At 34.4% G+C, this 57,671-nt stretch carries 58 protein-coding genes (1 of these 58 running past the window's edge); 13 read left to right on the top strand and 45 right to left on the bottom strand.

What is annotated here, in order from left to right; genetic code table 11:
- Positions 1-194: 194 nt before the first annotated feature.
- The 7 genes from ACSVDA_RS16235 to ACSVDA_RS16265 all read right to left on the bottom strand — a co-directional run bounded on the left by ACSVDA_RS16235 (position 195) and on the right by ACSVDA_RS16265 (position 9,307).
- The gene (locus ACSVDA_RS16235; protein WP_485884457.1) at positions 195-1,301 is read right to left on the bottom strand and encodes a DUF4179 domain-containing protein; all 1,107 of its coding nucleotides are present in this window, start codon (positions 1,299-1,301) and stop codon (positions 195-197) included.
- Positions 1,298-1,864: a sigma-70 family RNA polymerase sigma factor gene (locus ACSVDA_RS16240; RefSeq protein WP_485884458.1), complete on the bottom strand. Its 567-nt coding sequence runs from the start codon at positions 1,862-1,864 to the stop codon at positions 1,298-1,300. The genes ACSVDA_RS16235 and ACSVDA_RS16240 overlap by 4 nt, the downstream gene beginning before the upstream one ends.
- A 374-nt stretch (positions 1,865-2,238) precedes the next feature.
- A complete protein-coding gene (locus tag ACSVDA_RS16245) occupies positions 2,239-3,267 on the bottom strand; it encodes a LacI family DNA-binding transcriptional regulator (protein WP_485884459.1) in 1,029 nt (342 codons plus the stop codon).
- Positions 3,268-3,377: 110 nt separating this feature from the next.
- Positions 3,378-5,747 carry a glycoside hydrolase family 31 protein gene (locus ACSVDA_RS16250; RefSeq protein WP_485884460.1) on the bottom strand — a complete coding sequence of 790 codons (2,370 nt, stop codon included), beginning with the start codon at positions 5,745-5,747 and terminating at the stop codon, positions 3,378-3,380.
- 37 nt (positions 5,748-5,784) lie between these two features.
- Positions 5,785-6,627: a sugar ABC transporter permease gene (locus ACSVDA_RS16255; protein WP_485884461.1), complete on the bottom strand. Its 843-nt coding sequence runs from the start codon at positions 6,625-6,627 to the stop codon at positions 5,785-5,787.
- Between the two features lies 1 nt (position 6,628).
- Positions 6,629-7,912: a carbohydrate ABC transporter permease gene (locus ACSVDA_RS16260; protein ID WP_485884522.1), complete on the bottom strand. Its 1,284-nt coding sequence runs from the start codon at positions 7,910-7,912 to the stop codon at positions 6,629-6,631.
- Between the two features lie 105 nt (positions 7,913-8,017).
- The gene (locus ACSVDA_RS16265) at positions 8,018-9,307 is read right to left on the bottom strand and encodes an extracellular solute-binding protein (protein WP_485884462.1); all 1,290 of its coding nucleotides are present in this window, start codon (positions 9,305-9,307) and stop codon (positions 8,018-8,020) included.
- A 257-nt stretch (positions 9,308-9,564) separates the two neighbouring features.
- Between ACSVDA_RS16265 and ACSVDA_RS16270 the strand changes: the two genes are divergently transcribed.
- Positions 9,565-11,340 carry an alpha-glycosidase gene (locus ACSVDA_RS16270; RefSeq protein WP_485884463.1) on the top strand — a complete coding sequence of 592 codons (1,776 nt, stop codon included), beginning with the start codon at positions 9,565-9,567 and terminating at the stop codon, positions 11,338-11,340.
- 114 nt (positions 11,341-11,454) lie between these two features.
- Here the strand turns inward: ACSVDA_RS16270 and ACSVDA_RS16275 are convergent, their stop codons facing one another.
- From ACSVDA_RS16275 to dnaN, 13 genes are all read right to left on the bottom strand, one after another.
- Positions 11,455-12,453 carry a hypothetical protein gene (locus ACSVDA_RS16275; RefSeq protein ID WP_485884464.1) on the bottom strand — a complete coding sequence of 333 codons (999 nt, stop codon included), beginning with the start codon at positions 12,451-12,453 and terminating at the stop codon, positions 11,455-11,457.
- 148 nt (positions 12,454-12,601) lie between these two features.
- Positions 12,602-12,820 carry a hypothetical protein gene (locus tag ACSVDA_RS16280; protein ID WP_485884465.1) on the bottom strand — a complete coding sequence of 73 codons (219 nt, stop codon included), beginning with the start codon at positions 12,818-12,820 and terminating at the stop codon, positions 12,602-12,604.
- Between the two features lie 24 nt (positions 12,821-12,844).
- Positions 12,845-13,180, bottom strand: a complete 336-nt coding sequence (locus tag ACSVDA_RS16285) for a hypothetical protein (protein ID WP_485884466.1) — start codon at positions 13,178-13,180, stop codon at positions 12,845-12,847.
- Between the two features lie 78 nt (positions 13,181-13,258).
- The gene (locus tag ACSVDA_RS16290) at positions 13,259-13,411 is read right to left on the bottom strand and encodes a nucleotidyltransferase domain-containing protein (protein ID WP_485884467.1); all 153 of its coding nucleotides are present in this window, start codon (positions 13,409-13,411) and stop codon (positions 13,259-13,261) included.
- The gene (locus ACSVDA_RS16295) at positions 13,401-13,964 is read right to left on the bottom strand and encodes a histidine phosphatase family protein (protein WP_485884468.1); all 564 of its coding nucleotides are present in this window, start codon (positions 13,962-13,964) and stop codon (positions 13,401-13,403) included. The genes ACSVDA_RS16290 and ACSVDA_RS16295 overlap by 11 nt, the downstream gene beginning before the upstream one ends.
- Before the next feature lie 126 nt (positions 13,965-14,090).
- Positions 14,091-14,447 carry a nuclear transport factor 2 family protein gene (locus ACSVDA_RS16300; protein WP_485884469.1) on the bottom strand — a complete coding sequence of 119 codons (357 nt, stop codon included), beginning with the start codon at positions 14,445-14,447 and terminating at the stop codon, positions 14,091-14,093.
- Between the two features lie 49 nt (positions 14,448-14,496).
- The gene (locus ACSVDA_RS16305; protein ID WP_485884470.1) at positions 14,497-15,237 is read right to left on the bottom strand and encodes a class I SAM-dependent methyltransferase; all 741 of its coding nucleotides are present in this window, start codon (positions 15,235-15,237) and stop codon (positions 14,497-14,499) included.
- A gap of 93 nt (positions 15,238-15,330) precedes the next feature.
- Entirely contained in the window at positions 15,331-15,711 is a 381-nt protein-coding gene (locus ACSVDA_RS16310; RefSeq protein WP_485884471.1) for a DUF6463 family protein, read from the bottom strand.
- 19 nt (positions 15,712-15,730) lie between these two features.
- Positions 15,731-16,591: an AraC family transcriptional regulator gene (locus ACSVDA_RS16315; RefSeq protein ID WP_485884472.1), complete on the bottom strand. Its 861-nt coding sequence runs from the start codon at positions 16,589-16,591 to the stop codon at positions 15,731-15,733.
- Between the two features lie 562 nt (positions 16,592-17,153).
- Positions 17,154-18,101, bottom strand: a complete 948-nt coding sequence (locus tag ACSVDA_RS16320) for a phosphotransferase enzyme family protein (protein ID WP_485884473.1) — start codon at positions 18,099-18,101, stop codon at positions 17,154-17,156.
- A 173-nt stretch (positions 18,102-18,274) separates the two neighbouring features.
- A complete protein-coding gene (locus ACSVDA_RS16325) occupies positions 18,275-18,529 on the bottom strand; it encodes a CD3324 family protein (protein WP_485884474.1) in 255 nt (84 codons plus the stop codon).
- Between the two features lie 406 nt (positions 18,530-18,935).
- Positions 18,936-19,373: a VOC family protein gene (locus ACSVDA_RS16330; protein WP_485884475.1), complete on the bottom strand. Its 438-nt coding sequence runs from the start codon at positions 19,371-19,373 to the stop codon at positions 18,936-18,938.
- A gap of 308 nt (positions 19,374-19,681) precedes the next feature.
- Positions 19,682-20,866 (bottom strand): DNA polymerase III subunit beta, encoded by a 1,185-nt coding sequence (dnaN, locus tag ACSVDA_RS16335; protein WP_485884476.1) that lies wholly within the window; start codon positions 20,864-20,866, stop codon positions 19,682-19,684.
- A 259-nt stretch (positions 20,867-21,125) separates the two neighbouring features.
- Between dnaN and ACSVDA_RS16340 the strand changes: the two genes are divergently transcribed.
- Entirely contained in the window at positions 21,126-22,346 is a 1,221-nt protein-coding gene (locus tag ACSVDA_RS16340; RefSeq protein WP_485884477.1) for an MFS transporter, read from the top strand.
- A 346-nt stretch (positions 22,347-22,692) separates the two neighbouring features.
- Here ACSVDA_RS16340 and ACSVDA_RS16345 read toward each other — a convergent pair whose 3' ends face one another.
- Positions 22,693-23,619, bottom strand: coding sequence for a DMT family transporter (locus ACSVDA_RS16345; RefSeq protein ID WP_485884478.1), 927 nt, complete (start codon positions 23,617-23,619; stop codon positions 22,693-22,695).
- A 100-nt stretch (positions 23,620-23,719) separates the two neighbouring features.
- Between ACSVDA_RS16345 and pdxR the strand changes: the two genes are divergently transcribed.
- The gene (gene pdxR / locus ACSVDA_RS16350; RefSeq protein ID WP_485884479.1) at positions 23,720-25,195 is read left to right on the top strand and encodes a MocR-like pyridoxine biosynthesis transcription factor PdxR; all 1,476 of its coding nucleotides are present in this window, start codon (positions 23,720-23,722) and stop codon (positions 25,193-25,195) included.
- Positions 25,196-25,286: 91 nt separating this feature from the next.
- Here the strand turns inward: pdxR and ACSVDA_RS16355 are convergent, their stop codons facing one another.
- On the bottom strand, positions 25,287-26,138 hold the full coding sequence (locus ACSVDA_RS16355) for a GNAT family N-acetyltransferase (protein ID WP_485884480.1): 852 nt from the start codon (positions 26,136-26,138) through the stop codon (positions 25,287-25,289).
- Positions 26,139-26,299: 161 nt separating this feature from the next.
- Here ACSVDA_RS16355 and ACSVDA_RS16360 point away from each other — a divergent pair, with 161 nt between their 5' ends.
- A complete protein-coding gene (locus ACSVDA_RS16360; protein ID WP_485884481.1) occupies positions 26,300-27,139 on the top strand; it encodes an alpha/beta fold hydrolase in 840 nt (279 codons plus the stop codon).
- Positions 27,140-27,172: 33 nt separating this feature from the next.
- Here the strand turns inward: ACSVDA_RS16360 and ACSVDA_RS16365 are convergent, their stop codons facing one another.
- The 4 genes from ACSVDA_RS16365 to pdaA all read right to left on the bottom strand — a co-directional run bounded on the left by ACSVDA_RS16365 (position 27,173) and on the right by pdaA (position 30,562).
- On the bottom strand, positions 27,173-28,210 hold the full coding sequence (locus ACSVDA_RS16365) for a sensor histidine kinase (RefSeq protein ID WP_485884482.1): 1,038 nt from the start codon (positions 28,208-28,210) through the stop codon (positions 27,173-27,175).
- Positions 28,207-28,917, bottom strand: a complete 711-nt coding sequence (locus tag ACSVDA_RS16370; RefSeq protein ID WP_485884483.1) for a response regulator transcription factor — start codon at positions 28,915-28,917, stop codon at positions 28,207-28,209. The genes ACSVDA_RS16365 and ACSVDA_RS16370 overlap by 4 nt, the downstream gene beginning before the upstream one ends.
- 51 nt (positions 28,918-28,968) lie before the next feature.
- The gene (locus tag ACSVDA_RS16375; protein WP_485884484.1) at positions 28,969-29,640 is read right to left on the bottom strand and encodes a DM13 domain-containing protein; all 672 of its coding nucleotides are present in this window, start codon (positions 29,638-29,640) and stop codon (positions 28,969-28,971) included.
- Between the two features lie 133 nt (positions 29,641-29,773).
- Positions 29,774-30,562 carry a delta-lactam-biosynthetic de-N-acetylase gene (gene pdaA / locus ACSVDA_RS16380; protein WP_485884523.1) on the bottom strand — a complete coding sequence of 263 codons (789 nt, stop codon included), beginning with the start codon at positions 30,560-30,562 and terminating at the stop codon, positions 29,774-29,776.
- Between the two features lie 312 nt (positions 30,563-30,874).
- Between pdaA and ACSVDA_RS16385 the strand changes: the two genes are divergently transcribed.
- The gene (locus tag ACSVDA_RS16385) at positions 30,875-32,542 is read left to right on the top strand and encodes a DUF3981 domain-containing protein (RefSeq protein WP_485884485.1); all 1,668 of its coding nucleotides are present in this window, start codon (positions 30,875-30,877) and stop codon (positions 32,540-32,542) included.
- Between the two features lie 276 nt (positions 32,543-32,818).
- On the opposite strand, the gene ACSVDA_RS16390 is transcribed toward ACSVDA_RS16385, so the two are convergent.
- The 4 genes from ACSVDA_RS16390 to ACSVDA_RS16405 form a co-directional block, all read right to left on the bottom strand.
- Positions 32,819-34,351, bottom strand: coding sequence for a fumarate hydratase (locus ACSVDA_RS16390; RefSeq protein WP_485884486.1), 1,533 nt, complete (start codon positions 34,349-34,351; stop codon positions 32,819-32,821).
- 671 nt (positions 34,352-35,022) lie between these two features.
- On the bottom strand, positions 35,023-35,235 hold the full coding sequence (locus ACSVDA_RS16395) for a hypothetical protein (protein WP_485884487.1): 213 nt from the start codon (positions 35,233-35,235) through the stop codon (positions 35,023-35,025).
- A gap of 313 nt (positions 35,236-35,548) precedes the next feature.
- The gene (locus tag ACSVDA_RS16400; protein ID WP_485884488.1) at positions 35,549-36,424 is read right to left on the bottom strand and encodes an NAD-dependent epimerase/dehydratase family protein; all 876 of its coding nucleotides are present in this window, start codon (positions 36,422-36,424) and stop codon (positions 35,549-35,551) included.
- Positions 36,425-36,756: 332 nt separating this feature from the next.
- On the bottom strand, positions 36,757-36,939 hold the full coding sequence (locus ACSVDA_RS16405; RefSeq protein WP_485884489.1) for an SE1561 family protein: 183 nt from the start codon (positions 36,937-36,939) through the stop codon (positions 36,757-36,759).
- 293 nt (positions 36,940-37,232) lie between these two features.
- On the opposite strand from ACSVDA_RS16405, the gene yfkAB reads away from it, so the two are divergent.
- Together yfkAB and ACSVDA_RS16415 are read left to right on the top strand one after the other, a co-directional pair.
- Entirely contained in the window at positions 37,233-38,369 is a 1,137-nt protein-coding gene (gene yfkAB / locus ACSVDA_RS16410; RefSeq protein ID WP_485884490.1) for a radical SAM/CxCxxxxC motif protein YfkAB, read from the top strand.
- An 84-nt stretch (positions 38,370-38,453) separates the two neighbouring features.
- Positions 38,454-39,335 (top strand): mechanosensitive ion channel family protein, encoded by an 882-nt coding sequence (locus tag ACSVDA_RS16415; protein ID WP_485884491.1) that lies wholly within the window; start codon positions 38,454-38,456, stop codon positions 39,333-39,335.
- Positions 39,336-39,501: 166 nt separating this feature from the next.
- On the opposite strand, the gene ACSVDA_RS16420 is transcribed toward ACSVDA_RS16415, so the two are convergent.
- Both ACSVDA_RS16420 and cax read right to left on the bottom strand, forming a co-directional pair.
- Entirely contained in the window at positions 39,502-40,311 is an 810-nt protein-coding gene (locus tag ACSVDA_RS16420; protein WP_485884492.1) for a YfkD family protein, read from the bottom strand.
- A gap of 716 nt (positions 40,312-41,027) precedes the next feature.
- Positions 41,028-42,080 (bottom strand): calcium/proton exchanger, encoded by a 1,053-nt coding sequence (gene cax / locus ACSVDA_RS16425; protein WP_485884493.1) that lies wholly within the window; start codon positions 42,078-42,080, stop codon positions 41,028-41,030.
- Between the two features lie 289 nt (positions 42,081-42,369).
- Between cax and ACSVDA_RS16430 the strand changes: the two genes are divergently transcribed.
- Positions 42,370-43,557 (top strand): MFS transporter, encoded by a 1,188-nt coding sequence (locus ACSVDA_RS16430; protein WP_485884494.1) that lies wholly within the window; start codon positions 42,370-42,372, stop codon positions 43,555-43,557.
- Between the two features lie 348 nt (positions 43,558-43,905).
- Positions 43,906-44,052, top strand: a complete 147-nt coding sequence (locus ACSVDA_RS16435; RefSeq protein WP_214480668.1) for a BH0509 family protein — start codon at positions 43,906-43,908, stop codon at positions 44,050-44,052.
- A 213-nt stretch (positions 44,053-44,265) separates the two neighbouring features.
- Here ACSVDA_RS16435 and ACSVDA_RS16440 read toward each other — a convergent pair whose 3' ends face one another.
- The gene (locus ACSVDA_RS16440) at positions 44,266-45,213 is read right to left on the bottom strand and encodes a DMT family transporter (protein WP_485884495.1); all 948 of its coding nucleotides are present in this window, start codon (positions 45,211-45,213) and stop codon (positions 44,266-44,268) included.
- A gap of 270 nt (positions 45,214-45,483) precedes the next feature.
- On the opposite strand from ACSVDA_RS16440, the gene ACSVDA_RS16445 reads away from it, so the two are divergent.
- Positions 45,484-47,433, top strand: coding sequence for a heavy metal translocating P-type ATPase (locus tag ACSVDA_RS16445; protein ID WP_485884496.1), 1,950 nt, complete (start codon positions 45,484-45,486; stop codon positions 47,431-47,433).
- A gap of 377 nt (positions 47,434-47,810) precedes the next feature.
- Here ACSVDA_RS16445 and ACSVDA_RS16450 read toward each other — a convergent pair whose 3' ends face one another.
- From ACSVDA_RS16450 to ACSVDA_RS16460, 3 genes are read right to left on the bottom strand one after another with little or no spacing between them, the layout of a single operon-like run.
- Positions 47,811-48,653: a YihY/virulence factor BrkB family protein gene (locus tag ACSVDA_RS16450; RefSeq protein ID WP_485884497.1), complete on the bottom strand. Its 843-nt coding sequence runs from the start codon at positions 48,651-48,653 to the stop codon at positions 47,811-47,813.
- 13 nt (positions 48,654-48,666) lie between these two features.
- On the bottom strand, positions 48,667-48,993 hold the full coding sequence (locus ACSVDA_RS16455) for a YtxH domain-containing protein (RefSeq protein WP_485884498.1): 327 nt from the start codon (positions 48,991-48,993) through the stop codon (positions 48,667-48,669).
- Positions 48,994-49,020: 27 nt separating this feature from the next.
- On the bottom strand, positions 49,021-49,491 hold the full coding sequence (locus tag ACSVDA_RS16460) for a low molecular weight protein-tyrosine-phosphatase (RefSeq protein ID WP_485884499.1): 471 nt from the start codon (positions 49,489-49,491) through the stop codon (positions 49,021-49,023).
- 639 nt (positions 49,492-50,130) lie between these two features.
- Here ACSVDA_RS16460 and ACSVDA_RS16465 point away from each other — a divergent pair.
- The 3 genes from ACSVDA_RS16465 (at position 50,131) to ACSVDA_RS16475 (ending at position 51,600) form a co-directional block, all read left to right on the top strand.
- Positions 50,131-50,355 (top strand): DUF1128 domain-containing protein, encoded by a 225-nt coding sequence (locus ACSVDA_RS16465; protein ID WP_214480673.1) that lies wholly within the window; start codon positions 50,131-50,133, stop codon positions 50,353-50,355.
- A 313-nt stretch (positions 50,356-50,668) separates the two neighbouring features.
- A complete protein-coding gene (locus ACSVDA_RS16470; RefSeq protein ID WP_485884500.1) occupies positions 50,669-50,812 on the top strand; it encodes a hypothetical protein in 144 nt (47 codons plus the stop codon).
- Between the two features lie 212 nt (positions 50,813-51,024).
- On the top strand, positions 51,025-51,600 hold the full coding sequence (locus tag ACSVDA_RS16475; RefSeq protein WP_485884501.1) for a DJ-1/PfpI family protein: 576 nt from the start codon (positions 51,025-51,027) through the stop codon (positions 51,598-51,600).
- Positions 51,601-51,691: 91 nt separating this feature from the next.
- Here ACSVDA_RS16475 and ACSVDA_RS16480 read toward each other — a convergent pair whose 3' ends face one another.
- The 9 genes from ACSVDA_RS16480 to ACSVDA_RS16520 form a co-directional block, all read right to left on the bottom strand.
- Positions 51,692-52,510: an aminoglycoside adenylyltransferase domain-containing protein gene (locus ACSVDA_RS16480; protein ID WP_485884502.1), complete on the bottom strand. Its 819-nt coding sequence runs from the start codon at positions 52,508-52,510 to the stop codon at positions 51,692-51,694.
- Positions 52,511-52,612: 102 nt separating this feature from the next.
- Positions 52,613-53,575 carry a CPBP family intramembrane glutamic endopeptidase gene (locus ACSVDA_RS16485; protein ID WP_485884503.1) on the bottom strand — a complete coding sequence of 321 codons (963 nt, stop codon included), beginning with the start codon at positions 53,573-53,575 and terminating at the stop codon, positions 52,613-52,615.
- Positions 53,576-53,847: 272 nt separating this feature from the next.
- Positions 53,848-54,123: a phage tail assembly chaperone gene (locus tag ACSVDA_RS16490; protein ID WP_485884504.1), complete on the bottom strand. Its 276-nt coding sequence runs from the start codon at positions 54,121-54,123 to the stop codon at positions 53,848-53,850.
- 11 nt (positions 54,124-54,134) lie between these two features.
- A complete protein-coding gene (locus ACSVDA_RS16495; RefSeq protein ID WP_485884505.1) occupies positions 54,135-54,494 on the bottom strand; it encodes a hypothetical protein in 360 nt (119 codons plus the stop codon).
- 74 nt (positions 54,495-54,568) lie between these two features.
- Complete coding sequence (locus tag ACSVDA_RS16500; RefSeq protein ID WP_485884506.1) at positions 54,569-55,291, bottom strand: N-acetylmuramoyl-L-alanine amidase; 723 nt, start codon at positions 55,289-55,291, stop codon at positions 54,569-54,571.
- A complete protein-coding gene (locus tag ACSVDA_RS16505) occupies positions 55,288-55,701 on the bottom strand; it encodes a phage holin family protein (protein ID WP_485884507.1) in 414 nt (137 codons plus the stop codon). Before ACSVDA_RS16505 ends, ACSVDA_RS16500 begins: the two co-directional genes overlap by 4 nt.
- Positions 55,702-55,758: 57 nt before the next feature.
- On the bottom strand, positions 55,759-56,913 hold the full coding sequence (locus ACSVDA_RS16510; protein WP_485884508.1) for a siphovirus ReqiPepy6 Gp37-like family protein: 1,155 nt from the start codon (positions 56,911-56,913) through the stop codon (positions 55,759-55,761).
- 19 nt (positions 56,914-56,932) lie between these two features.
- Positions 56,933-57,160: a hypothetical protein gene (locus ACSVDA_RS16515; protein WP_485884509.1), complete on the bottom strand. Its 228-nt coding sequence runs from the start codon at positions 57,158-57,160 to the stop codon at positions 56,933-56,935.
- Positions 57,160-57,671: the 3' end of a hypothetical protein gene (locus tag ACSVDA_RS16520; RefSeq protein WP_485884510.1), read on the bottom strand. It continues 1,150 nt past the right edge of the window; 512 of the gene's 1,662 nt are visible here — the last part of the coding sequence; the start codon falls outside the window, past its right edge; its stop codon occupies positions 57,160-57,162. Before ACSVDA_RS16520 ends, ACSVDA_RS16515 begins: the two co-directional genes overlap by 1 nt.

Below are 57,671 nucleotides of genomic sequence, written 5' to 3' on the forward strand. Positions count from 1 at the left end.
TTTTTACTCATAGTTTTCTCCAATCCGAAGTATTTCTCTAGTTGTGTTTCTCCATTATACAAAAATGTACCCTATAGGGAGACTTTTTTTAAGTGTCTACTCTATAGGGTACATTTTAGAAAACTCTGAGCTTTTTTGATGATTATACACTTTAAAACAATTTTTCCTCATCATTTACACATACTTAAACACTTCTATTTCTTTAAATCTATTACTATTTCATCTAGCACCATTTCTTCAGTTTCTATAATTTGATAGCCCCCGTCTTCTTCCTCGATCCAATCTATTAATGACACATGTGGCGTGACGTATAATTTTGTTGCATTTGGATTAAGAAGCTCGAAGGTTTTCACCCGAAGCTTATTATATGCATCAATACTACCTCCATCATTCATTTGGCCTGTATAGCGATTTCCTAAGTCATCTCGAATTTCTATATCAGTATCTATCATATCCCATTTATTTCGATCTACATCCCTCGTCGATTGCTGTTGAATATACACAATCGACGTTAACGGAGTAACTAATAACCTATGAACATTGACTGTTATCGCATCTTGTCTAACACTATCATAAACGTCATATACTTCTCCATCTAGTGCGCTTACAGGAAAATTAAACTTCCATTCTCCTCTGATTTCTTGTTGTTTACTTGGGAGGTTAATACCTTTAATCTCCCATTCTACATTTGCTGTATCATTATTGTATCCATTTGATATATTTATGTCGTGCATACCCACATAAGTATTGTCATCGATTTTTTTAGCTCCACCGCTTCCTCTATGTACATATGTATCTTTACTTTTATCATATTCATAAGTTGAAAATCCTGAGCCACCACTCGCACCACTTATGAACAGTTTTTCAACCAAATGGGGCTCTTCACCTAAGTCAACATCACTTTCTATAGAATATGTAAAAAATACAGACTCCCCATCAAATACCGCATCCTTAATTGTCACTTTTATACCATTACTCTCCTCGGTTATATTCATTTCCTTAGCATACTCCTGATGCTGATCGTAAAGATGCGTTTTACCTAAAAATTTAAACAAATCCCCCACAATTGGTATACCCACAGCTTGTGTAGGAAACGTTAAAACCAACGTAGTTAATGTAAGACAGGCGATCATTGAAGCTATAGCAACATTTCTTTTCCAACTTCTCGTTTTGTTCTTTTTATTTACTGACTGCTTTAATACCTTTTTCACTTTGTTTTTTTCAAATTCATCAACTTTCATTTCTTCAAATTCATTTTCATCCATGTCTAAGTCATTCAATAATTCATATATATCTTTCATATGACATTCCCCCTTAAATGAAGGTCCGTAGCTTGTTTAGACAAATTCTTTTTTCCTCTGTATATTCGATTATCTACGGATGATTTAGTCAATCCCACTTTTTGTGATATTTCTTCATTGTTCAACCCAAGAAAAAACTTCATAATAAATATTTCTCGATCTACAGGCCCTAATTTGTTAATTAGTTGTATTAATTCTGTTCTGTCCTCTGCCATAATCAGTTCATCTTCAACTGATTTTCCTTCGGTAATATCCATATCGTGAGTAGTGGATTCATAAGCCTTACTTGCTTTTCTGTAATAATCTATCGCTTTGTATTTAGCAATAGAGCAAATCCATTTTTTGAAATCAGTCTCGTCACCAGAGAATTTTTTAGCATTGTTCCAAATTGATAGGAAAGTATCGTTTGTACATTCCTCTATTATGCCTTCATTGTTAAGTGGAGAAAGAACTTTATATGTGATTCCTTTTATTAATGGCAAATAGTTATCAACAATAAACTCTAAAGCGTCTTCTTTTTGGCGCTGTAATCTCCGTATAAAATTTTTATTAGTAGACTTCATGTAACTATTCTCCTTTTTGTAAGACTGTTTTCGCATTGATTGTTGAATTTGCAATAAAATATATCAGCGTTTCGTTGCATCTTAATTTTAAAAACGCCAATCAGCTACTATCATCGTCTAGCACCCAAAACTATATAATTATGAAGTTACGAAAAGAGCCTCTTGTAAAAGCTTTTACATCTTATACAACGGATGAAAAATCAATTTTTCGCACATATTTGTAAAATTTTCATATATTTATGTGAAATTATCTCATTTGACAGAGATGTATATATTAGTCGTTGATTATTATCGTGTTAACATGTCATTTCAGATTGTTACAAATAAAAATCTGCCTTTAGCCAAAATAAATGATGCAACCCTTTAGGATTGCATCATTTATTTTGGAGCTCGATACACGAGCTTCTTTTAATTAGCTTGTGTGGAATAATTACCCTTTTGATCGGTTCTTCTGGACTTTCAACGTGTAGGATGAGATTCTTTGCGGCTTCATAGCCAAGCTGATATATATTAATATCGACTGATGTTAGTGGCGGTCTTGCAATCTCTGATAATAAAACGTTGTTAAAGCTTACGACTGATATATCATCAGGTACAACTTTGCCCATCTTATCTAGCATATTTAGTACACCTAATGCCATGACATCATCTGACACAACTAATGCGGTAGGAGGTTGAGAAAGAGACATCAGTTCCAAAACAGCCTCTTGTCCCCCCTCTTTTAAAAATTCTTCATGGATTACATATTCATGTCTATATGCTAATTGAGCTTCATGAATCGCTTTTTTATAACCGCCAAGACGATCTATCGTTACAATAAGATGGTTATCTCCACCTACAAAGCCAATTCGCCCATGTCCAAGCTGGATTAAATATTCTGTTACTTCTTTTGCAGCTCGAAAATTATTATTATCAATATGAGTAATATCCTCAACATTTGTAAAAGGCTTGCCTATAACTACAAAAGGAAAATCCTTGTCACGCAAATATTGTAATACTTCATCATCCACGCGAGAATATAAGAGGATGATGCCATCAACACGTCTTCCCTGTACCATTTGCATGACACCTTCGAGCTTTTCGTCATCGGTTCCGCCTGTTGATATGTGTAACGCATATTGTTTCACATGGGCAGCAGCGCTAATTCCACGAATGACTTCAGGAAAAAAAGGATTTTGTAACGCTTTATCAGCAGTACTAGGCATTACTAAGCCGATCGCTCTAGTAGAGTTATTCGCTAAGCTTCGCGCATTAAAATTTGGGTGATAGCCTAATTCCTTCATTGCTGCGCGCACTCGTTCTTTCGTTTTATCACTAATTCGAGGGTGGTTGGCAATTACCCTTGAAACTGTTGACGGAGCAACATTTGCATGCTTTGCTACATCTTTTATTGTAACTACCATTTTCCCACTCCTCTTTCAATTGGTTTCACAAGAAAACACTGCTTTAAATTAATTTAAGACATAATCATTTTACTACATCCACTTATTAGTTTGTGAGTATTTTTTAACAGCTATATAGAGAAAAGCATTTTTTTCGAAATGTTATCATATGATTTATTTTTAACAATTTCACCATTTACCATCAGTTGAAGCTGGCTATTTGCTCCATGGACCACTACAATTAATTCTTGCCAATCAGGAATATATTGACCTTCATCCTTCACAGCGATTTCTACCTTATTAGAGTTACAATGAACCGTAAAGGTTTTATATAAATATTTGCCCTCTTTGTAAGCAAATGTTGACCCATCATCTTCATATAGTGAGTACGTATTAGTAGTGTTTGTATCTCCAACATACAAATGTAAGGTTCGGTTAACGTCTGCTATGTCGGTAGATAGCTTAATATCTCCATGCGCAACGATTGTTCCCTGCTTAATAAAAATTGGCAATGTCTCCAAATCAGCCTCTATAAGCTGATGCTTACCACCAACTACAAGCTCATCTGTCCAATAATTGACCCAGCTTCCTTTAGGCAGATAAATGACTCGATGTTGCGTCGTAGGCTGTAAAATAGGTGCAACAATAACATTATCACCTATCATAAACTGATCAGATAAATTGTACGTATTTTCATCTTCTGGATACTCCATTAATAGTGGTCTCATCACAGGCACCCCTGTACGTGAAGCTTCTTCAAATAATGAATATATTTGTGGCAGCCATTGATAGCGTAACTCAATATACTTTTTAATAATTTTTTCATACTTTTCGCCGAAGGACCACGGTTCTTGCCTTACAGTACCCATTGCACTATGATTTCTGAAATAAGGTGTAAACGCACCGACTTGTGTCCATCTCGTTAATAACTCCCCATTAGAATCGTGTGCAAACCCGCCCACATCTGGGCCTGTAAAAGCAACTCCAGAAAGACCTAAATTCATACACATAGGTAATGCCATTTGTAAATGCTCCCAAAAACTACGATTATCCCCTGTCCAAACAGCAGCGTACCGTTGAATACCAGCATATCCTGCCCTCGTTAATAAAAATGGACGTTTTCCATTTAGATGACCCTTCATTCCTTCATAGGTTGCTTTACCCATCATAAATCCATATATATTATGAAGCTCACGGTGAGTACGTGGGTCATTGTCATTATCGTGCATGACTTTTACATCCATTGTCTTTGTTTCATTAAAAACAGCTGGTTCATTCATGTCATTCCAAATACCTTCTATACCTATATCACTATAGTAGGAATGTTTTGCTCCCCACCATTTCCGAACGCTGCTAGAAGTAAAGTCAGGAAATGCGCTATTACCAGGCCAAACCTCACCAAAGTAGATGTTACCTTCTATATATTTGCAAAAATGATCTCCACGTATTCCCTCTTGATAAATTTCATATTCAGCATCCTCTTTCACTCCAGGATCAACAATTGGTACAAGTCGAATCCCTACCTCTTTAAGGTCTTGAATCATTTTTGCTGGTGTTGGAAATTGTAATTTATCAAAAGTAAACACCCGGTATTCATCCATATAGTGTATATCTAAATAAATCACATCAACTGGAATTTTTTTATCTGAAAATGTCTTTGCAATATGACGAACTTCTTGTTCAGATTCATAGCTGTAACGAGATTGATGATAACCGAGTGCCCACTTAGGAGGAAGTGGCATTCTTCCAATTAATTCACTATATTGATTAATTACATCCTTAGGTGTTGGCCCAGCCATTGCATAATAATCGATTTGACCTCCCGCAGCTGAAAATGTATAACTATCCGTTTTAGTTTGAAAATCAAAGGTTGTTTCCCACGTACTATCAAAAAATAACCCGTGCGCTCTCCCACCTCGTAAGGTCATAAAATAAGGAATAGATTGATATAAAGCGTTCGTTTCAGGGTTATGTGGTGCGTATACATCGCTATTCCACATTGTCATTTTTTCACCACGTTTATCTAAAAAGCCTGTTTTTTCACCGAAGCCGTAAAAATGGTCATGTTCACTCATCATTTTATGACAAATGACATCTCCTTTTTCGTTCAAGCCAAGGCCCCTTGCTCCTTCTCCAACAATAAGCTCACCTTGTGTATCAAATATATTGATGCGGAGTGGCGACTTTGAGATTTCTACTTTCAAAGTGTTCGTACTTAATATAAAACACCCCTCAGTCTCTTCCGTCTTGACTTCTACCTCTTCTGGTTTTTTCACAATGGCTACACTAGACTTCATAGATAAGTTGTTATCAACATTCATTACGATTCGAACGATATCCTCACGAAAAAATTGAAGTGCAACGCTACCTACTTCACAAAAATAGCTATACACATTGCCTTCTTTACTCATTCTTACTATTGAACTTATATCACGATAACTCACCTTAGTATGTTTTTCATTTTGTCCAGGATGTATCGCAAAGCTGCTATCATCTAACATGTTATACCCTCCTATTTGATAAGTGACTATTCGATATTTATCCTTTTGTTCCACCAGCTGTTAAGCCAGAAACAAAATACTTTTGAAACGATAGAAATAGAACTGAAATAGGTATCGCAATTAATACTGACCCAGCAGCAAATTTCGTAAATTCATTCCCGAACTGTTTAGCTACCATATTGTATAGTCCCACTGCCAATGTAAATTTTTCTTCACTTCGTAGCAGCACGCTAGCCATAATGAAATCAGCAAATGGAGCAATGAATGTAAACAATGCCACTACAGCAATTATTGGTTTAGCTAGAGGTAGAATAATTTGAAAGAAAATTCTTAAATGGCTTGCTCCATCAATTTTTGCCGACTCATCAAGATCCTTTGGAATCGTATCTAAGTATCCCTTCATGAGCCAAGTATTCATTGGAATTTGGCCACCAACATAAACGAGAATGAGCCCTAAATGTGTATCTAATAAATTCGTGACAAGCGCTAAAACAAATATAGCGATAAGTGCGGCAAAATTTGGTATCATCTGTAGTATTAAAAATGCTAATAAGCCGTTCTTGCGACCGACAAAACGATATCTAGAAAAAGAATACGCAGTTATACTTACCATTAACACTGAAAAAGCCATTGTTAAAGTAGAAATCTTTACTGAATTCCAATACCACTTCAAGTAATCACTTTGTTCTGAATCAAACAAGTAACGATAATGATCTAACGTTGCATTTTCTGGAATGATTGATGAGCCAGATAAGCTCATACCTGGGTTTAATGACGAACCAATAATCCATAATATTGGGTAAAAAATAATGACGGTCATGATTAGTACAACTAGATAGGATAATATTAGTCTTATTTTTTTTTGATGTTTTATGTTCATATTACATCATATCCTCTTCTTGGAAAGATTTTGTTCTTCTAAATTGCCATAAGGCAACCGTAATAACAATCAAAGATAATATCATCGTTATCGCTGCAGCTTTTGAATATTGTGCAGATGTCATGGTTAACTTATAAATCCAAGAAATTAATATGTCTGTACCACCCGCATTTTGACCCGAAACTGCAGGACCTCCACCGTTAAACAAGAAAATGACGTTAAAATTGTTAAAGTTAAAAGTATATTGAGTAATTAATATTGGAGCTGTTGAATAAAGCACTAACGGTAATGTAATCTTGCTGAATTGCCCCCAACTGGAAGCACCATCAACAGTTGCAGCTTCATACAGTTCATTCGAAATTGATTGTAATACACCAGTCGTCATCGCAAAGATAAATGGAAATCCTAGCCATGTTTGAATAAGGATTAATGCAATTCGCGTCCACAACGGCTCTGTCATCCAAGGAATATGATCTATACCAAAGGCTGCTAAAATATCACGATTAATCGTTCCAAACGATTCATTGAACATCCCAGCAAAGACTAGAATTGAAACGAATGCGGGTACTGCCCACGGTAGTATAAAAACCGTCCGTATGATTGCTTTACCCTTTATATCTTTTTGATTTACAATAATGGCCAAAAAAATACCTAAAACAACTTGAAATGTTGTAGCACCAAATGTCCAAATAATTGTCCAAGCTAATACAGAGAAAAATGTATTTCTCCAAATAGGAACTTTAAAAATATCAATAAAATTTTGTATACCAACCCAATCTACTAGCTTCGCAGGAGGAGAATGGTATAAATCGTAGTTCGTAAAAGACAAAAGAACGACGAATATTATTGGAAAAATGACAACAAATAGTAGTAATAAAAACCCCGGTGATATCATTAAATACGGAAACCCATTGTCTATGAGATTATGGTATTGCTCACGAAGTGTGTTTAATTTTTCACCTATATCCCTTTTAAGTCCAGTCTTATAAGCATCAACAAGATTAAATATAAAAAACCCTGCCCCTAATATAATAATTATTACTGCTAAAATACCTTCAACTAACAGGAAAATAGAGTGATCTCGTGGTAGTTTTTCACCTAACGTAACGATTCCCCATAGGCCCATATTCAGTAGATCTTTAAATACGATAAAGAAAGATACAGTTAAAACAAGAAATAAAACACCTTTCAAAAATTGCCGATTATACAATTGGCCAACACCAGGTATCAATGATAAGACAACTGCAACTTTCCTATGATTCGATTGATATGGAGTAGATTCCATCACATACTCTAGCTCCTTCCCAAATTCCTTATGTAAGAAATCTTAATTGATGCCCATTATTCACATGAGCAGTCTCCCCTTTGATGGGAGACTGCTTACAATTATTTATTCATTTGGATGATTTGTTTCAATATTTGTTGTTATCGTATTTACCGCTTCATCTAGTGCTGATTTTGGATCTACTTTTTGATTTGCAACCAACTGTAATGCAGTTGCCATCGGTCCCCAAACCTCAGCCATTTCCGGAATATTAGGCATTGGAATAGCATATTGAGATTGAATAGCGACTGCATTTGCAGCTTCATTATCCGCAATAATAGGGTCTTCTATTAAGGACTTAACAGGAGGTATTTCTTGTGTTAATTCAAAACGAATTTTTGCATTCTCTTCATTCGTTAAATGTTCAACCAATTTCGTTGACCATTCTGGGTGCTTTGTAAATGAAGTTACTTGCCACCCCTTAACACCCATAAATGTTCTAACTTGTTCACCATTCGGTAAAGTTGGTAATGGTGCTACACCAAAATCAATTCCTGCATCAGTCATACCTTGAAATGCCCAAGGCCCATTCATAACAGATGCAACTTTTCCTTCATTGAATAATCCATCCATCATTGAGCCACCCGACTCACCAATGATCCCTTTAGGAAAAATGTCTTTATACCATTGCTGAATATATTGTCCTCCAGCTACTGAACCTTCATTACTTAAGCCAATATCATTTCGGTCTAGCCTGCCTTCATTATTCTGAAATACGTAACCACCGTGCCCTCCTAATACACCGTGGGCAAAATAAAAGTTGTCCCATAATGCTAAAAAGCCAAATTCATCTTTATTATCAAAGCCTTTTGCAATTTTGAATAACTCATCAAATGATTGTGGCGCTTCTTCCATTAGTGCTTTGTTATAAATAAAAACAGGTGTTTCAGTTGCTTTCGGTAAACCGTACAGCTTGCCGTTAAACATTTGAGCTGTAACTGAGGATTCTGTGAAGGTGTCTAATATACTTTGTTCTACCTTTATTTCTTGAATTAAACCTTCAGTAACTAATTGACCAATTTGATCATGTGGCACTGTGATAACGTCTGGACCAGTCCCAGCAGGACCATCTAAACGTAATTGATCTCTTTGATTCGTAGCCATCTCCACTTCTTTATACTCTACTTTAATACCATATTCTGCTTCGAAGCTTTTAATGGCTTCTTCCATTGCTGTGCCTTTCTCTTTATCCTCCCATACGATGAGCTTTGCTGGTTTTACTGGCATTTCACCATTTGTTTCGGTATCCCTATTATTTTCACTAGATGATTGGTCTACCGCTTCTTGGGGTCCACAAGCTGCTAACATACCAATAAGGAAAATTGCCATCACACTAAGAAAGAATACCTTCTTCATTGCTTGTACCTCCTCATAAATGATCATATTATGCAAACGTTTGCGCAAATAAGTATAAAAATAAACCATCTTCATAAAATAAGAAAACGGTTCCATACTATTTGTCATCTCTATTATATATTTATTATTCTTCTTTTCAATACTTTTTTTACATATTTTCAAAGATTCACACTTTCGAATATTGACTTCTAATTACACTTCAACTACCATATTGATAAAATAGTGCAAACGGTTCCTCATTTCAGGGAGGTATTACTATGATCATAGAAGCTATTTACCATAGACCAAAAGACAATTACGCTTATGCATACGATGAAAAGACAATGCATATACGCTTACGTACAAAGAAAAATAATATTGATAACATCAAGCTCATTCATGGAGATCCATATGATTGGAAGGAAAACAATTGGCAAACAAGCCAAACTTCCATGAAAAAAGAAGGAAGTGATTCCTTATTTGACTACTGGTTTGTTGTCATTCAACCACAGTTTCGTCGATTACGCTATGGGTTTGAACTAACTTCAGGAGATGAAACGATCGTTTATACAGAAAAGGGATTTTTCAATCATATACTTGTAGATGATATTACATATTATTTTTGTTTCCCTTTTCTACATCACAATGATGTATTTAAAGCTCCAGCATGGGTGAAGAAAACAGTGTGGTATCAAATATTCCCAGAAAGATTTGCTAATGGAAATGCTGAGACCAACCCTCCAAACACATTACCTTGGGGAAGTGAAGAAGCTACTTCAACAAATTTCTTCGGAGGTGATTTCGAGGGAATTATTAACCACATTCCTCATTTAGTTGATTTGGGTATAACTGGTTTATACTTCACACCAATATTTAAGGCATTTTCAAACCATAAATATGACACAATCAATTACATGGAAATTGACCCTCACTTTGGTGATAAAGAAACATTCAAGAAACTAGTAAACACATGTCATCAACATGGGATTAAAGTCATGCTTGACGCTGTGTTCAATCATAGTGGCTACTATTTCCCACAATTTCAAGACGTCATAAAGCATGGAGAAAAATCACGGTATAAAAATTGGTTTCATATAAAAGAGTTCCCTGTACAAACTTCTCCTGCACCAAATTATGATACATTTGGGTTTGTGGAGACAATGCCTAAGCTAAACACCCAAAATCAGGAAGTGAAAAATTATTTACTAGATGTTGGCCGTTACTGGGTACGTGAATTCGGTATTGATGGGTGGCGTTTAGATGTGGCAAATGAGATTGATCATCAGTTTTGGAAAAAGTTTCGTTCCGCTGTTAAATCAATCAACCCTGAGGTTTATATTCTTGGTGAGATATGGCATGATTCAATGCCTTGGCTAGAAGGTGATCAATTCGATGCAGTTATGAACTATCCGTTCACACATACAGCTTTACAATTTTTCGCAAAGAAGATTGTAACAGCAACACAGTTTGCGAATGCGATTTCTCAAGTATATCACTCGTATCCACTAAATGTATCAGAGGTACAATTCAATTTACTAGGAAGTCACGATACACCAAGAATATTGACAGAATGCGAAAATGATATAGAACGTTTAAAGCTCCTATACTTGTTTCAACTTTCATTTCCAGGGTCACCTTGCATTTATTATGGAGATGAAATAGGAATGACAGGTGGACAAGATCCAGGATGTCGTAACTGTATGATTTGGGAAAAAGACAAACAAAATACAGATTTATTTGATTTCCTAAAAAAACTAATTCATATATATAAGACTGAAGCTATCTTTAGTAAAAATAGTACCTTTCATTTTGTCGACACAAATGATGAAACGAACCATATCATTTATAAAAGAACGTCTCATAAAGAAGAAATATTCTTCGTTATTAATAATTCACAGAATAACATTGACGTGGAGCTACCAATTGATATAAAAAATAAAAAACTCATTAATTTATGGACAGAAGAGGAGTTTGCGGCTGAAGCAAGCCATGCCATCCTACCTCTAGCACCACATCACTTCTCAATTTTGAAGGTTGTAGAGGTTACAAACTAAAGTCAATAGGTGGAGTAAGCTTCCACCTGATGACTTTACCTTTAGACTTCCAATTAAACTTTACATATTAATTGCAAAATATTTAAAATTAAAATTATATAATATATTCTTTCACTAGTTCTGTGGAGCTATAAGCAATTCTTCTTTACTTATGCCGTCTTCAAATGGACCAACACTACCAGAACCACCTGTGTAATATTCAATATTATCTTCATCCAAAAAGGTAAAGTACGGTCTTACATGAACGATTGTTTTATTTATATTTGTCCGTATCTCATCTGTAATAGGAAAATAAACGAGCAAGTTATTAGACTTAATGGTTAGCGCTAAGGACAACGGTTCTCCCTCAAATTGATCAAAATCATATCGATCCCAATTTTCATCAAGTGAATATAACACATGATTACTATAATATTCATTCGTCATCCCTGGAAGCCAAAATAAAATATCCTTGAGTGTGGAACCTTTTGGCCCTTGTAATTTGACTATATATCCCTTAGTTATATTAGACCCTTCATCTTGATGCACCATCATACCCTCCACATGCCAAGCACTTGGTCTATAATCTGTCATCGTTTCTATAATCGGAAAAATCTTATAGCTCCCCTTCATAGGGAAAATCATTTGTTCTCCATTAAATGATAACCTCAACTCGTGTGGAAAATAAGAAGCTTGTATTGTGCTAGACAATGGTGTTCTTAATGTAAATCCTCTATCATCCAAAATCCGTTCTCCATTAATACTTAATTCTATTTCTCCACTTATTAATCGCTCAGTTAACAAATTATCTTTATTAACCTCTACCTTTAAAGGGAACTTTCCTCGTACCGATGCTATGATATCCCCGTACGAATTCAACAAAGTAATTTCATCTAAAATAGGTATATCCTCCCAAGGGGATGCTTTTTTCCATTGGACAGGTAAGGCAAACTCTAACCCCCATTCATGTTCACCCATTTCTACTCCAACGGAACCCACTTGTTTTTCAACATACAAGCCACTTGGTAATGATGATCGCATATTCCACCATAAAAGTGGTATTACTATTATTACTAACATTAGCAAAACAAAGGTTGATAGGAGCCATTTTTTCGTGAAAGGCTGCAGTTTCATATAATCTTCCCCTTTCATTTGATAAACAAAGGGCTTCATACACCAAGCTTATCCTCATTCAGCTATAAAGTTTGTATAAAATGTATGACAATAGAACAGCTTTAAGAATAAGAGATCTAAAAGTAAATAAATACCAACATGTTACTTTCTACCTCTTAACATAGAGGCTACTCAACACGGCTATTAATATCGATATAAGTAATTTGTACATGAAGCCATAAACTAAGCCTTCTCGTATGTATGTAATGATTTTTGTTATTGTAGAGACTTCTGGCACCCAATCAATTTCATAACCAAAACCTAATATATTCGGTACACTTAAAATAACATAAGAAAGAATAATTGCCACAACAAATCTTTTCATCAAACCATAATTACTCCCTTCCGAGTCTTAAAGAAATTCCAGCCATGTATGTTCCGGACTATAAATTTGAATTGCATGACGAAGCCATTCAATTTGATTTTCATTAAGGTTAGGTAAAGCTGCAAAAAAATCTTGATGATCTTTCTCTCTCGTATTTTTCACTTTATATAGAAGCACAATCTCGGGATTAAGGAAAGGAATACGTGAAGCAGAATAGCTCCAAATACCCTCGACTGGATGTGTAATTACCGCATCTCTTCTAAATAGCCATTTGTCATTATCAGTCTCATTCAAAAGAATCTCTATTTGCTGGCCATTGTATTTATGTTCAGCATGAATTTCGTGTACTGGTAGCTGCAACAATTCATTTTCCCATCTGTAAAACGTGCCGTTGCTAACTTTGTTAAAGTCCCAGTCTTGAAAATAATCTTTTAAGTGAAGTTAGTCCTTTCGAAAGATGGCTATTTCTAAGTCATGATGGGGTCTTGTTTGTTTTCCAATAAATAAATCTATTGCCCAGCCACCAGCAATAAACCATGGTTTATTGTACGATGACATTAATACGTTAACCCTATTACATTGCTCAAATTTCATTAATCTCACCTTCTTGCCATACTCTTTCTATACTAATTGCCCTATCTTTACTAGTTAATAAATATACATCAGGGTTACTCAAACTCTTCCATTCGTCAAAACCAAAATGATGATTATACTTTTTCAGCAATAATGACATGATATTTCCATGAGTAACAATAATAGTACTTTCAAAATGACTATTAAAGATTTCATTTACAACACATGAAATACGATTCATCGCTTCTCGACTCGATTCTCCCCCTTTATATTTTGCATCTAAATCATCATAAGTTCGTTTTAATTTCTCAAGCCAATCAGCTAAATTTTCTTCACTTAATATTCTTTCTGTTAGCCGTTGGTCGATTTCAACTGTTACGTTTATATGCACACTTAATGGTTCTATTGATTGAATCGCTCGAATAAATGAGCTTGATATGATTCGATCTATTTTCTTGTCAGAAAAAAAATTTGACAAAAGTCTCGCTTGTTCGAATCCTTTGTTAGTTAAGTGTGATTCTGAAGGTTGCCCTTGTGCTTCACAATGTCTAACAATATATATTTTTTTGACCATCCTACTGCTTCCTTTCTATATCATCATTAAGGCTTCAATTGGGGTAATTATTTTTCAATAGCAACTTCATTCTAGAATATGGCCCAAAATCAGGACGCTTATCTTTTTTTGCGCCAGCATGAATTATCAATTCGTCTTTGTTCCTTGATGAAAAAACATTTGCCAGCTACCATTATTATATTTCCATATTGAACTACGCAAAGTATGTTGTTTGCTTTCTTCGTTATATATTCGGTAAGTTGTTAACACTACATCCTGAGACAATGGATGTATATTAAAGTCACTCAACGTCATCTTAACTGCCCCTATTCCATCGTCACTAATATCCTCATTCTTATACAAGACTCTTCCTGAACTTCCAAATTCAAAAAAATTCTCAGATAGCAATTTTTTTAATTCATTTTTAGATGCACGAATTTCTGGCTTTAACAACTTCTCTTCAAGTTCAAGTAATTGTTCTTTTAGTCTATTATCTCTTTCCATTTCAACACCTCATTTATTATTGCTTTTTCTAAACAACGAGAATAAACATTTAAATAGTGCACTCAAATACTTGAAACGAACTTCCTTTCCCATATCCATCTTTGATGTCATGAATAACAATATTTTGAAAACCATAAGATTTAAGTGTGTTTCTAAATCCTTCCAACTCATACAGTCGAATCGAGAAGTCCATTATTTCAGTTTTTTCAATTTGTCCATCTTGGACTGATTGATATTTCAATTTAATATTCAACAGTTTATTTTCCTTGTCATAATAAGCTTTTCTATTTTCTACTATCGTTTCATTTTTAAAATGCTTCCTATTTGTTTCAATCCATTCATGAAACTCTTCAATTTCACTATTTTTTGTCATTATAGTTAATAATAATTTACCATTTTCATTTAAAACAGATTTCATATTTTGAAGACTATCTTTTACTAAACTATCAGGTAAAAGTGAAAAAGAACCAAAAGGAATCATAATCATGTCATACTGTTTATCTCCTTTAAATTCTTCTATTTTGTCATGGAATACAAATGGTTTAAGGTTCAATTGTTCGCCTTTTTCCTTACATACTCTTAGCATATCTTCTGAAATGTCAAATCCTTCAATATCAATCCCTTTTTGCATAAAGGGGATTAGCATCCTTCCGTTTCCGCACATTGGCTCTAACACTTTCATGCTTTTATCTTTAACAAAGGAGAGATAAAACTCAAGTTCTTTCCCCTCAGAAAAGGATTTATCACTTTCATACACTTTTGTACAAAGTTCTCCGTAGTAATCAAACATGTTATTTTCTCCTTAATTTCCACTTATTTATTTGAATTTTTAATCATCTCTATGCAATTAATCCGCTAGATCGTTTGTTAGAATGGTAAACTGCTAGTTTCTAGAATTGTTAATAAATATTTTATCTGCATAAATTATAATTAAAGCTTGAGGAATAAATAGCCAAAAACCGGACACAGGAGATATGAATACTCCTAAAATCCCAATAACAAGAAAATACCAGCCAATGAAATGAGGTATTGGCTGTTGTTTTTCCTTCACATATAAATGAATGAATTGACCAATCATAATCCAAAATACCCCACATAATAAAAACCATACTACTGCATTACGATCATATTGTGTCCCCACAGTATTAAAAATACCTTCTCTAACGATTTCTGCTAGTACACCCCACCCAATAATTAAACCCACAATGGTGTGTAAAATTCCTGTTCCAATCAGCAATATCCCACTCAGTTTCCAAAGCTTCATTATAATTCCCCCAATAATGTTAGTTTGTGCATATTTTAGATGCATGGGGAGTTTTTGTATTGTAAAAATACGACATAAATTCTTTTGTTAAGACTGAGAGAGGGCTTAGACCTGAAAATTGTTTAAAAACATTAATGAAATGAGATTGATCGTAGTATCCACCTTCATGTATGATGTCTAGATACTTTTGTCCTTCGTATAAGCATATCTTTTGAGAAGTTTCAGCAAATGTAGAGAGTTTTCGATAAAATGTAGGACTTACCCCAATCGATTCATGGAAGATTCTTTGCAGCTGCCTCTCACTAACATTTATTTCATTACATAGGTTTTTAATCGTTGTAATACTGCTAGGATAAGTTAATTTATCGATTACATATGCTTGGATTTTTTGGTGATCAGTATCCTTGTGATAATAGTTTAATAGCAATAATAAATACTTCTCTATAATTTCGACCTTCTGCTTTAACGTTGAAGAATCTTTAATTTGATACTGTAATTCGTCTCCTAATTTACCCCAAATTTCTGTAATACTATTTAAATTATTTGTAAAATTTGCCATGGTTTCATTACAAAAATGATGAAATGATCCTGGTAGAAAACGAACAGCTATCATACCTATTTTTCCTGTTGCATGTAAATCTATATAACTTTTTTGTATACCAACTACATGGGCATCAGGAAGCTTAGATGGGATTTTTTTATGGTTAATAAATATAGTAGGAGACTGATAGTGAAAGATCATCTCGATATTGATACTAGGTAAAACTCTAGGCAACTTGATTTGTTGATTGCCATTGTTAGATTCCCATATCCAATAACAATCTATAAATTCTCTCAAGCGTCTTGAAGGAGGTATGTATGAAATATCCAGTACCCTCACCCTTTCATTTATGAGTTTACACGTATAATCGAATACTTATTTTTTCGCTATAGAAAGCTTTTCCACATCACATTTACTCTCTCCACATTAGTTTTTATTATAGTTTTCTATTTAACTAAACCTTCTTGTCTTTAAAGTACTTTTTAGCCAAATATTTTGCGATTTCTACCACGTGCATCAGGTAGAAGTGAGCTTTTTGTAATTAACTTAAAAATAAAGAATTACATTGTTTAATTTACCAACCTAGATAAATTATACCGAAAGGGTTTTATAGTAGTAAATATTTAACTTATACACAAAGGTTCTCCAGCAAAATGTTCCTAAAACGGTAGAAGAAGATTATCTTTATTTCAGATTTTCTCCATTTTGTCGGAGCGAGTGAACCATTTTTATTCTCTTATTTTTGCTAATACTACTAGGCTGTTTTAGCATAGATTGTTGTTCTTTGTACACAACTAGATTTTGTGGCACCAAATACGACATCTCAGTTTAAGAACAGTAGCAATAAAGTTTACGAAGTTAACGTACTACTATCTCTATTAACATTTGATAAGCATTACACCTATAACATGAACTTTTCTCCTTGTAAGAATTTAACACAATTTTTTACTAAGAATGGGATAATATTGGAAAACTCTTTGTGTTCTTTTGGATTTTTAGCAAGAAATGCTAAATTCTTTATTATTGCCCATAAGAAAAATGCCTCCAATACTTGAATGTAGTCATCTTGAAGATTTCTTCCTTTTTGATAATAAGAAATAAGTTTTTTTCTCCCTTGTGGATTGAGATGCAGAAAAGTTATTGCTATATCATATAAGTAAAAACCAAAACCACATGATGAAAAATCAATTGGGGCAGGTTGGCCTTGATAAAACACATAGTTACTCTCATGAAGATCCGCATGAATTAGACCCCATGTATCTTTAGTTTTGTCCTGCGCTTTGATTATTAAGGATATTTCTTTAGTAGCTTTTTCAATTATTTCAAAATCGTTAGATGTCATTTTGCTGATTGACATCATTTTTTTTAATTGTTGAAGTGAAGATATAAGATCTTCAGTTTCATAGATAGGTCTTTCAAATCCATCTGGAATGTTCCAATTAATCGAATGTTCATGTAGAGTAACCATCAATTGTGCTAGATTTTCTATTTCACTTTCAGAAGGTTGACCTTTTAATGTTTCACCTACAATGTAAACTTGAAGTGTCCAATAAAAACTTGTGCCTGTGACTTTATCAAACACTAAAGTTGTTAATTCATCATATGTATTTTTTATCGTTCTTTGGACATTTAAATTTGTATCCTTTGCTATCGCTTTAAGCCATAGCAACTCTGATTCAATCATGTTAGCCGTTTTAGTTCCTAAATGTTGTTTAAATACGTACTTATTATTATCATGTGCCTCAATTAAAAATGTTATATTATCATTCCACCCTAAGCTCGATATTTTACGGACATTTAGCTTGAAATGATTATTCAACAATTGCTCAACTTGTTCGATATTATACATCTACTCACCTCTTAATCGTTAAGATTACCTCAATTAAACTTTTTGCTATCATTACTTTAATTCTTAATCAGCGTTATAAATATAGAAAAAATAACCTAACACTAAACTCACCATAACAAAAGCACTGATCAAATATATATTAATGATGACCAGTGCTTTAATTACTATTTTTTTTATACGATTTTTTTTATTGTTTCTGTTGAAAGAAAGTACTCGTCTGCTAATTGATCAATGGATCTTCCATCGTTAAATTCATTTTTAATTAAGATGTTCCTATAATCAATTTTCTTTTTGCCGCCAGAGTTTACTCCCCATTTTTGATAATCCTTTTTCGGTTTAGGAATATATATGATTTCCCCTGGTACATACTTTTGAAGTTCTACAAGTAATTCTTTAGGTAATTTTTCTGTAATTGTCTGTTTACTCATTTCTGCAGCCCCTTATTTAGTAAATATGATAAGGTGCAAAACCAAATGTGTCAGAAATGAATTTCTATGATTAAGGTGATTTGCCACATCACCTTATGCAAAGTTTCACCTTTGAGACACTAGGCTTTGCATAAGGTACTGGATAACTTTACGAACGTAAAAGTATTTTTCATTCTTACACTCCTTTCTATTTTAAACGACTTTAGCTAACCTACTTTGACATGCCTCAAAACAAAAACATTATGAATACTAGCCATTCTGACAAATTATAGCAAGGTGCTATTCATATTATAAGGTCAGCCAAAGATTGCTGATTGATCTATTTCAAAAAAAGACTTATAGATAAGTTACTATATAGATATAAAGTTTTTCTCATGAGTATGAGCAAGGAAGTATTATCTTATGGCTAAATTTTGCGCATTGAACCTAAAACGATATTGTATCCATCCGGGTCTTGGATACAAGTATTTTTAAACTCCCACTCGCCGTGTGTGCCAGTAAACGGCTCAACCGCAATATTTCCACCATTTCCTCGAACTTCTTCAACTAGACTGTCCAAATCATCCCAACTAACATGAATAAACGTATCCCATCCGAATTCAGGGCCTTGCCAATCAGTTGGATAATCTGAACGCTTTTTTGATGCAGCGTTAGGTCTCACATCCTCAGGAAATTCCGATTGTTGGAGAATAATAGTCATGCCGTCTCTTTTTGCGTGTCCCCAGTCATCAATTTCACACCCTAGGACATCACGGTAATATTCCTGCGATTTTGTTAAGTTAGAGACTAAACGTACTTGAATGGTTTGTCCTAATTTCCCACGCTTTAGTTGGTTTACTTCCATCCCTACTCACTCCTGTTCACGAATTTATAAACTAGTTAAGTAAAATAAGGTTTCTATAATCTTCAACAGGTTCCTCCTTTGTTTTGAAAATAATCGTTCGACCAACATTAGTTAAATAAAATGAAAAAATATATAGCTACATTTTGAATTAATACAAAGAGCGACCTCGAATAACGTTATTGAATCTATAAATGCTAGACTTAGTCATTTGCAATCACCCCACTGAATAGTTCAATAACAAAATTTCCCCTATAAATCTTGTCAATCAAATATAGCATTATATGTAATTATAATTTTTTTGAAATATATTAGTACGTTCTCACTGGTGATATAAGATGTAAGTGTGATATATTACTCAGCGGTTCAATAAGAATTGGTTTCATCGAACCCCCAAAGCTGATACTTACATCCTCTTCATTTATAACTCTTAAAGCATCCATTAAAAAGCTGCCATCGAGTGAAATGCTTAGCTCCGATTCCCCGCTTAAAGTCTTTACACTTTGGATTTCTTCTATTTGTCCTATTTGTGATGAATTTGATGAAATTTTCAATTTTGACTTATCTACAATTTCGAGGTGTATATTATTGTTTGTCCATTCATTAGCGAACAAGCTAGCTCTATCTATCCCATTTAGCAGCTGCTTCGTGTTCACAGTTATAACTGTTTTTGCACCTTTTGGTATTAACTCTTGAATGCTAGGATAATTACCTTCAATTAATCTAGAAAAAATGGAAATATTGTTCATGCTAAATGCTATATGATTCTCTGTTGCATAAATTTCTATTAGATCAGATTCATGATCTATTAACTTGGTTAATTCATTTAAACAAGAACTAGGGACAATGAATGATTTATTGATGTTTGATTCAATTAAGTGCTCTCTAAGAGCTAGTCTATGAGAATTCGTCGCTGCAACAGTTAACCTACCTTGTTGAAATAACATAAGCACACCTGTTAATATCGGTCTCGATTCATTTTTGGATACTGCAAATGATGTTTGTTTAATGATGTCAATAAAATCTTTACCCGATATTGTAACGACTTGGCTCTCATCCATTTCTGGTATGCTAGGATATTCATCTGCATTCATACCATTTAAGCTAGTTATTATGTCAGCTGATTGAATAGTCACAGTCTGTTTACCATTTGCTTTCACATGAATTTGATTAGGTAACTTCTTAACTATTTCATGTAAGTATTTGGCTGAAATTACAATACTGCCTGTCTGATAAATATCCACTATGCGTAAGCCATCAACTACAGCTGGAATAGTTTTTTCTATTACAATATCAGAATTACTCCCTATAAGAGTTAAACTGTCTTGATTTGCAATCACTTTAACTCCTGTAAGTATAGGAAGAGGTGTTTTGTGTGATATAGCCCTACTTACTTCTTTCATCGCTTTTTGAAAATGTTCATTGATTATTGTAAATTCCATTAGAAAGTCTCCTCTTATTCCAAGCTCTACATTAACAATAGCTTGATTTTCCAATCTACAATTTATTAAAACACTAATTCCTCATTCTAAAGTAGTAATTAAAAATCCATCCTTCCCCCCATTTATTATTATGAGGATTTATTAAAATGAAATCAAAGCTTCTTTTCGTAACTCTATGACTATATTTTCACTAACTATATTTCAAAAATCACAAAAACATATAGCTGCTAAACGAAGAGATTTCTTATACAAATTGAAAGACAATAAAAGCGAAAACAATAGTACTTTAACAGTTGTCACAGGAGTGTTTAAGATGCGATTCAGCCATCATTTTTATTTTTATATAAGCAGTGAAGCTACTAGATTATTTTCAAGAGTGTTTTATGTCATGACGATAACAACATTTATTTTTAAAACAAGTGGTTCTGCCACAATGGCCGCCATGTTTCCGTTAATCGACGTATTATCGACATTACTTGCTGGTTTTGTAGCCCCCGTAGTTATCGACAAGTTCAGGTTAAAGCCAATCATTTTCGTATCCAAAGGGGTAAATACGATAATCTTATTTTTAATTCTTTTAACCTTTTCAATGTTTTCTCATTCGATAATGACCTTATTGATTTTCGTTTTTATAAGATCGTTTATAGACGGGCTGATCAGTCCTGCAAACTCTGCTATGCTTCCACGTATCGTATTGAAAAAACAGTTAGTGAAAGCAAATGGCTTTTTATCCATTACAAATCAATCATTAACTGTTCTTGGGTATACTCTTGGGGGCATTATCGTAGTAAAAATAGGTGTTGTGCATTCATTACAACTAACCTTATTCATGTCTCTACTATCATTCTTCTTATTTTATTTCGTTAAAGATGAGAAGGAAATGATCACCAATCATGCAACAAATAAATCAACATTCAATGCCATTAGCGAAGGGTATGTATCACTATGGAAAAATCCAGCATTGCAAATCATTACAACGATGGATATATTAGAAGGAATCGCCAATGGTGTATGGATTGGAGCAAACATCCTAGTATACGTAATTGAATTTTTAAATAAAGATGAAGCTTGGTGGGGCTACTTTAGTGGCAGTTACTATATAGGTACAATTCTAGGTGGGTTATTCGTTGTTTCATTTTCAAAGTGGGTTAGTCATCGACTAATCGCTAGCATGATAATTGGATCATTCGTAGTTAGCATTTTCACATTAATTTTTGGATTAACAACCAACCCGCTTGTACTAATATTGTTAAGTATTATTAATGGGCCTGCATATCAATTACGTGATATTTCTCAACAAACTCTCTTTCAGCAAAACGTTGAAGACAAGCATTTACCGAAGGTTTTTGCTGCAAAAGGACTCTTAACATCTGCCACACTAGGAATTTCTATAGGTATCATGGGTGTTATCTCAGATACATTCGGCGTACAGTATTCTTTTTTAATAGCATCGAGCTTATATGGTATTTCAGCCGCCCTTGCTTTGTTTATTTGGAGGAAAAACAAACAACAATTGAAAGCGGAGTTAATTTAAGGCTTTTTTCGTAACGCTGTTTTCGCATTAATTGCTGCTTTTCGTAATTAGAGCTAAATACGATTATTACTAACGTTCGTGGCATCTTTTCTTCGGTGCAACAAAAACTAACATATAAAACCACTTTTTATATTAATAATTTTATAACAATAGCAACAAAGTTTACGAAAAGAGCCTTTCGTAAACTTTATTGCTATTTTTACTGTGTATGGACAGTAAGAAGAGGTATTATCCGAACCCACATGTTTAAGTAGAAAAGCTACTACGAAAGCTAGATGTATACGTTCTTAGTAGTAAAGTTATCATTACGAAAACAGCCTAAGATAAAGATTAGCTCCCCTTCCCACTATATGTTTTTAGCTACTTTTTTAATTAAACTCCCTTTTTTATAATATTCTTTAAATGTTTCTAGGTTAGTAAAAAATACTCCAACAAGTACCAAAATTGAACCAAAGATAGAAATCAAGTAAATTCCTTCACCTAATAAGGTAATACCTAATATCATCGCAATAATAGGCGAAACGTATAACCATGTAGAAGGAAAAACGGGATTTGTCTTACCAACTAGCCAATAAAAAATACCATGACCTAAAATTGAACCAAAGAAAATCAAATATATGAGTGATAGCTGTACGGTCACATTGGATAACGAGGCTAAGTTGGGTCGTTCAATTATTAATGAGAGCAGAAAAAGCATGATACCTCCGAAAAGCATTTGAAAGCCATTTAATAAAAACGGGGAAAACTGTGAGCTTGATGACATTATTTTTTTTGACCTTATTGTTCCAACGCTGTAGAACAACTGGCCTAGAATTACTACAATGGCACCAATAATCCAAATCGCATTCACATCGCCATTCAAACCTGGCCAAGCTATTAGCCCTACACCACATAAGCTTGCAATTAAACCAAGCACTTGTATAGGTGAAAATTTTGATTTATCTTCATATTTTTTTAATAATAAAACCATAATCGGTCCGAATGCAGACAATACAGCAGCTAAACCTGAAGGGATATGCTGTTCTGCCCAATAAAGTGTTGAAAATGTGCCAAATGTTAAAAAGAAACCTATGATGGCTAATTGCAAAATCATACGTAAAGGTGGAAATGGAGCTTGTCGAATTTTATAAAACAGTATAACAATTACTCCAGCAATAAAAAACCTAAGTGATGCAGAAAAAAAAGGTGCAACTCCTGCATCAATACCTACCTTTATTGCAAAAAAAGTTGTTCCGAATATGGTACATATAAATAAATAATTAAATAAAATCATATTACCCACTCCCCAATCGCTGTTTGTTTAGGTAATATTAAGATAAATATTCTATAACAGTAAAACACTTAATATAACAGTTAAAGAAAGGATGATGACATTGAATATATCCCTTTCAAAAGATTCTGATCACTCATTACCTGAACAAATATACCTATCATTATCAGATCGTATTAAAACAGGCTTAATGTCAGAAGGCGATAGATTACCATCTGTTCGAAAGCTTGCCGATCAACTACACGTTAGTTTAGTTACCGTTCAAAAAGCATATGAATTACTTGAAAAAAAACAACTAATCGAAAGAAGACATGGTAAGGGGAGTTATGTAAAAAAACAACATGAGCAAAAAGAAGAGATGTCTCATCATAACTGGCAAAATATGATTGTTGATTATTTACCTAGGGCACAAACATGGAAGGAGATGAAATCATTTTCTAATCAACTTACATATAACTTATCACTTGCTAACTTGAGCGAAGAATTCTTGCCTGTAAAAGAATTAACTGCAGTTACTAAAAAAGTCATTACAGATGAGCCAACTATTTTAACTACTTATGGCCCTGGACCAGGGGATAAAATTTTACGTGAAACGATATGTGAATACCTTTCTCATAATGGCTTATCATCAACCGCTGATCAAATCATCATCTCAACTGGCGTCCAGCAAGGGCTCGATTTAGTTGCTAAGACTTTTCTTAATGAAGGAGATGTCGTATTGGTCGAAGCCCCAACATATATTGGCATTATTGATTTATTGAAATCCCGTGGCGTAACTATTAAGACGATACCTACCAATAAAGACGGAATAAATGTTAACGTGCTTTTACGTTTATGTGAACAGTTTTCCCCAAAACTTATATATACAAATCCCACTTTCCAAAACCCAATGGGGACAATACTGCCTCCAAAAAAGAGAAGGAGATTAATAGAAATTGCACAGGCTTTCAATGTAATCGTTATTGAAGACGATCCATGGACAGAGCTAAGTATAGAAGGTTCTGCCAAGCCTATCAAATCCATGGATGAGTTCGGTCATGTGATTTATATGAGGGGATTTAGTAAAACAATATCTCCTGGTCTTAGGATAGGCTGTATCGTAGCAGATGGGAAAATATTAAATAAGTTAAAGGCTGCTAAAAGTGTATCAGATCTCGGCTCCCCATTATTAAATCAACGAATCCTTGCACGATTTATGCAAACATTTAACTTTGAAAAGCATTTTAAGAAACAAAACTCTTTATTAAAATATCGACGGAACCTCCTTATTCAAGCACTAAAAAGCTTAAACGTAGAAGGTGTCACATGGACGGTTCCTAAAGGTGGGCCCGTCATGTGGATTTCTTTTCCTACTCACGTAAACACAGAACATTTATTATTACATGCACAGAAGCAAGAGCTATCATTCCTACCTTCAGCGATGTGCTACCCAAACGATCCAGAATATCACCATTTAAGAATTAGTTATGGCAATTTAAACATTACTGCATTTGAGGAAGCTTTAAACATTTTTGTAAATGTAACAAACCATTTCATGGAATCATATAATTCACAGCTAGATGATTCGCCACTATTCTAATCTCATTACAAAAAACAGGAACCTGTTACAGTTTCCTGTTTTTTGCATTCATAATATACAGTTGTGACGTCATCTGAGAACGAAAACGAATTTAACCAAAGGCGGGATTTAAAATTCCATACATATGGTCATGCTTTTTTGGTAAATCTGTAGCATGTAAAATCATTTGTGGAGATAAGAGTATGTTTTTAAAATAAAACCTCTGTTCTAATTCATTTATAAAATCCACTTGATTTGAAGGTACATCAATTTGGATTGGATATGCGTGATGTCCAATAATGCAGGATATCAATTGCTTGGCTATTATAGGGTCTTTAGCTATCAACGGACTAACTCTGATGGCATTGCCTACTTTCATCACCATGCCAAATCCTTCAAGCTTTCGATCATCTCCCCTTACAACGAAACCACTTTCCATATCATAAAAATGCTGTTCATACATTGCACTGCGATCAAGTCCAAATGCTTCTTTATCCAACTGAATCACATCTATTAAATCTTCTATATTCATCTGTTCAATCTTCTCAAGCTCTCCTTGTAACGCTAAATTACTTTTATCTAACTGCAATCGATGGATATTTCTTATTTCTTTAAAACCAAGAGATTTGTACAACGGAAACCCATCAGGAGAAGAGACAAGTGAGATCGATGAATTTAATTTATTAGCTTCTTGTATACAAATGGTCATTAATTGTTTCGCCAATCCCATACGACGATATCTCGGATGAACACAAACAATACCAATTGATGCAAGATTATTTTCATACTGAAAAATTCCTGCACAGGATATAAGTCTGTTGTTATCGTAATGACCATAGAAAGTACCTACTGATAACAAAAGCTCAAACTGTTGTCTAGTAAAGCTCCACTTCACGCTCATTGTTAGCAATAGTAGGTCATCTATATTTTCTATTCTTTCGACCTTATACTCCAGTTTATTCACCTTTTTCTCCCTCCCACAATTTAACAATATAATATTGTATAAGATTACTTTATTTTACCTATTTTTACAATAAAACATTGAATTACTAGAGGGTTTTATCGTGAATTTGTCGAAAGTTGATTTATCAAAACAAAAATAATTTCACACCTAGAAGGTTTTAAATGTGGGTAAGACGATTTATTAATACACCTCGAGGGCAATTTGAAGTGTTTACACAAGGAAAAGGCGAACAAATATGTATTACCCATCTATACAGTGAGTTTAATGAATTAGGCTATTACTTTGCAGATACTTTCGTAGAGGACTTTACCGTCTTTCTAATCAATTTAAAAGAAGCAGGTAATTCTAGTATTACACTGAAAGAAGAAGAATTAAGTATGCTAGAAGCAATAAAGGATTTAGAAGCAATTAGGGACTCGCTAAATATTGAGAGGTGGTGCTTTGCTGGACACTCATCTGGTGGAATGCTTGGGCTAATGTATACTACAATATACCCCAATTCTATCAAGAAGCTTATGGTCGGTGGAGCTGCTGCTACAAATCAGTATATTGAGCACAAAGACAGTATGTATTGCCCACATAGTCATTTAAACAAAAAATTAAAACGTATCTTTTCTATTCTTAAGTCTCCTACATCCACGATTGATGAACGTAAAGTGGCCAATAAAGAATGGACGAATATGTCTTTATTTAATATCGAAAGACGTGATGAATACTTTACAAAACCTAGTAGTGGTCAAGTTGTCCAAAGAAGGTTGGACTATTTTTCATTCAAAGAGATTCCGGATTATGACATACGTAATGAATTAAAACTAATCACAATTCCAACTTTTGTTTTTTGTGGGCGTTATGATACACAATGTCCTTTAATCTTTTCAGAAGAAATAAGTAAATGCTTAACAAATTCGACTTTATACATATTCGACTTAAGCAATCACTTTCCTTTTATAGAAGAAAAAGAAAAATTTCTTGAAATAATTTGTGACTTTAAGAACTTATAACAAAACGACAGGTGTAAGGTCGCCTGTCGTTCACTATTTATGCTGTTTGGGGAGTGTAAAATAAAATCTACTTCCTTCACCTTGTTTACTTTGCACACCAATTTCTCCGCCATGTAAATCTATAATAGATTTTGATATTGCTAATCCTAATCCAGCACCGCCATGAGCTTTGTTACGTGATTTTTCAACTCGATAAAACCGTTCAAAAATATGTGGAAGCTCTGATTCGTGGATACCTTCTCCTTCGTCAGTAACACTGACCTTAACACAATCTACACTTTCCTTCACTTCAATTTCTAGCTGACTTCCTCTCGGAGCATACCGTATTGCATTTTGTATAAAATTAATAAGCACTCGCTTTATTTTTTCGGGCATAATCATTAACGGCGAAAGCTTGTCTGGTATTTGAACCGATATCTTCAAGCCGTGTTCTTCAATTTGAAAGTATTGATTTTGAAGTGTTTCAACTATTAAGCTATCTAAGTGATATCGGGTAGGATCAAATGCCTCAGTACCTGCCTCAAGCTGAGAAAGTTGAAATAAATCATTAATCAGATGATCGAGTCTTTTCGTTTCAAGACGTATTGTTTTTAAATATTGATCAAACGTTTGTTTATCTTCAATAACATCATCCTGCAGGGCTTCAACAAACGATTGAATTGAAGCCAATGGAGTACGTAAGTCATGTGAAATATTTGCAACAAGTTCTTTTCTCGATGCTTCAGCTTGTTTGATTTTTGTAAAGCTCTCCTCAAGCTTGCTGCTCATTTCATTAAAATGCTCTGCTAACTGCTGAAATTCTTTAGGACCTATTGAGGAAACTTTACCTTCAAATTTACCCTCTGCAATCTTTTTTGATTCTAATCTAATAAGAGTTATTGCTTTTTCAATTGGTCTAATTAACAAGCCGTGAATAAAAAACGATAAAATTCCCGCAGCAACGGTGACAATCGTTAAAAGCTCAATCGCCTCATTAGGGAGTAGCATTCGAACATAGCTTATCGTAAGGAATATTAATATGATAATAATACTTAGTGCATTAGCAATTAGTAGTTGTGTGCGCATCTTCATGACAATTCACGCCCAGTAAACTTATATCCTATACCCCATACAGTTTGAAGAAAGGTAGGTTCTGATGGATTCTGTTCTATTTTTTCACGAAGTCTTCTAATATGAACAGTGACTGTAGTTGTATCGCCAAAGAAATCAATGTCCCATATTTTATCTAAAAGTTGGCTCCTTGAAAACACTTGATTTGGGTGGCTTGCAAGCAAAAACAACATGTCAAATTCTTTAACTGTTAATTCAATATTATTATTAGACGCTACCACTTTTCGCATTTCAGAATCAATTTCTAAGCCATCAAATTTAAGCGTAGTCGTTGTCGATTTCTCAGTTGACTTCTTACTACCTACATGAATCCTACGAAAGATAGCTTTCACCCGCAATACGAGCTCACGGGGACTGAATGGCTTCGTCATATAATCATCTGCCCCTAGCGTCAGTCCCATGAGTCGATCCATCTCTTCTCCTCTTGCAGTTAGCATAATGATGGGTACATCGTCCTCATTTCTAATTTCTTCACACACTTCCCAGCCATCTTTTTTTGGCATCATCACATCGAGGACAATCAAATCCGGTTTGTGGCTTCGCCAAAGCGCTATGCCTTCTTCTCCATTTGATGCTAATATAACGTCATAGCCTTCCCGCTCTAAGTAACGTTTTGATACATCTGTTATGTTGGACTCATCATCAACAACTAAGATTTTCTGTGACATCCACTATCCACCTCTTACCCCTTTTCTCGTATTGTACCACGAGAGTGGATATTATTGCTTTTCAAGCATTGCGTAGCCGAAATCAACATCAAACGCACGACACCAAACGACTACTTTGTTATATTCACTTAAATCTACACCTTCAGGGATTTCATAGTTTTGATCACCTTGATTGCCTTTTAATTTCCCTAAATCAATACCCTCACTCGTAGGCTGGCCTTCTTTAGTTAAATAAACTTTAAGATCGGGACCGTTCGTTACCGAGAATTGTTCAAAGCGTATATACATTTTATCATCTGCTGTGACAGTGAATGCATTCCCGCTAATATTATGCTCATTATCAACTTCAACAAATGTTCCAGCGTAAGATTCATTAGACATTTCTTTATCCTTGTCCATTGCTTCTTCAGAGTTATCATCACTCATTTCGTCTTTATCAGACATGCCCTCCATATCCTCATCTTCCATTGTTTCTTCCATATCAGACATGCCTTCCTTATCTTCATCTTCCATTGTTTCTTCCATATCATCTTTCATCGCTTCTTCATCAGAACCCATGTCTTCTTTATCATCCATCATCTCTCCATGTTCACCCGATGCGTTTGCAGACCCAGGTAACGGCTCATTCACTTGCTTATCTATAAACAATGGTGACAATAACCACCACCCTATTAATACTGCTACGATACCAACACCTGTAAAAAACAGACTTTTTTTATTCATAATTTCGTTCACCCTTTCTTTTTTTTGTACAATACTATAATCGCGGATGAACCTTATCAAACAATAACAAAAATCTTACAAAAGTATTAAATGAAATTATGTCTAAAAAAGAAAGTATTCTACGTTTACTATGTTATCTTTCAAAAATAATTGGATCTAATAACACCTTTTCCATAATGAGTGTATCTAAACTTTCAAAAGAATACCCTTGTTCACGAAGATCGTCTATCACCTTTCCAAGTGCTTCAGTATTATCTTTTGATACTGCATGTAAAAGGATGACTGCACCAGGATGAATTTGCTTCATGATGTTATCATACGCATACTTCCAGCCTTTCTGTTGATCAATATGCCAGTCAATGAATGCTAATGACCAAAAAACATTATGATAACCGAGCTGTTCTGATATTGCTAATGTTCGTTCACTAAAGATACCTCGAGGCGGACGTAAGAAACTCATACCTCGTTGATCTGTTAACTCCTCGGTTTTTTTCTTGACTGACTCCAACTCCTGTTTTAAACGTTCATCACTAACAGTTGTAAAATCAGGGTGCTTCCATGAATGATTACCAATGATATGTCCTTCTTCTACCATCCGTTTGACTAATCTCGGTTGATCTTTAAGATAATGGCCTGTCAAGAAAAAAGTAGCTTTCACATCTTTCTCTTTTAAAACGTCTAATATTTTGGCAGTATATTGGTTATTTTCGTATCCGTTATCAAACGTTAAATATATATCTTTTTTTGATGTATCCCCTATATAAAAGCTATTGTATTTTTCAAGTAATTGATCAAGTTCCTCACCAGCTGAAGGTGGTTCATTATTCGTACTTCTTTTAAACCCCCAATGAATCGGCTCGTTAGATTCACGCGCTTCTGTTTTATATGAAAAAGTACACGTTAATAATAGCGATAGAAAAATTGCTAGTATGAATCGAGTTTTCAATCGACACCCTCCTAATAATGTAAGTTCAACATATTTTTATTAGTTTTTTACGTTAGTTGAAATTCATACTAGGTAGAGTTTTCCGATCTGTATTTTATAAAACTGTTTTCGTATAGTTTGTTTTTCGCACAAAAAAAATCTAACATAGTTCATCTTTTCTTCTATAAAACGATGACTTCTTTGTAGAAACTATTGAAGTTTACGACAAGAGCCTTTTATACAAAAATGAAACCTTTTGATGCATATAGACGTAGTACAAGATATATATGTGGAGGGGGGAAGAACAAAGTGAAATTTGTTATTTTACTTACGATCTCTTTATTTATGATGCCTTGGACAAAACAAGAAAGACAATCTACAGTAAAAATAATGTGGATTCCTATGCTTTTTTGGTTAGTTATTGGAATAGTAGAGTATTTCTTTTTAGTTGATAATCAAATGAGTTCAATTTTAACAACCTATACAATTGTTGCAGCAGGTTTTATTATTCTTAGTTCGTATCTTTATGAGAGCCATAATAAAGTTTTGATGATTAAAGTAACGTTAAGTGTACTCCTCATTACAGCTTTTGTTTATACGACCTTTATTCATTCAATGATTATTGCTAAAGATAAATATGAAGGAGTCAATTTTGAAGTTCATGATATATCTGAACCTTTTACAAATGAGGATACACCTTTTTCTGTCCCACCAGAAACTGCTCGAAATAAAATGTTAAAAGTTTTTGGTAACATAGATAATGTCTCATATTTTGAACTCGGTGATTTAACACCGCAAATCGTCAATGGAGAGACATTATATGTAGCACCTATAGAAGCTTCTGGATTTTTCAAAGCAAGGAAAGCTGGTTCCACTCCTGGGTACATTACAATGTCAGGTACAAACCCAGACGCAGAAGCCAATCTCGTCTTAGGCTATGAGATGCAATATGTACCTAGCATGTATTTCAGTGATAACCTTCAACGAAAAGTTCGTAACGCATTTCCTAAAGGGATATTTTATGGTGAGCCTAAATTTGAGATAGCTGATGATGGTAAACCTTTTTATACAATGACATATGGTGATAAAGTTTCTCTACGTTCAGGATTTAATGTCAAAGGGGTAATTTTAATAGACCCTAACACTGGTGATGTTAAGAAGTATACTAAAGAAAAAGCACCTGCCTTTATCGATGGCGTACTCAATTTCGAAACAGCTTCACTAGAAAATGAATACTTCGGATATCTGGCACATGGTTATTGGAACAGCTTATTTTCTCAAACAGATGTTAAAATACCTACCGATTGGGGCACGTACGAAGGTGTAACACCTATTTTTGGAAAAAACGGAAAAATGTATTTCTTTACAGACTTTACCTCTCCGAAAGAAGGTGTAGATTCAGCACTTGGTTACTCTCTCATTGACGCACGAACAGGTGAATTAAACTACTATAACGGTGAATTAGTGAAGGGAATTATGGATGGTTCTGCAGCTGAAGAGGTTGTCGATAATACTTTTAAAAAGGAAAAGTGGCATGGCACGATGCCAGTTATTTACAACGTGTACGGTGAACCAAGTTGGATCGTACCTGTTACAGATGATGGTGGTCTTGTTCGTCAATATGCAGTGATCTTAGCGTCAAATGCAAAAGTTTTTGCTACTGGATCAACACAAAAAGAAGCATTCAATAAATATAAAAATGCCCTTTCTAGAACCGACTCCACACACCGCGCCTCTACAACTAGCGAAGAAAAGAATATAGAAGGCGATGTTCTGCGTGTATATAAGGAACTTGATGATGGTGTAACATTTATTTTTATACTACTAGATAATAGCGAAAAAATATTCATGGTATCTTCCAATGACTTTCCATATGCCATGTTTACTGAACAAGGGGATACGCTAAAGTTAAAGTACGCTGATAATAATGAACAAATCGTTTCCGTTAATCAATATCAAAACCTTGGGATTGATTAACAGACACTTAATCAAGGCTAGTGCAAATATACACTAGTCTTGTTGTTTTTTCACCAATGCACTATTTTTGCCCCTTAAAATTAGAAATTGACATATAAAACATTTAATTTGACCCGTATATTTCAAATTTGACCCGTAAAACACCTAACTTGACCCGTAAATATAGAAAATTGACCCGCAAACAATAAAGGTTAGTCGATAAATCCGCTGTACACCTCCAATAACAAAGGATCACTAGCAATTGCTAATGATCCTTTGAGAAATCGTGTATATATCCTATTTAAAAACAGGATCTTTAAATGTCGTTAGCTTTTCTAAAGATGATTTATCAACATCTTCGTGTAAACTGTTGCCGTGAGAATCCATCGTTACTACAGCAGTAAACCCTTCAACTTGCAGGTGCCACATGGCTTCAGGAATGCCAAACTCCATGAGGTCAACTCCCTCAACTGATTTAATACAATCAGCATAATACTGTGCTGCACCACCTATAGCATTTAAATATACACCGCCATGCTCTTCTAAAGCTGCAAGTGTTCTTGGTCCCATACCACCTTTACCAATAACTGCACGGACACCAAACTTCTTCATAATATCACCTTGATACGGCTCTTCGCGAATTGATGTAGTAGGACCTGCTGCTTTTACCTGCCAATTACCTTCTTCATCTTTCAACATAACTGGTCCACAATGATAAATAATTTGTCCGTCCAAATCTACTGGCGCATCGTGGTCAGTTAAATATTTATGAATCGCATCGCGCCCAGTGTACATCATGCCATTAATATGAACGACATCTCCCACTTTTAATTCACGGATTTGTTCTTCCGTTATCGGTGCATGTAATACAACTTCGCGTGTTTCCGATACCTCATCAGCTTTATTTGCCTCATTCGCAAAATCTACTTTTTCTCCGTCCTGATACAACCATTCATTAACCTCGCCTGTTTCTGGATTTACAGTCATACCTAAGCGTCTGTATGCCCAGCAGTTGTACGCTACTGATACAAAAAAGCTTGCTGGGATTCGGTTTATGACGCCCACTTTACAGCCGAGAAGCGTTGTTTCTCCACCAAAGCCCATTGTACCAATACCGAGCTTATTCGCATTTTCCATCACGTATTCTTCAAGTTTACGCAAATCTTCGTTAGGGTTTTCATCATCAACCGTACGGAAAAGCTGCTCTTTAGCCAACTCATAACCACTCGTACGATCTCCTCCTATTCCAACACCAATAAAACCAGCACTACATCCTTGCCCTTGCGCTTGATATACTGAATGCATGATACATTTTCTAATTCCGTCTAAATCACGCCCTGCACGACCAAGTCCCTCTAGTTCACATGGCAAGCTATACTGAATATTTTTGTTTTCACAGCCTCCGCCTTTTAAAATTAGTCGTACATCAATATAATCTTTCTCCCATTGTTCAAACTTAATTACCGGCGTGCCTATACCTAAATTATCACCACTGTTGGCTCCAGTTAAAGAATCAACAGAATTAGGACGTAGTTTGCCATCCTTTGTAGCTTGTGCGATAGCACTATAAATTGCATCCTTTACCTTTAACTGATTTACCGCTACAGGCGTTTTAATTTTAAATGTTGGCAAACCAGTATCTTGACAAATAGGCGATACATTTTCATCCGCCATAGAAATATTGTTTGTAATTGTTCCTAGTGACATAGCAGCTCGTGTACCCGCATTTTCACGTTTTTTCGCTTTCGCAATAGCACTACGGACATCCTTTGGTAAGTTGGTAGATGTTTCAACGATAAGCTTATACATACTTTCTTGAAGCTTCTCCATACAAAATCCCCCTTATATTCCGCTAAAATGAAGTTGTCTTATTTTTCACAATTAAATTATACTCCTACAATATTATTTTCGAAAGCGATTTCTTTTTCACACTACCAAATAGGAAGATAATGCTATAACTATTTTAGTATCCTATGGTGCATTTTGTTATTAAAGCTAAGGTGTTTGGATACGAAAAACATCATTATTTGAATAAAGAACGATCGATTTAAAGTGGTTAGAGGAGAAATTATAAGTTGAAGCTTTGTATACATTGCGACAGATATGGTAGAAAATTTAGAAATTTAATTACCAATTGCTATCTATGTTGCTATTCATAATCCCAAACAGCGTATTCTTTTGTTGGGTACCTTTTCTCATACGAGGAAATTATGTATGTAAAAAATGCTATAAATCCTCAAAAAAAGTAAAGGAAATCGGTTGCAGGAACATAGGTTACTATAAAAAATAAAAACACAACAAACAATGAAATAGTTTAAAGGCTGTTCTAGTATAGATCGTTGATTTTTGGATAGTTAATATTATACGATTTCACTAGGCTCAAAATCGGTTCTTTTTTCAAGTTCCTATTTTTTTGGCTCTTTCTGTGTAATTAACCCCTTTCTGTAGTCAATAGATTAAGAAGATTAGAATAAGCGCTTGGAATAAACCCAAACGCTTTATTATTTGTTATTATAAATATTTCTGTGTACATAATCTGCATTCTTGTGAGAAGACCACTGACCTAACAGAGTAGCCAAAACCATAAACACTCCACCTACCACAAATCCAATCGTATAATAACCTATGAAAAAAAGAACGAATGAACCTACAAGCGAAAGTATCAGAGCAACGATTAACCAAGTTTTTATTGTTTCTTTCTTTATATTATCCAATTTCATCTCTCCTATTATTTCTAAACAACATTTTAACGTAGTTTTCAATTATATGAAATGATCCTTCAATTAAATATAGTAATTATATTACTAATAGCAAATCATTTTGAGAGACTTATTATCGCATTAATTGTCATATTTAAAAAGATTCTTTTTCTTCTATAATTCGTTTCGATCACAGATAACATCGCTTTGCTGTTATGAATGAGAAATAATAGCAACAAAGCTTATAAAAAAAGGGCAGATAAATCTACAACTACATACCTAAGGATAAAGATACATAGCCATGATTTCTGACCTTCAATGTTAATACTTATTTCTCATTAGCAATTGTTTTTATTAAATTTGGTAACCATTGATATAGATTAGTGAATGTATATCCTAACCCTTTTGCTTTATCAGTAGAGATTGTCCATGTTTCTTCAATTCCATATGGAGAGTGATCGTCTTTTGTGGATTCTTTAGAAAGCACAGCATTTTTGCCGATTTCTTTCTCAATAAGCTCCATCAATGCGCCCATCGAAATCGTTCCATCAGCACAAGCATTGATAGGTCCTACAAAATCTTGGGTACCCGTCCATGCAATAAATTCCCCTGCCTCCTGCTGGTTAATAAAGCCCATTTCTACATCAAGATTAGGGAAGTATATTTGTTCTTGTTTTTTCACTTTATCAATATGAAGCTTCAAACGTTCTGTATAATCATGCTCCCCTAACACAATCGGAATACGAACTGCTACAGCTGGAAAAGAAGCATGTTGAAAAAAAGCAGCCTCTGCTTGTCGTTTACCTTCCTGGTAGGATATTTCGTCGGTAGGTATATGGTTAATTTCATATGTATATGGATCAAACACATCTTCTGTCATATCCACACCATAGTCATAAACTGACATCGTTGATGTAAATACGTATTTACCTACCTTACCTTTTAAAGCTTCAATGGTAATTTCTGCACCCTGTGCATTATAGCATATTTGATCAAATACAATATCCCATTTACTATTTTGTACCGCAGTTATTACTGACTGCTTATCAAATCGATCAACCTTTAATTTTTTCACTTCATCGCCGAATGGGATTGTACTATTTTGTCTCGTGGCAACAGTTACTTGAAAGCCCTTCTTTAGTAATTCATTTACTAAATTCACTCCAAAAAAACGTGTTCCTCCGAATACTAATGCAGTTTTCATCACAACAACACCTCCGTAATTATTATATATCGAAGCCATTTAGAAAAACGAGAAATTTGAATCATAAGCTCCATATTCTTATTCTATGTTCGCTTCCATAAATACTAGACCTAGCTAACTCCCATTTACTGTATAAGTAAAAATCAGGTGTAGAGTATTCCACACCTGATTAACAAACCATTTATTTAGGCTGTTCCCCATTAATTGTTGCTTTTCGTAATAAGAGCTAAATATGAATATAACTAACGTTCAAGGTATCTTTTCATACATATCATACACATCAGTTACTCAATGTAAGTTACAAAACGCAACAAAGTTTACGAAAAGAGTCTTTATTTATGATCTTTTATTTGTTCACATTTATCTTCAATTTCATCAATCATCTGTATTAAACGATCTATATCTTCAAGCTTTGTTTCTTCTGGATCTAATGAGTCGATCGTCTCTAAAAACATATTTAATCGATCCTTCAAATATATTATTTGTGAGTGATTGCCATTTGATGTGTTATCCAACAAACTCGCCCCTTTCTCTCTATTATCGTAACGAATTCACAACCATTTGACAACATCCCTCATCATTCTACATAATTATCGGAGGTTATTGTTCAATCAAAGTTGTTTTCGTATTGATTGTTGCTTTTCGTTCAAAGATATAAGCACGTAGTCAACTATCGTACGTGGCATCTTTTCTACTTATAGAATTATTGAACTCTCATAATACTCATCATATAGACCATTTTTAATAAAAATTGCAACAAAATTTACGAAAAGAGCCTTAGTCAAAAACAATTGTTAAGGAGTTAAACATGAGCACAACAAAACAAAAAAAGCTAATTTCCCCCTCAAATGATCCGTGGGAGGCATACACAGATGTTGAGGAGTTAGGACAACTAGAATTAACAAATATTGAATTCACTACGACAACTTTATGTAATATGCGCTGCGAGCACTGTGCAGTCGGCTATACGTTACAATCAAAGGATCCTCATCCATTGGCCCTTGATCTATTATTAACGAGGCTAGATGAGATTCCACATTTACGCTCCATAAGTATTACTGGTGGTGAGCCAATGCTATCTTCAACCTCAGTTGATGGATATGTTAAACCGTTATTAAAATACGCTCATGATCGTGGTGTGCGAACACAGTTGAACTCAAACCTTACAGTTCATTTAAGTAAATATGAACAAATCATTCCATATTTAGACGTACTTCACATATCACACAACTGGGGAACGGTTGAAGAATTTGCTGAGGGTGGGTTTGCCATGATGGAGCGCAAGCCAACGTTTAAACAGCGGGAAAAGTATTTTAGCCAAATTATTGAAAATAGCCGAGCATTGTCAAGAGAGGGCGTAATGGTCTCTGCAGAAACGATGTTAAACAAAAGGACTCTCCCTTATATAGAACAGATCCACCATCAAGTTGTCAATGACATGCTTTGTGCTCGTCACGAGATTCATCCGATGTATCCGAGCGATTTTGCAAGCAACTTAGAAGTTCTATCATTAGATGAACTCCGAGGAACCCTTCATCACTTACTTGACGTACGTGATGAAAATACATGGATGCTTTTTGGCACACTACCTTTTTACCCTTGCAGTGATAAAGATGAAGATATCACCTTGCTAAGACGTCTATATGAGAGTAAAAAAGTATCCGTAAGAAATGATCCTGACGGTCGTTCTCGATTAAATGTAAACATATTTACTGGAGAAGTCATTGTCACAGATTTCGGTGATGCCCCCCCATTAGGGAATATACAATCGAATTCTTTGTTAGAATCTTATCAACTTTGGACGCAATCTCCTTTAGCAAAAATGTTAAGCTGCCACTGTCCTGCTATAAAATGTCTTGGTCCCAATTTATTAGTAAAGGATCGTTATTACAAAGACACTGATTTTCTAGCAAAAGAAACGAAATTAGTAAGAAGCGAAGCTTAGCAGTTTCTATTGAAAAACTTAAGATTAATCGTTATTGTATATATAAATGTTGAAAATTAATTTCACAGAAAGTGTTGATAAATAATGCAAACTACTTTAGAAATATTAAATACAGTATGGCAGCATGAAATAACTAAAGTCATCCGATTTGGGCTTATCGTGTGGATAGCTGTCCTCATTATTAATAGAATGGTTCACAACTTTTTTAAAAGAACACATTTTTTTGAAGAGCGCAAAGAACAAACAATAGAAAGTATGGTTCGCTCGGTTACGAAATACGTAGCTACATTTGCTTTTATAATATATACACTTGATGAGCTTTTTGACATTGAAGCTGAAAAGCTGCTAGCTGGAGCTGGTGTAGCAGGAATCATACTCGGTTTAGGCGCACAAGGTCTAATAAAGGATGTGTTGTCAGGTGTGTTCCTGTTGTATGAAAAGCAACTTGATAAAGGTGATTTTATCACGGTCAACAACACGTATAACGGGACGGTTGAAGAAATCGGACTTAGGTTCTTGAAGGTGCGTGAATGGAGTGGCAAACTACTTACTATAAGCAATGGAGAAATTCAACAAATCCAGAACTATAATATTGAAAATATGCGTGTCATCGAACGCGTTGTCGTTAGTTTTAGAGAAAATCCGGAAGAAGTATTCAAACTGCTAGGACAAACTTGTGTTGAATTAAATGATTCTTTACAAGCTTATTTAAAGACGAACAATGAACAAGTCCTTGAACCTTTTCAGGTATATGGAATGACGTCCCTAAATGCTGGCTTTCGCGGCTATGAGTATACAATTATCGGCTTAGTGGATGACGCACACTACTGGACTGCAGCGAAAGAGACTAGACGAATTGTTGCCCAAGCTATGTATGACCATAATATTTTAATGGCTGAAGGCCAATTAATTGTACAAAACAACCAAGAATTGAACGACGAGACAAGCACGAGACAATTTCAATAGACTCTTTTTTAAAGCTTTGTTGCAATTGAAACTAATTTAGAACAGCAATGAGTAATTTTTGTATTTTAGAAGCCTAGGATGCTTAGTTCATACCAATAAATGCAATACATTCTTTCAATAACAACAAAGAGCGCCATTACACTAAAGTCGTAATAGCGCTCTTTCCTTATCTCGGATGATTTGTTGTAACAAAGGAGAATGATACATGATCTTGGACAGGAATCCAAGCACCTATCCCTTGAGAAGTTACATTTTTGACCTCAATTCTCTTACTGTTACCCCTTAACACTAAATATACTTCACCATAGGTCACTTTACCTTTTTCATTCACAGCTGGAGAGTGTGAATATAAATAGCCCACTTTCTTTGGAGGTATATTATAAACTTGCTCTTTTTTTGTACCTAAACCAACAATCGTTTGAAACGATAATTGCAATTTAGTTTTATCCATTGATTTTAACAGCATCATCTTTTTTACATCCTCTTCATTTGGGACATTTGAAGTTAAACCTCCCTTCACTACCTTTTGGGTATCCTGTGTGTAAAATATTTTTTGAGGTGCTTCTCCTCCTCTATTATCAAAATAATTAGTATTAATTTTCTGATATTCCCAGTTTGTTGTCGTTTCTTGTGATTCATAATTCAAAGGCCACTCACCTAAAAAAATCGTTGCACGATACCCTATTGCATGCGGTGCGTTTCCTATAGATGACTCATTTAAAATACGTATGAGATCCGGATTTTCTATTGTTACATTTGATGTTTCAATAAGCTTCTTAGCAAGTTCACTTGGCTCCAAGTATGGTAAATCTTCCGTTGGGTTTGGATAAGTATTTTCTTTTGAAATATTTACAACAGAATCAGGCATGACATATTGATTCTTTGCTGCTTTTTTCTTTTCCTCTGCTGAAATGACATTCGGATTTATTAAAGACATAAAGAATAATAATACAATAAACTGTGATATACGTTTCATTTGCAATTACTCCTTTCAAACACATAATCTTTTCATTAGTTTTTTCGAACCGACTATAGATTATCCAACTTAATTACATCAATTTGCATATTTTTCTTCAACAATATATTTACTAAGTTCAACATGAAAGTTGTTTTATTTACTAATAAACCAATAAGTAACTAATATTGCTTCGAAAAGAACTAAAAAAAAAAAGAATATAATAAACAGAATATTCAAACAAATGTTGAATATAATTGAATTATACTTACCAAAAAGGAGGGATCTAGAAAGCATCATACAACACATAAGGAGGTATGCGTATCGAGTAGAATCATCGCAGTGACTACTTTAAAAAAGGTACGAAATACGACAAGTGAGTTTGTGTGAATGTAGCTTGGTGATAATTACTTTGAATTTACGTAGATAAAAACGACTGGAAATATATTTATTTTACAATTCCATTTCCTGAACATAAAAAATTAAGGGTGCTTCAACAATAACGTCTGACACCATTACCTATTTTTAAAGAAAAATGATAGGTAAGTCAGATACATTGAAGGCACCCTTTTAATATGACTTTAAACTCTAAACATCTTATATCCTTTTAGTATGGACAAGTTATTTTATTCGCATAGTTCGAAACTTGTGCCATCTTTTCGTCTTTAAAACAACCAAAAACCACTCCTTGCGTTACTAATTTAATACGAATAGCAACAACGTTTTCGGAAAGAGCCTTATAATAAGTAAAAGCCAATTCCCATAATGATATATGCTGCTAAAAGTGTTGCACCTTCAAACCAGTTTGTATCTCCATCGTTTGTCAGAACAATTGTTAAGAATACTGAAGAAGCCATGGCAATGAGCTCAGGAAGCGTAAACACAAGAGCCATTTTTGTCGGGAAGAATAATGAAAGAAGTACAAGTAGTGGTGCAACAAACATGGCAATTTGTAAGGTTGACCCGACTGCAATTTCTACAGCGATATTCATTTTATTTTTATACGCCATAATAATTGCAGAGGCATGTTCAGCCGCATTCCCTACGATTGCAACAATGATAACCCCGATGAACAACTCGCTCCAACCAAACGTTTCACCTACTATTTCAAATGTGTGAACAAGGTTTTCTGATACGTAAGCAACTGCTGCAGTTGCTAGTGCTAAAACTGTGATGGCTACCTTTTTCGACCATTCCGGTTCCTCGTGTTCTTCTACCTCATCCGAGCTATGTTGATAAACCCCACGATGTGAGACAAGTCTAAAATATAGTGCAGCTATGTATAATGCCATTAAAATAATTGATATCCCAATACTTAAAGCTAGCGTTTCGCCTTCAGTCATTTCCATTGAAAAAACTTCAGGGATTACAAATGCAACAATAACAGCAAACATTAGGAGACCCGCATTGTGACGAGCATCGTATGCGTTAAATTCTTGACGTTTAAATTTCAAGCCCCCAACAAAAAAAGATAATCCGCCTACAAGTAGTAAGTTCCCGATAACGGATCCAGTTAACGAAGCTAAAACAACACCAATAAGACCAGCTTTTAAAGCAAAGATTGAAATGATTAGCTCAACTGCATTTCCAAATGTGGCATTTAAAAGTCCACCTATACGTGGTCCACTAACGATAGCAATACTTTCTGTTGCTCTCCCCATGTAGCTAGCTAAAGCTATAATTGTAATATTGTAAATAACGAACATTATCACAGGTGACCAATGCAATAGACTACCAACAACGGATAGTGGGATACCAGTAGCTACTAGGAGAAAAAATATTTTATTCATTTCCTCAAACCTTTCTGTTTATAGCTATAATTATTATTAGTAAAATAAGAGGATATTTTACTAAACATACTCTCATTGAATACTACATATATTTTTCACTTAAGCATTGAGAAATTATTACGAATTCCTCGTCTTATTTATACAAACAGTTAAGGGTGTATCACCGCTTAGAAAAAATAAATATAACAAATGATGTTATTTCTGAAAAACCCTTGTATATCTCTTCATTTATTTGTACGATCTTTATCGGGTGCATTTTATCAACATCGTTAGAAATAGAGGTAATACAATGGATAAAAATAAATTTCGATTTTGGATACTAGTTAGTATTGTTATGATTTCTGGTTTTTCACAAGGTATGCTACTGCCACTTATAGCAATAATTTTTGAAAATGACGGGGTTAGTTCGTCTTTAAATGGCTTAAACGCAACTGCTCTTTATATTGGCATACTTCTTATATCTCCGTTTATGGAGCAGCCCTTAAGAAGGTTTGGCTATAAATCTGTTATTATCATTGGCGGACTCATAGTGATCGTATCTCTCGCGCTATTTCCTCTCTGGAAATCATTTTGGTTTTGGTTTATTTTACGTCTTTTTATTGGCATAGGTGATCATGCACTACACTTTGCAACCCAAACGTGGATAACTTCGTTTTCCTCAGCCAAAAAGAGAGGGCGAAATATTTCTTTATACGGCTTATTTTTCGGCCTTGGATTTGCAACTGGCCCATTATTAGCACCTTTAGTAAAAATTAATGAAACACTCCCTTTTGTAGTATCATCTTTGTTATGTCTCATTGGATGGATATTCATTTTTATGCTAGATAATGACTATCCTGAACAAGATATCGAGTCAAATTCTTTTAAAGAAACGATTCAACGTTTTAGTCAAGCTTGGAAATACGGTTGGGTTGCATTTTTACCACCATTAAGCTACGGATTTCTAGAATCGTCTTTAAATGGTAGCTTCCCTGTTTACGGTTTACGTATCGGATTAGAGGTAGCAAGTGTTTCTGTACTACTTACTGCTTTCGCTATAGGGGGTATTGTGTTCCAGCTACCACTAGGCATGCTGAGCGATAAATTTGGTCGAAGAAATATCTTAATGGGCATTCTTTTCTTAGGTTTTGTAGCATTTTTAGCTGCCAGCTTTTTCGAACAATCTATCGTTTTACTAACGACGTTCATTTTCATAGCAGGTATGCTAGTAGGATCTACTTTTTCCATGGGTATAAGTTATATGACAGATCTAATGCCAAAGAATCTACTTCCAACGGGAAATTTACTAAGTGGTGTTGCATTTAGTGTAGGTAGTTTAGCAGGTCCTATCCTAGGAGGAACATTTATACAATTCTTCGAAAACATTAGCTTTTTCACTATTATAAGCATCATGTTATTAAGCATATTTTTTATCGTCACTTTTTTTGGTAAACAGCCTACTATACAAGAAAGTGAACCTGTGAGAATGAGTAAATAACTATTTTATATACGAGTCTCTGTTCTGTTGCATTCAGATGACATGAGACAATACCCAGACCTCAACTTATATAGTTGAGGTTTAGCTGTCTAACCGAGCTCTTGTTACATTAAATACTAATTTTAACAACGATCGTCAACTAAACTCCCCTAACTGGTCTCCTTAAATACAGCTGAAAAAGCATAGAAAGAAACCACATCATCTATACAGTTTTGAACTGACTCTCATTAGACCAAATTATTTTCAAAAAAATCAAAAAAATGTTTGCACTTTTTCGTTAAACTGTTATATAATACAAACAAAGATAATAAACTGTATTAAAACAGATTAAAAAAGGAGCGGATATAAATGAGTAGACAAGAAAGAAAAAATATGATTGAGTTCATTGAAAAAATGAAAGGTATGGATCGAGATCACTTAATCTACATGACAGACGCTGAAATTGAGCATATTTATAATACTACTTACTACCAATTTGAAGAAATCGCTGAATAATAGTTTACTGCTTATCAACACAATACACCTCGTATTATTAAGTGTTTAACCACTAACAATATTCCATTTATATTCGAAATTCCATTAAAATGTCTAACTATAAAAAATACACCTCGATAACTAAAGATCGAGGTGTATTTTTGCATATTAGTACTTTTGAAAACACGCAATAGTTGGCAGTCTTCTATCGCTCCAAAAAAATTAGTACATGGCTTAACTTACTTGATCATTCACCTTTTTTAGCCGCTTCCTATCAGGTCGATTCACGATAATAATTCCTGATGTAACAAACAACAATCCAAATACAACGAAAAAGTGAATCGATTCTTGTAATAGTATACTAGATAATATTACACCGAATACAGGGACAAGAAATAAGAACATCGATACCTTGCCGACTTGATTATATTTCATGACATTATTCCAAAGCACAAAACCAGCTGCAGATAAAAATGCTAAATACAACAAGAGGAACAATGACTTTACTGTAAATTCAAATGGAAATATACCTGCCATTACCATCCCTACAGCTAATAAACCAAAGGATCCAAATAACATTTGATAAGCTGTTAAATAGCCAACATCCATACTAAAACTGCCATTTCTCGCTTTTAAATTTCCAAAAGCACCTGAAACCATTGCAAGAAGTAATAATAATTCACCTAAGCCGAATGAAAAAGAAAAGGAACCCCTAGTTATATTTACTAAAATGACGCCTGTAAATCCAACTAGTACCCCTACTACCTTTTTCCTATTTAACGAATCATCATTATACATAAAATGTGCAAATATCATTTGAAATAATGATGTAGTCCCTGCAATTATTGACCCTTGTATGCCTGTTGAATAGCTTAATCCTATATAAAACAAAACATATTGGAAAAATGTCTGATACAAACCTATATGAATTAGTGGCTTAATTGTACCGTTTTTTAGAAGAATATTTCGTTTTATAAATAAGTAGAAAACAATAATCATTAATGATGCCAAAATGAAACGGTAACCAGCAAATAAAATTTGTTCACCAATCTCATTAGGTTGAATGTTCAATTCTTCATAACTAAGCTTAATGAATGGGAAAGCACTCCCCCACAAAAATGTCGCTGCAGCTGCCGCAGCGATCATTCCTAATTTATGAGAAAAAAAGCGTTCTGCTGTCAAATCAATACATCTCCTTGATCCTTTAAAGTACACTTACCTAGTTATAATCTAATCTAAAATTTTATACAAGTATTTTGAGCTTTTTAAGCACAATATTCTTTCCTTAATGCATATAGTATGGTAAAGTATTAAATAAGAAATATAATAAATATTTAATTAAAATTATTATAAAGAATGCTGCTATCCCTATAAGATGGCAGCTTTCGTCATTTTATTGGGATACTGATTTTGATTCCTTTTCTCAATTAGATAATTAGGAGGAGAGATATTATGGAAACAAGTGAAAAGGCAGTAATAGAAGGTAATACCCAATCAACTTACATCGAGTGTAAAACTGATCATACTGAAACATTTATTAACAAACTGCAAACACATATTGAATTAATTGCAGCTTTAAGTTCCGGTGTTCTCATTTTTGTTGCATGGTTAATGGATAAACTTAGTATCCCAACATTCTCAGTTTCTTTATATATATTAGCGTTTCTTATTGGTGGTTTTGCGAAAGCTAAAGAGGGTATTGTAGAAACCATTAAAAACCGTGAGTTGAACGTTGAAATGCTTATGGTTTTTGCTGCTATCGGATCAGCTTCAATTGGCTATTGGTGGGAGGGCGCAGTATTAATTTTCATATTCTCGCTTAGTGGAGCATTAGAAACATATACGATGAACAAAAGTAATCGAGAGATTTCGTCTTTAATGGATTTACAGCCTGAAGAAGCGTTATTACTAGTGGGGGATTCAGAAAAAACACTTCACATCTCAGAACTACAAATTGGTGATACGATTTTAATTAAGCCTGGTGATAGGATACCAATTGACGGAGAGGTTCTAAAAGGGCAAACGTCCATTGATCAAGCTACTATCACTGGTGAATCGATTCCTATTTCGAAGGATATCGGGGACGAAGTATTTGCTGGGACAGTTAACTTACGTGGTGCCATCCTTGTAAAAATGACCAAACATAGTGAAGATACTTTATTTCAGAAAATCATTCGACTTGTTCAATCAGCACAAAGTGAAAAATCGCCTTCGCAGCTTTTTATTGAAAAGTATGAAGGAACTTATGTAAAAATTGTGTTAATCACTGTATTAATTATGATGTTCGCACCCCATTATTTATTTAATTGGAGCTGGACTGAAACATTTTATCGAGCAATGATCTTATTAGTTGTGGCTTCGCCATGTGCACTCGTTGCATCGATCATGCCCGCTACATTATCTGCCATTTCAAATGGTGCAAAGAAGGGCATTTTATTCAAGGGTGGCGTTCACTTAGAAAAACTTAGTGAGGTCAAGGCAATTGCTTTTGATAAAACAGGAACACTTACGAGAGGTAAACCTACTGTAACAAAAGTACTCGTGCGAGATGGTCTATTTCATGAAGATGTAATTACAGCAGCCGCTTCATTGGAAAGTCATTCAAGCCATCCGCTAGCTCAAGCCATTGTCTCTTACGCAAAAAGCACTTATAAATGTACGCTTAGTCAACCTGATAGCTTAGAGGATGTTGCAGGTTGGGGAGTACAAGGTATGTACAATTACCAAATGTGGAAAATTGGCAAAGCTGACTTTGTCGGCAGCAAATTAGCAGATCAATTCCACGGTGGAATTGCCAATCAATTGGCTGACGAAGGCAATACAGTCGTTTTTATAGCTGACTCTAACGGAATCGCTGCAATTATTGCACTAAAGGACGCCGTTCGAGCCGAATCGATTAAAGCAATTCAAAGCCTTAAAGCACTTGGCATTCAAACGATAATGTTAACAGGAGATGGAGAACAAACGGCAAAGGCCATTGCAGAAGAATGTCAGGTAAATGACTATATCGCTGAGTGTCTACCAGAAGCGAAAGTTGAACACTTAAAGGAACTTAAAAACAAATATAACAATGTAGCAATGGTTGGTGATGGAATCAACGACGCACCGGCATTAGCTACAGCAAACGTTGGTGTAGCTATGGGAGAAGGCACAGATGTCGCATTAGAAACAGCAGACATCGTTCTCATGAAAAACGACCTGTCAAAAATTGCGGAAACAATCAAGCTATCACAAAAAATGAATCGTATCGTAAAGCACAATATCATTTTTTCAATCGCAGTTATTTCCCTATTAATTTTGTCAAACTTCCTCCAAGTTGTTAATTTACCACTTGGTGTAATCGGACACGAAGGAAGTACAATATTGGTAATCTTAAACGGCCTGCGATTGCTAAAGGCGTAACAAAAGTAAAAGGGCCTTGAAGTTGTATTTCAAGACCCTTTTTGCTTGTCTTTTTTTGTAGCTGCAGAACCAGTTAGCAAATACTTCCGATGGCATAAAAGCATCAGATACATTTGCTCCATTGCTTGTCGAGAAGCAACAAGATACTTCCGCTTTTCTCGTTAATGATAACCGTTTGTGCCATTAGCACTGCTGCTTGTTTTATGTTTAGGGTTTGATCCAGCTTGTTGACTTTTTTGCTTTGTATCTCCATCTTTTTTCGTTTTTTTCGTCATTGCTTAATCCTCCTAACTCAAGATAATAAGAAACTTATCATCATTTAATATGGCTAGTTTTTCCCCAACCATAATAGTAAATTATAGAAGAAAGCAATAACATTACTCATCACAATCAATTCTACGACAATTAATAATCGCATTAATTTCTCCACCCACGATAATAGTCATCCCAGTTAAGTAGAACCATATCATTAATACAATTATTCCGCCGAGACTACCATACGTAGAACTGTAATTTCCAAAACTATCTACGTAATAAGAAAAAGCTACAGAGACAATAATCCACCCAACCGTCGCAAAAATAGCCCCGGTTGTAACTTCCTTCATTTTCAAGCGTTTATTAGGTGCAATGAAATAAAGAAAAGAAAATACAACCAATAAGATAATAGAGCTCAGAATCCACCTTACCGCATTCCATGCATTCATAAATTCTATCGAAAATCCAAATGATGCTGAAATAAACAAGCCAATTTTTTGTCCAAATACAGGTAGTAATAACGCAACAACAATTACAAAAATCATAGCAAATGTTAATAAGATCGACACACCTCTAGCGACGAGAGGTGATCTACTTTCATTCACTTCATACGCACGGTTAAAAGCTCTCACTACCGCATTCATCCCTATCGATGCTGTCCATATTGTCCCGATAATTCCAAATGAAAGAAGTGTGCTATTTTGCGAACCTACGATAAGCTTTAAATTTGCTTCAATCATTTCAAGTGTTTCACCTGGAGCAAATTGTTGAAATACTTCCATAACATCTTCTTGTGAAACAGGTAAATAAGCAAGTAAGGTCACTAAAAAAATTAAAAAAGGAAACAATGAAAGCAAGAAAAAATAGGCCAACTCAGCAGATAAACCTATAACATCATCATCATTAAACCGCCTAAAAAGCTCCTTAACAAAGAAGACGACACTCATTCTCCGCTTAGTCTCCATCTAGAACACCCACTTATCCTTCCTTATCTTTAAAAACTTTCTCTTTCGTATCCTTCACTACCTCTATCATTTGAGGAGTTGATTGTTTTAATTCATGGGCTTTAGTCGTAACAAACGATACATCTTCTTCTATTTCTTCAATCGTTGTCCTCACTGTATGTATTTGATCTTTAATTTTCACTGCTAATGTAGCAGGATCTTTTAGAAATTTTCCAGTTGTATGCATAGCTTTTCTTCCTTGTGTAACAACTTCTTTCCTTGTTTCTTTGTTTAGCATTGCAATTACCCCACCTACAAAAGCTCCTGCCATCATTCCTTTGAACAAATTATTCGCTGACATGCTCACCTCTCCCTTTTATTACACCATTTAAATATTATGTTTATTTTTTATCATCTGTAGTAAATTCTCACAGCCTTTGACAACTAAATCATATACTTCTTCAAAATTTCCAGTAAAATATGGGTCTGGCACATCATCTACATCACTTTCAGGAACAAGATCAAGAAGTCTCCCAATAAAACCTGTATTATTGTACCCTGCCATCTTATGGAGGTTTCCAATATTTTCAGAATCCATACCGATAATATAATCAAAATTCTCTAAATCATTTTCAACAACCTGCCGTGCTTTCATACCTTCGAAAGAAATCCCCTTACCTGTTAGGATCTCTTGTGTACCTTCGTGAGGCGGCTTACCTATATGCCAATTTCCAGTGCCCGCAGAATCTATTGTTATTTTATCACCAAGATCTTGTTTGTTAACTATTTCTCGGAACACAGCCTCTGCCATAGGTGAGCGACAAATATTTCCTAAACATACAAATAAAACTCGAATCATGTTTTCCAGCTCCTTTATCTTTCCATCTCCATTATAAGCAAAATATGATTTGATATGAAAGACAGAATTTAAAATGTCATTCTTGTTTCATTTATAATGCTCATATAAAATTATTCTTCCTTACAAAGTATTTATAATGATATATTTTTCTATAGTTATTAAAATATGAAGAGGCGTTTTGTATAGCTTTATCATTTTAAAAAGCTGTTTTTGTACCAGTTGTTACTTTCAGTAGTAAGAGCTAAACATGATTATAACCATCGTTCGAGGCATCTTTTCTTCGAGTAAGCGAAGAGCAACAAAGTTTACTTAAAGAGCCTTTGTACAGGCTGTTTTTGCATAAGTTGTTGCTTTGCTTAATAAGAACTAAAAATGAAATAACTAACGTTCGGGGCATCTTTTCTTCACCAATATAAAAATTCATATTCTACACGTCAGTTACTCAAAGTAAGTAAAAAACGCAAAACATAGTTTTTGAAAAGAGTCCTTTTAAAAAAAGAAAAGATGTCACAAGTTCTTTAGTACGAACAGGATTTTATTTGAAAGTGCATTAGCTATAGGCCAAAAACAATTAAAACCACCTACCTATGTTAAACATGTTACAATAATAACAATAGTAATTTTTGAAAGGATGACAAGATGAATTTATCTCAAAAATCAGTAGATAATGTGAACTATATGATTGAACAAATTAAAGAAAAATTGAATGTACTTAATTTAGGGGCAATTAAGTCATCCCATTTTGACGAAGAAATGTATGAGGAGCTTAAGGAAATTTACGAGCTTGTCATGAAAAAAAATTCATTCAGCCCTAATGAAATGCAAGCCATCGTTGAAGAATTAGGTAACCTGAGAAAGGTTTAATGATAACAGCCAGTTTTGCACAAATAGTAAAGCTATAAGGATTACTGCTTTACTATTTGTTTCCTACATACCTATACCGCTCTCAATATGGATACTCCCCCACAATATACATAACACAGCATTGTTTTTATAGAAGAGAAGATTGTACAAATTATAAAAGTCGACTTCAGATAAAAAATATATCCACCCACTCTTACAATCTAATAATCGTTTCTAGCTTTATTTCATAGGGCATTGAAGCTTTTACACGCTTCAATGCCCTATGAATGTTTTTGTACACGTTAGCATAGTAGTGTACAAAGGGGGGATGGGCATGGTGGCTCTTTGGCTAAAAACGATTGGCTTCTTAATCGTTCTATTCTCAACTCTAGGTGTTTATATTTATTTTCTAAGAGTGTCACTTAACTCAGAAGATGCAACGATTATTGATCCAATCCCGGATGACAAAAAACAATAAATTACGCACAAGTTAAGCAGCAAAAGAAACATGCTTCTTTTGCTGCTTTTTTATTTGGAATTATCCATTTCATACTGTTTATGGGTCAAATCTTCATATTTCTTGGTCAATTTCAACTGTTTATCGGTCTTTCTACAAAAATATACAATCAAAAATATAGGATTTATGAAATTATCGGCGAATTTATATTTATCAGAGGAGGCATGCAATTTATGGCAAGAAAAAAAGCACTATTATTACTTTTTGAAGGATATTGTGAATTCGAAATAGCGTCTGCCATTTCTATGTTAAAAAGCACTCATGAGTTACATACATTTGGACTTGAAAGAACTCCATGTAAATCAGAGGCTGGATTAACAACAGTTCCAGACTTCACTATTAAGGACATTAATATTAACAATTATGATGTACTCATCATTCCCGGGGGAGATTTAAAACCGATCGCTGAAGCACATGATTTATTTGAATGGGTCAATCATTTTGTAGCAAAAGGTAAGACGACAGCTGCTATATGCAGTGGTGTGTTTATTTTGGCAAAAGCGCAAGTTTTAAATCATAAACCTTATACTGTCACTTTATCAAAAGTACAAAGAGATTTTTTAGGTTGTTTTGATGAAGACTATTATCGCTATCAACCTACAGTTAGAGAAAATAATATCCTAACAGCACAAGGACATGCTTATGTAGATTTTGCAATTGAGCTGAAAAAAATGATTGGTGAAGTAAGTGCAGAAACAGTAGCATTTTATCAAGGTAAAGGAAACAAGCTAATGGAACAGGAGTTGTAAAATGACAAGATTGACTACATATTAGTCACTCTTGTTTATTTTACATATATAACTTTAAATGAGAAAAGGTGATATGAACTTTAGTTATATATCAACGCACAAACAGCTTTTGCTTACATTCATTAAGGAGATATCTTGCACAAGCTAAAAAAGTTTCAATTCTCTGCTTCTCAGACTTAAATAATGTCTCTTTTACACCTGTACGAATATTAATTGCTTCACGTATCATGTTATGCCATTCCTCAGAAATGTGCTGTAGAGCATATTCACCAGCCCCATGCTTCGAAATGATCTTATGTTCTTTTACTGTGTAGTATTGCCTCAATATGCCGAGAATGGACCACTCAATCTCTGTGTCAATCTCTTTAGTAGAAAGGTTCAATAAGTCATGAATAGAACCTTCAATTTTTTGTATACGAGGAGTCCAATAACTATTCATATTTTCCATTACATACGTGACAAGATCATCTTTTGACACTGTAAATTCCAGAGTTTGTATCTCAGGCCCTATGACAGTTAGACCATCAGATTTAGAAACAGACCAAGTAATTGGGTTAAAGTTGAAATAAGGACCAAACCTTAACTTCCCATTACTATAGTAAACATTATCTTTGTCATTTGAATCAAGCTTCCCTAGTTCCTCCCACTTTATATACACACCGTCCAATTCTGGATATTTATACTGATTTACAATTTTACTATGTAGTTCAGATAACAGCATCATTTCATCTTGTGAAAATGAACGATTTAAGACAGTTATAAAATCAATATCACTGGAATTGTTAACGTAAGCGTCTATTGCGATAGAACCATGGATATATAAGCCTTCAAGCATATTAGGAAATTGTTCATTAAAAAATGAAATGTAAGCATCTAAAACAGCTTGTACTTGTGTTGGAATCGACCTCATTCTTCCTCACCTTTCAGCCTTTATTTGTTACGATATACATGATATTTCTTATCTTTTACTTGAAAACCACACAGTGGCTTAATCAAATCCATGTAATCTTCACTACATGTCATTTGTTATTTTGATAAATCCCGAATGAATCCATTTAGACACAAAATAGTTGTAGATTGCATGAGCTAAAATTGGTGCCCATATATTTTCAGTCCATAAATAAATGACTGTAAATACTATACTTAGTGCAAAAACAACGATATTATAAATCACATTATTTTTGTATTGTGGTATATGAAGTAATGTAAAAATAATACTGATCAACAATATAGAGGTTGTAGCATCTAAATAAAGTAATAATAGTTCAAAAATTGCACCTCGAAATAAAAGCTCCTCCGAAATCCCTGCACTTAATGCAATAAACAAAGGTCCCCATCGCTCTTTTGTAAGTCGAATCAAACCTTCAGTATATTTATTTAATGGGATTGTAATCAAATCAATTTTGACTCCCAGATATATAAATATTAATGGAATGAATGCACCCGCTACTCCATATAAAAGAACTTTTAACGAAAAAGGAGAAGCAATATAAATTTGTGGAGTTAGCCAAATGTTAATGATAAATAATGCGACAACAAGATTTAAGCAAGCTGCTAATAGAGCAGGTAAAAGAAAGTTAGTATTTGAACCACCTTCACCCTTTTTTGCCATTGAATTGTCCTGTTTTCTACTTAACTTCTTTTTCGTAAGCTTAAAGAACAAGTCAAAACAAATCACTAGTAAAAATATTAAGAGTAAGAAAAAGTTCACCTCAGGAAAAAAGAATACGCATAATGTAGCTATAATAGGGATTAAGTACATTAAGATATCTAGTAACCCTAATACGAGGTTCTCTGTTTTTTCATATGTATTTTTAAAATTTGCTTTCTCGTTAACAAAGTTATAAAGAAACCAAATTGCTAGTAATAAATAAAAATACTTAATCGGTTTGTCTTCAATCATATAATTGAGCATAAAAATCGGTACAAATAAAAGAGGTAAGTATAGTTTAACAATTGCGATTATATGTTTCATTTTTTGTCCCTTCGTAGTTGTTTTAGATTACTTGAAGGTAAAAACTAAATCCATTTTTAATCTATTATTTTTAAATTGTCATTTATTCTCATATTACGGAATCTATCATACTATAATCTACATAACTTAACAATAAAGGTTATATCAGTAAAATATTACGTTATTGTAGTGACAGGCATTCAATACGTATAAGATGATCACAGACCTTTTACCATTTATGTACGACCCCACCTTTTTTGGTGGGGTCTACTTACTAGTGGGTCAACACTTTATTACTCTATTCCAAATTCATCTTTTAGCTCATTAACAACTTTCTTGGATTTTTCTTGCGTTGTTTTTTTAGTGATCTTTTTCTTAAGTAATTTGTCAGCTGACATTGGTCGTTTTAAGTGAGGAGACATGATCCATGCTGCTAGTTGCGCTTGTTTACGCCATGCAAGTTCCTCTTTCATTTCAAACCCCTTCACTATTAAGTTGAACTCAGTTAATGTTAATGACCAAAATTCATCGGGTTTAAGACATAGAAAGCCATAAGCAAATGTTTGCATCTCTTCCCAATCTAAACCCGTGCTTCGTTTTTTTCCAAACTTTCCTCCTGATCAAATTTTACATTTTTACCGAATAGTCCTGATTTATCAAGTGCTTGAAGGACAGGCTTCATAAGCTCCTCGAATGATGATTCTTCCTCTTGGATTTTTGTCGTCAATAGTTTGCCAACATAATCAAGTGTCATTCCTCTATCTTTACCATGCCTCATCCCAGCAAAGTAAAATATTTGAATCATGCGAAAGCCGATCTGATCTTCTTTTAACACTGCAACAATTCCTTTACCCATTTGTTCTTCTATTTCATACATCGCGTTAAAGTCATATTTTAATTGTTTCTTACTTTCACCAAATTGAACATCTACATATCTCATATATATTCCTCCAGTTGAAATTTTCAAAAAAAGTGTCACTTATACTCCATGTATAAGTGACAAATATTCAAATATCAAATTTTACTCTTTAAGACGCGATACAGCATTAATATCGCTTGTGACCGAGTACAAAAGTCATTGAGTCTCTCACCATTGGATATGCCTAAACTCTTTGCCCACTCAATGGCTTCTTGTACTTCTACTTCATATTGGCTAAGGGTATGTGAAGATGTACTTTTCTCTAGTTGATAATGCTCAACTAGACCTTTAACGATCGCCTTTGCACATAGTTGACGATATGCATCATCTTTTAGTAGTGAAGCTGCTTCTTTATTTGTCATGAATTCACATTCGCAAAGAATTGCATCCATCATAGTTTGTCTTAATACTGTGTAATTTGCTGTTTTTACCCCTCTGTTTTTACGACCTGTTAAGGTAACTAATTGTTTTTGGACTGTTTCAGCTAATATTCTCGCATTTTTAGGATTCGTTACATAAACAAATGTCTCAATTCCTGTAACGTCATTATATCCACCATGTCCAGCAGCATTAGCATGTATAGACACAAATACATCTGCATCCCAGTTATTCGCATACGATGTCCTATTCGTTAAGGTAACATCTTCACGCCCAGAAGAGTCATGAGTAAAACGCACTTCTATATCTTTATAATTCAGTAAAAGCTCCTTCGCATATTTTGCTACTGCACTATTAAACTCCCATTCGCGCATTGAGTTATCAGGAGTACGCTTGCCAGGCGTGTGATACCCATGACCAGCATCTAAAACCACTTTCATTTTTTCAACCTACCTTTTGTTACTTCTTCAATTGGTGCATCACTATTTAGTACTTTGATTACATCACGAACTTGTTGTGGAATTGGTACACCAAGCTTGCCTCCGTTTTCAGTAATACTAATAAACTCGATAATAATATAAGCGATCGTTACCCCATCGCCAATATAGCCAGTGCTAAATGCAATTTTTTCTAGTAAATACACAGCACTAATTAATAAAAGGACGTACATTTTTTTCAGTAGCCCTTTAAAACCAGTTGCGCTATTCAAATTTTTATTCATTAGACCCACTAGTAAGCCTGTAACATAATCAATAACCATCATTGCTAGAAGTATTGTGATTGCTAAACCAACTCCTCCTATCAAAAAAGAAATAAAAGAACCAATAGAAATGACAACTATTTTTGCCAACGATTCAATTCATCCCATACCAAACTCTCCTTTCTTAGAAAAACGTTTACTAAAGGGTTACTTCATTATCTCAGCATCTAGTTGGTGTAGTTCTTGTTTAACCTTTGAAATTAACGTCGGAATCTTATTTCCAAACGTTGCTTCAAGTTGAAAGCCACTAGGTTCATAGATTTCTGTCAACTCAGTAATTCTCGCATCCATCGTTACGCCCCAATCCTTGTTTTGGATCGTAACTATATCACCGAGATCATAGTCCTTTTCATACTGAAACGGACTATGTGTAAGGATTTGCCCTTCTAAAAATTGCTCTTGAGCCAATTCTAGAAGCTTTTGCTTCCCGCTCTCTTCTAACGCCTTTAAAATTTCATCTTCAGGAATAGGCAGATCATCATCGTCTTTCTCACGTATATTACGTGCATCAAAAAATGCTTCAAATCGCAGCAAATCGCTTGTATTACCTACTCCTACGATTTTTCGGCTAATACCTTCACCGTCCCCTCCTACATAGGCATAGTTTTTATAGCCCACATCACTATCAGTAAATTTAAGTGATTTTAGCGAATCAAACTCAAGGCTGAATATAACAGGTGGATTTTCATTTTGATTGACCGTAAGATTGCGCCCTTCAAATACATCAAAAAGCCATTTGTTATTTTGTAAATCAAGTCGTATATCCCAACCTAGATTTGTGGACATAGAAATAGCAGCCAGCTCTTCAGATAAATTTTTGAAGCGTGACTGCCATGTAATACTTTGCCCTCTATTCAGATTTCCAACTAATTCAAGTATTGATATAGCTCTATTCGAATCATCCGGATTAACAATATTCCTTTCCACATAATGCTTCATTATTGTTTCGGCATTACCACTTTTGTGGTCATATGATGTGTTGTTTGGTGGATGTGTAATTCGTTGGACGACAATTCCTTTCAGCTCTACCCCTTTAATGACCCATATTTCAGACTGTTTTCCATTATCATCAATGCCAATTTCACGGTGTTTGATGATCCCTACTTTGTGGAGATCAGAGCCTAACAAAATGAGATTCCCTTTAATTAGCTTGTCTGTATGTTGTTTGTGACGGTTGATGTGTAGCTCGAACTCGCCTATATTGTGAAATCTACGGGTGAAAATAAGGCTTTCAAAATCATCAATTTCAGCTAGTAATTGCATATCTGACGTTAATATTCGTATTGGCTTGATAAATATCACCCCATAAAAAATACGCCTGTTAGGCGTTTGATTCTACTTCATTTAGTTGTGCTTCAATAGCTTCTATCATCTGATTTTCACTAGCAGCAAACGGCAATTCATCTTTTGTAAATTGGAAAACCTTTTCATTTTCATCTACATCTGCCAATATTCTACGAGAGTGGTAATGTTCTTCAACTATTCTCGTAGGTCTACCTAACACTGGATTTTTATACTGAATGTCGCTCTTCTTAATAAAAATATTCATTATTCAGATTCCTCCTTGATTTCGCTTATTGTAGATATTTCATTTATGTTGATGGAATTTGTTTCACCCAACCAATTTTCCCCGACTTCACGCTCGACACCCTTAATGTGCCAATCTTGAACATTATCATCATTACGAGTACCAATCACTAGAGCTTTGTATGTTCCTGCTTTTTCACAAGTGATTTTTAGTTTGTCGCCTTCAACAAAACCAAATGCCCGACCAAAGTGTAAGTGAGGGTTTACCCAAACATCAACATTGATATTTAGGTATTCAAAATAATCGGGTAATTGTATTTCAACTGTTTGGTTGTCTTCAGTTGCTTCAATCGTATATCTATATAAGGTATCTCCCGTCGTTGGAGATTCTACAGCTCCATGCCTGAGCATGTGTGTATCTCTCTTTTCAGGGTGAGGATGAGGTATTTCAAAGTTCTTTGTCCCCGAAACTGTAAGATCTCCATAATGTTTCAGATTTAGATCTTCAATAAAACTTCCAATTACAACCTCAT

It is taken from the genome of Cytobacillus sp. Hm23 (genome assembly GCF_051842895.1).
Lineage (GTDB): Bacteria > Bacillota > Bacilli > Bacillales > SM2101 > Nanhaiella.

Bases quoted from the DNA above. Each gene is read 5' to 3' on its own strand.
- ACSVDA_RS16235 (WP_485884457.1), bottom strand. From the start codon at position 1,301: ATGAAAGATATATATGAATTATTGAATGACTTAGACATGGATGAAAAT.
- ACSVDA_RS16240 (WP_485884458.1), bottom strand. From the start codon at position 1,864: ATGAAGTCTACTAATAAAAATTTTATACGGAGATTACAGCGCCAAAAA.
- ACSVDA_RS16245 (WP_485884459.1), bottom strand. From the start codon at position 3,267: ATGGTAGTTACAATAAAAGATGTAGCAAAGCATGCAAATGTTGCTCCG.
- ACSVDA_RS16250 (WP_485884460.1), bottom strand. From the start codon at position 5,747: ATGTTAGATGATAGCAGCTTTGCGATACATCCTGGACAAAATGAAAAA.
- ACSVDA_RS16255 (WP_485884461.1), bottom strand. From the start codon at position 6,627: ATGAACATAAAACATCAAAAAAAAATAAGACTAATATTATCCTATCTA.
- ACSVDA_RS16260 (WP_485884522.1), bottom strand. From the start codon at position 7,912: ATGGAATCTACTCCATATCAATCGAATCATAGGAAAGTTGCAGTTGTC.
- ACSVDA_RS16265 (WP_485884462.1), bottom strand. From the start codon at position 9,307: ATGAAGAAGGTATTCTTTCTTAGTGTGATGGCAATTTTCCTTATTGGT.
- ACSVDA_RS16270 (WP_485884463.1), top strand. From the start codon at position 9,565: ATGATCATAGAAGCTATTTACCATAGACCAAAAGACAATTACGCTTAT.
- ACSVDA_RS16275 (WP_485884464.1), bottom strand. From the start codon at position 12,453: ATGAAACTGCAGCCTTTCACGAAAAAATGGCTCCTATCAACCTTTGTT.
- ACSVDA_RS16290 (WP_485884467.1), bottom strand. From the start codon at position 13,411: ATGAAATTTGAGCAATGTAATAGGGTTAACGTATTAATGTCATCGTAC.
- ACSVDA_RS16295 (WP_485884468.1), bottom strand. From the start codon at position 13,964: ATGGTCAAAAAAATATATATTGTTAGACATTGTGAAGCACAAGGGCAA.
- ACSVDA_RS16300 (WP_485884469.1), bottom strand. From the start codon at position 14,447: ATGGAAAGAGATAATAGACTAAAAGAACAATTACTTGAACTTGAAGAG.
- ACSVDA_RS16305 (WP_485884470.1), bottom strand. From the start codon at position 15,237: ATGTTTGATTACTACGGAGAACTTTGTACAAAAGTGTATGAAAGTGAT.
- ACSVDA_RS16310 (WP_485884471.1), bottom strand. From the start codon at position 15,711: ATGAAGCTTTGGAAACTGAGTGGGATATTGCTGATTGGAACAGGAATT.
- ACSVDA_RS16320 (WP_485884473.1), bottom strand. From the start codon at position 18,101: ATGTATAATATCGAACAAGTTGAGCAATTGTTGAATAATCATTTCAAG.
- ACSVDA_RS16325 (WP_485884474.1), bottom strand. From the start codon at position 18,529: ATGAGTAAACAGACAATTACAGAAAAATTACCTAAAGAATTACTTGTA.
- ACSVDA_RS16330 (WP_485884475.1), bottom strand. From the start codon at position 19,373: ATGGAAGTAAACCAACTAAAGCGTGGGAAATTAGGACAAACCATTCAA.
- ACSVDA_RS16340 (WP_485884477.1), top strand. From the start codon at position 21,126: ATGCGATTCAGCCATCATTTTTATTTTTATATAAGCAGTGAAGCTACT.
- ACSVDA_RS16345 (WP_485884478.1), bottom strand. From the start codon at position 23,619: ATGATTTTATTTAATTATTTATTTATATGTACCATATTCGGAACAACT.
- ACSVDA_RS16360 (WP_485884481.1), top strand. From the start codon at position 26,300: ATGTGGGTAAGACGATTTATTAATACACCTCGAGGGCAATTTGAAGTG.
- ACSVDA_RS16365 (WP_485884482.1), bottom strand. From the start codon at position 28,210: ATGAAGATGCGCACACAACTACTAATTGCTAATGCACTAAGTATTATT.
- ACSVDA_RS16370 (WP_485884483.1), bottom strand. From the start codon at position 28,917: ATGTCACAGAAAATCTTAGTTGTTGATGATGAGTCCAACATAACAGAT.
- ACSVDA_RS16375 (WP_485884484.1), bottom strand. From the start codon at position 29,640: ATGAATAAAAAAAGTCTGTTTTTTACAGGTGTTGGTATCGTAGCAGTA.
- ACSVDA_RS16390 (WP_485884486.1), bottom strand. From the start codon at position 34,351: ATGGAGAAGCTTCAAGAAAGTATGTATAAGCTTATCGTTGAAACATCT.
- ACSVDA_RS16400 (WP_485884488.1), bottom strand. From the start codon at position 36,424: ATGAAAACTGCATTAGTATTCGGAGGAACACGTTTTTTTGGAGTGAAT.
- yfkAB (WP_485884490.1), top strand. From the start codon at position 37,233: ATGAGCACAACAAAACAAAAAAAGCTAATTTCCCCCTCAAATGATCCG.
- ACSVDA_RS16415 (WP_485884491.1), top strand. From the start codon at position 38,454: ATGCAAACTACTTTAGAAATATTAAATACAGTATGGCAGCATGAAATA.
- ACSVDA_RS16420 (WP_485884492.1), bottom strand. From the start codon at position 40,311: ATGAAACGTATATCACAGTTTATTGTATTATTATTCTTTATGTCTTTA.
- cax (WP_485884493.1), bottom strand. From the start codon at position 42,080: ATGAATAAAATATTTTTTCTCCTAGTAGCTACTGGTATCCCACTATCC.
- ACSVDA_RS16430 (WP_485884494.1), top strand. From the start codon at position 42,370: ATGGATAAAAATAAATTTCGATTTTGGATACTAGTTAGTATTGTTATG.
- ACSVDA_RS16435 (WP_214480668.1), top strand. From the start codon at position 43,906: ATGAGTAGACAAGAAAGAAAAAATATGATTGAGTTCATTGAAAAAATG.
- ACSVDA_RS16445 (WP_485884496.1), top strand. From the start codon at position 45,484: ATGGAAACAAGTGAAAAGGCAGTAATAGAAGGTAATACCCAATCAACT.
- ACSVDA_RS16450 (WP_485884497.1), bottom strand. From the start codon at position 48,653: ATGGAGACTAAGCGGAGAATGAGTGTCGTCTTCTTTGTTAAGGAGCTT.
- ACSVDA_RS16455 (WP_485884498.1), bottom strand. From the start codon at position 48,993: ATGTCAGCGAATAATTTGTTCAAAGGAATGATGGCAGGAGCTTTTGTA.
- ACSVDA_RS16460 (WP_485884499.1), bottom strand. From the start codon at position 49,491: ATGATTCGAGTTTTATTTGTATGTTTAGGAAATATTTGTCGCTCACCT.
- ACSVDA_RS16465 (WP_214480673.1), top strand. From the start codon at position 50,131: ATGAATTTATCTCAAAAATCAGTAGATAATGTGAACTATATGATTGAA.
- ACSVDA_RS16470 (WP_485884500.1), top strand. From the start codon at position 50,669: ATGGTGGCTCTTTGGCTAAAAACGATTGGCTTCTTAATCGTTCTATTC.
- ACSVDA_RS16475 (WP_485884501.1), top strand. From the start codon at position 51,025: ATGGCAAGAAAAAAAGCACTATTATTACTTTTTGAAGGATATTGTGAA.
- ACSVDA_RS16480 (WP_485884502.1), bottom strand. From the start codon at position 52,510: ATGAGGTCGATTCCAACACAAGTACAAGCTGTTTTAGATGCTTACATT.
- ACSVDA_RS16485 (WP_485884503.1), bottom strand. From the start codon at position 53,575: ATGAAACATATAATCGCAATTGTTAAACTATACTTACCTCTTTTATTT.
- ACSVDA_RS16490 (WP_485884504.1), bottom strand. From the start codon at position 54,123: ATGCAAACATTTGCTTATGGCTTTCTATGTCTTAAACCCGATGAATTT.
- ACSVDA_RS16495 (WP_485884505.1), bottom strand. From the start codon at position 54,494: ATGAGATATGTAGATGTTCAATTTGGTGAAAGTAAGAAACAATTAAAA.
- ACSVDA_RS16500 (WP_485884506.1), bottom strand. From the start codon at position 55,291: ATGAAAGTGGTTTTAGATGCTGGTCATGGGTATCACACGCCTGGCAAG.
- ACSVDA_RS16515 (WP_485884509.1), bottom strand. From the start codon at position 57,160: ATGAATATTTTTATTAAGAAGAGCGACATTCAGTATAAAAATCCAGTG.